A 56,884-nucleotide genomic window follows, 5' to 3' on the forward strand; every position below is an offset into this window, starting at 1 on the left:
ATGTCGCCGCTCGTCGCCGCCGAACTGCGCCGCCAGGTCACCGTCCTGGAACTGCTCGCCGACCACGGCACCGGAGGACTGCGCCCGGCCTTGGACGTGTCCACGGAGGGCCGGCGCGTGCTGCGGGCGGTGGTGTCGCGCAGGGCGCGGGGAAGGGCGTAGGCGCGCACACGAGCCGGCCGGCGCGGACCGGTCCGGGACGGTTCGGGGGGATCCAGGAGGGTCCGGGACGGTTCGGGCCGGTCCTGGCGCGGGGGACGCGGGCGGTGGCCGCGGCAGGTCCAAACCCGTTGGCCTGAGGGGTTCCTGTGACTGTCCGGCGAGGGAGATGGCGGTCCTGAGCCGGTGTCGCGAACACCGGCCGGGCGCGTGACGAATCCGGTCCCGACCACGCTCTTTGGAATGTGAACGCAATGAGTGTGGACTCGACTCGGGCAACGAGGCCCCCGGCGGCGGCGAAGCCCGTGCGCTGGGCGGCGGACACGGTCGCGACGATGCGCGAGGGCGCCCGGCTGCGCCTCGACTATTCGGCCCAGAGCCTGTGGCGCGTGGACCGGCTGATCGAAGAGATACGCCGGGAGGGCGCGCCGTTCGCCGCCGTCGAGACGGCGCTGCGCGGATTCGGTGCGTACGCCGGTGAGGTCGTCGTCAGGTGCACGGGCGGCGAATGGTGGGAGACGGGCGGCGACCACTGGCTGCGCACGCCCGACGGGCGCCTGTGGGACCCGATCGAGGAGGCCCGCCGCTGCTACGCGGGCGACGGCTCGCTGCGGCTGCTGTGCCGCGAGGCCGTGGGCTAGCGGGTCTCGGCCGGCGGCGCGGGGAACACGAGGAGGGGGCCGTGCGACATACATCCGTATGCCGCACGGCCCCCTCGTGGCGCTGACGGGGATCGCCGCCCCTACGGCGTCAGCGTCTGCCCCAGGTGGGCGCCCGCCGGAGTGCCGAGCATGGTCTTGCTGTACACCGTGGCCTGCGTCAGGCCGAGGCCGGTGCTGTTGCTGGGCACGTACAGCAGGATGCCGTCGCCGCCGTCCTCGCCCTCGGTGCCGAGGACCAGGTCGGTGCGGCCGTACCCGGAGAGGTCGGCGAGCGAGACGGCCGAGCCGAGCTTGTCGTCGGTCTCGGTGGAGCCGGGCACACCGGAGGTGTCCTGGGACACGGCGATCGCGCCGGACCCGGTCAGGCCCGTCGAGGTGCCCTTCAGCAGCAGGGTGGTGCCGGCGTTGGAGCGGTTGACCGACGAGCGCGTGATGTCCTCGTTCGGTGCGCCCGCGAGGACGTCCGCGTAACCGTCGAGGTTGTAGTCGCCGACGGACACGGACGAACCGAGCGCGTCACCGGACTCGTTGGCGCCGGGCACACCCGCGGTGTCCTGCTGGACCGTCGTCATGCCGGTGGTGGTGAAGCCGGTGGAGGTGCCGGGGACCATGGTGACCTGGCCGCCGGAGACGGCGCCGGACTCCGAGGTGTAGGGCTGGCCGATGACGATGTCGTCGTAGCCGTTGCCGTTCACGTCACCGGCGGCGATGGAACGGCCGCCCTTCACGCTGAGCGTGGACACCTTCGTCAGGCCCGACGCGCCGCCCTTGAACCAGGTGACCCGGCCGATGCCGCCCGCGTCACGGTAGTTGAGGGCCACGTCCCTGTAGCCGTCCCGGTTGAAGTCGCCGGTGGCGGCGTCGGCGTACGCGATCGCGCTCGTCGAGGTGGTGAGGGTGCCGGTCTGGGTGGCGCCGCCGGTGAGGCGGGCGTTCCAGTTGCCGCCCTTGCCGGTGCCCGCGGAGAACACGTCCGCCTTGCCGTTCGCGTCGAAGTCGCCGACCGCGACGGCCGAGCCGAGCTTGGCGCCGGCGGCGGTCACGCCGGAGGTGGTGTACGAGAAGCCGGTGTTCAGGGCGGGACCGTAGAGCACGGTGACCGAGCCGCGGTCCGCGTTGCCGCTCGTGTCGTCCTCACCGGGCGCGCCGACCGCGAGGTCCGCGTAGCCGTCGCCGTTCACGTCGCCCCACGCGGTGGCGGCACCCCAGTTGTCGCCCGCCTCGGAGGAGCCGGGGACACCCGCGCTGCTCTGCGTGAGCGTCACCTTCGACGCCGGGACCGGGCCGTTCAGGCCGCCGGGCACCACGGTGAGGCTGCCGACACCGCCCGACGCCTTGGGCGTGCCGGCGACGAGGTCGTTGACGCCGTCGCGGTTGTAGTCGGACGTCGGGATCGCGGAGTTCCGGCCGGCGCTCGCGGCGTACCTGCGGATCTCGGCGAGCTTCGGGTACAGGTTGGCGCCGGGGCACGCGGTGGCGTTGGTGTCGCGGTGTCCGAAGACCGTCGGCAGCGTGATCGACGTGCCCTTGTCGACGAGGTTGCCGTCCTGGCCCTTGGGGCTGCCGGAGACCAGCGTCACCTTGCCGTTGGGGTCGACGCCGTACATGCCGAACTTCCAGGCGACGATGCGGGAGATGGCCTCCAGGCCCGCGCGGGTCGGCTTCGCGTTCTCGTAGTTGCCTATGTACGAGATGCCGACGGTGTTGGTGTTGAAGCCGATGTCGTGCGCGCCGATCACGGGCAGGTCCATGCCGCCGCTGCGGCCCTCGAAGATCTGACCGCACTTGTCGACGACGAAGTTGTAGCCGATGTCGAAGTAGCCGCGCGAGAAGTGCTCCTGCTGGATGGTGCGCATCCGGGCGCGGGACTCGCCGCAGGAGAGCGCGTTGTCGCTGTCCACACCGGTGTGGTGGACCACGGCGGCCTTGATCTCGGTGCCGTACGCGGGCGTTCCGTCGTAGTCGGTCGACGCGCCCCACTCCGCCTGGGTGATGACCGGCGGCTTGACCACCGTCGACGGGCGGGGCGCGGGGACGGTGTCGGTGGGCGACGGCGTCGGCGAGGCGGTGTCGGTCGACGACGGGCTCGGCGGCTCGGTGGTCGGCGAGGCGGTGTCGGTGGGGGAGGCGGTGTCCGTCGGGGTCGCGGGCTCCGTGGTCGTCGGCACCGGGTCGGCCGGGGTCGGTGAGTCGGTCGTCGCGGGCGTGGTCTCCTCCACCGGGAGCGTGTACGCCGCGGGCTCCGTGTTCCGCTTCGGATCGGTGCCCGGGTCGAGCAGTCGCACGTCCATGCCGGCCGGCTGCCCCGCGGCCTCCGTGCCGTCGGCGCCGATGACGCGGACCTCGACGCCGTCCGCGTCACCGGTCCACACGGACGCCGTGCCGCCGCGCTGCGCGGCCTTCCTGCCTTCCTCGCCGTCGGCCGAGAACGGGTCGTCCGGCAGCTTCTGCCACCCCGACCACTTGCCGGACTCCCGCTCCCGGTACCGCACCTCGGGCGTGCCCTTCGGCTTCGCGTCCGGGTCGCTCCAGGTCAGCAGTACGGCGCTGAAGCGCTCGGTGTCCTGCTTGCCGAGGCCCTTGCGGCCGGCGCCCCTGTCCTTGAGTTCGACCGTGTGCACGGCGGGCTTGCGTGCTGCCGCGCGGTCGTCCGGCTGTGCGGAAGGGTTTGCCACGGCATAGGTGACGACGCCCGCGCCGCCCAGTACCACGGCCCCGATCGTCAGCCATGCTCTCCGCTTCAGAGTCAGCGGTTTGTACGCATGGCCAGTCTTGCGACTCAACTGCCCCACCCCTGGAAAAGATCTCTCGGAAACAAGTCCTCAGAAACACCACCCGTCACACAGGTGGTCCGATGAGTCACAGCGCACAGCGATCGCAAAGCGTCACTACAGGCGGTGCGACCTGCGTCATCCCGCCGCCCGGCTCCGCCCGGCCCTCGGCGCCGGCGGCTTCTCCGTCATCTCCCGGCGGCGAACGGTCCCTCACACCGCTTTCGCCGGCCGGGATTCCGATCTGTGCTGTTATGCCCGTGCGCTCGCGGTCGCGTCGGCGGCTGCTGTATAACCGGGCCGCAATCGAGCTCTCCCACCCTGCCGAAGGGTTACTCCGTGCTGCCCGGAACACGTCTTCGCCCAGGAAAGCGGCGCGCGGTCGCCGTGCTGTCGGTGGCGGCCGCGACCGCGGTCGCCGTCTCCGGATGCTCGCCGCACGGCGGCGGCAAGCGGAAGTCGGCGGGCGAGCGCACCGCCTCTTCCCGGACGGCACGGGCCGAGGACGGGCCGACGGCCACGTCACGCCCCGGTGCCGGGCGCGGGCCGGCGCCGAAGCCGAGGACCGCGGAACAGTTCACGGCCAGGGCCCGGCAGGCCATGGCGGCCGAGAAGGGGTGGACGTTCGCCCTGCGCGGCAGCGAGACGCTCCTCATGCAGGGGCAGCGGCCCTCCACCGCCACGTACGCGGCGACGGCCGACCGCACGACGGCCCCCGCCGCGCTCCGGCAGAGCGGCCTGATCACCACCAGCAAGGAGGTACGCAAGCCCGAGCTGGTCTACGTCGTCGGCGGCACGGGCTACGTCAAGGAGGGCGCCGAGGCGTGGAAGCACGGGCCGCTGTCCGACCCCGACATCGCCGACGACGTCGAGGATCCGGTGGCCGAGCTGGAGGCGTTCGGCGCGTACGCCAGGAGCGCGAAGGTGCAGCGGACGGGCGCGGGCGGCCGTCACGTGCGCCTCCAGGTCTCCGCCGCCGGCTGGTCGTTGCCGGCCGCCCGCAGCCGTCCCGCGCTGAAGCGGGCGGTGCGGGAGATGGAGCCCGCGCTGGCCCAACTGCGGGACGCCGGGGTGACGGCCTCCGACGGCAGCATCACGCTCAAGAGCTTCACCGAGACGTGGAACCTGGACGCGGCGCACGGATACCGGCTCGTCTCGCACCGCTACGCGTACACGTTCCTCGTCCCGTACCGCGGCGGAGACATCACGGTGAGCCAGGAGGTACGGGCCGACAACCACGGCGTGTTCACGGGCAGGGTGACGCTGCCCGCCGACGCCGGCCGATGACTTCTCCCGGAGCGCGGGGCGCCGGGCGAGCGGTGCCGAGGACTCCGGATCCTGTGTCCGACTGTGTGAGCGAGCGTGGAGGGGAACGGCCCGATGAACGGCACGGAGATCATCGATGTCGTGTACGGCGAGGGGTGGGACTTCGGGCGCGGGGTCGTGCTCGGGCCGATCGGCGCCGAGGCCGCCGCGGCCCGTGACGCCGCGGGGGAGCCGTACGCCGTGGTGCTGAGGCAGGCCGACAGCCTCGGGGCGATCGTCGCGCACGTGGACTGGTCCCACCACTACCTCGGCATCTGGGTGTCCGACCCGCACGGGCGGCGGTTCATGGAGGTGGACCTGCGGCGGCTCACGGCGGACCGGCTCTTCCTCACCAGCCGGCGCGGCTGGGCGTACCCCGACGAGCGGAGCCCGGAATTCGCGGCGGACGCGGGGCGGGTGACGATCGAGCTGCGGCCGGACGGGCGGGGGACCCAGATCGTCGAACCGCAGGGCGACAGGGGCGGCTCGCGGCATACGACCGCGGACGTCCCCGAGGAACAACGTTGGTTCCCCGTACCGGAGTTCGGGCAGTGGAAGGCACTGTTCGCGCCGCTCGGCAGCGATCGCGCGCCCGGCTGCGAACTGCGGGAGGTCGCCCGGACCGGCGAGTCCGGCGGCCCGAACTGGCGGGCGCCGCGGGGCATGCGGCCCCGGCACCTGAACGAGCTGTTCACGGCCGGCGCCCGCTTCTCGACGGACCGGCACGAGTACACCGTCTGGGACCCGATCCCGGCCGGGACGCTGCGGCTGTCCAGCGGGCGGCTGGTGGCCCGCGACCCCACGTACGGGGAGTGCGAGCAGGATGCCGGGTTCACGGTGACGGTGGCGCCCGGCGACTATCCGGTGCAGCTCGCCTCCGCGGGATACACGGCCGAGTACGAGGGACGGACGTTGATCCTCGACGAGTACACCGCGGCCCGCGTCCTCGTGTCCGCACGCCCCGCGGTGCGATGGGAGTTGGCGCTGCTCCCCGGGCAGGACGAACGGCTCCTGCGGGACGGGGAGTTCTACGGCTTCGGCGTGGACGCCGGCACCGGTGCCTTCGCCGACGCGAGCACGGCCGCGGACCTCGGCCGCAGGTTCTGGGACGGCCAGGTGTCGGGCGTGCTGACGGAGGACGACCACGGCATCGCGGTCGTGGACGACGCGGCCACCGGCACCAACCTGATCGCCTACCCGAGCGGCCGCGGCGACGGTGCCTATCCGGTGTGGATCGGCCGGGACACCGACGGCGAGGTCGCCTGCTTCGTGGCGGACATGCTGATCCTGAGCGGGGCGGAGCTGCTGCCGCGGGGGGCAGGAGAGGGCCGGTCCGCAAAATAGCCGGGCACGGCCCGCAGGAGGCCCGGCCTGGGAGGCCGGGCCCGGGAGGTCCACCGGCGCGAGGGCGTCGGACGCTTGAGCCGGGCGAATAGTTGTATGACGACGGGACTTTCCTCGCATGACCTTTGTCACTGTCGCAGCACGTGATGTTCGCGGCGCGCCTTCCGCTTGGTCTGGTGACCGGGGGAGTGGCGCGCTCGTGCGCGGTGGAGTGAGGAGCGGGAGCCATGGAGGAGCGGGGGCCGGCCGAGTTGCGGATGCGTCGGCACGCGGAGCGGTTCGTGCGACAGGTCACGGCGCGGAACCGGCTGCCGCTGGACTACTCCGTCAACAGCCTGCGCGTCGTCGACTTCATCGTGGACGGGCTGCGCAAGGGCGGGTCCGATCGGACCGCCGTCCAGCAGGTGCTTTTCGGGATCGGCGCCTACACCGGCGAGGTCCTGGTGCGGCGGGCCGGGGCGCGCTGGGTCGAGCTCGACGCCGGGCAGCGCGAGCTGTTCGGCCAGCCCTTCGGTGTGCGGATGCCCGACGGGAGGGTCTGGAATCCGCTGGGGAAGGTCGTCAAGCGGTTCGAGGTCGGGGAACGGGAGTCGGTGCGGACGTTCTATCTCCAGCTGCACGGACGCGTGCCGCAGGCCGCGGTCGGCGGTGGCAGGCGGTCCGGGTGAAGGGGGCGTGCCCACCGTGCAGGAGCGGCGTCAGGGGGACGTGGGACGTGTGAGGTGCCTGACGGGCTGTGACATTTCTGTGCCGCCTGACGCAGAGGGGCGTGGAAGCGTGCACGCGGCCGACCGTGTCGCACGGCGTGAATCCGGACGATCTCGGTACAAAACGAGGACTGTGTTGGGTCTAGGAGGGGAGCCCCGCCGCGTGCAGGCACGCGACGCGGAGCTGGGCGCGGCCGTCGCGCGGGCGCAGGAAGGGGACGAGGCCGCCTTCGCGGTGGCCTACCGGATCGTGCAGCCCGGACTGCTGGGGTACCTGCGCGGGTTCGTCGGCGACGACGCGGAGGACGTGGCGTCCGACGCCTGGCTGGAGATCGCGCGGGACCTCGGACGCTTCCGGGGCGACGGGGCGGGTTTCCGCGGCTGGACCGCGACCATCGCCCGGCACCGCGCACTGGACCATCTGCGCCGGCTCAAGGTGCGGCCCCGGGCGACCGCCCTCGAACAGGACCTGCTCGAACTGCCCGGCGCGCACAACACCCACGACCAGGCGCTGGAGTCCCTCTCCACGCAGGACGCCCTTCGTCTGGTGGCGGGACTGCCGCGCGACCAGGCGGAGGCGGTCCTCCTGCGCGTGGTCGTCGGACTCGACGGGCCGGCCGCCGCGCGGGTCCTGGGCAAGCGGCCGGGCGCGGTGCGCACCGCGGCCCACCGTGGCCTCAAACGCCTGGCCCAGCAGCTCGGCGTCGGCGGTGTGACGGATGAAGGCCCCAGAACGCTGGGGGAGTCGGGATGAACGGCAAGAAGTCCAAGAAGGTGTCGGGCAGGGATGGATCCGGACATGGGTGAACGACACGGTCACGGCGGCTCGTCCGACCGTCGGGTCGCGCACCCGGGCGAAGCGGGCCGGCCCGACCTCGGCGAGATCCTCGCCTCCGCCGTGCGGGCGGAGACCGTCGACGCCGAGGGCGAGGCCCGTGCCCTCGCCGCCTTCCGCTCCGCCCGGGACGAAGGCGCGCTCGCCGCGCGGACCCGGCGCTGCGACGACTGGCGGCCGCGGGAGCAGCGGCGGCCGATCCGTTCGCTGAAGGCCATGTGCGCCGTGCTGCTGGCCAGTCTGACGCTGGGCGGGGTCGCGGTCGCGGCGATCGGCTCGGCGTCCCACGACGACGGCGGCGACCAGGGCAGGGCCACGGCGCGGCCGTCGGGGAGTGTTCCGGACCGTCCCGCCGCCGAACCCGCCCCCCAGCAGTCGCCCACCCCTGCCGCCCCGGGCCCCTCCGGGCGGGGCCGTGCGTCCGCCCACCCGACGCCGGCCCAGGACACCGTCGCCCATTGCCGCGCCTACGCCTCGGTCAAGGACCGGGACAAGGCCCTGAACTCGACGGCCTGGCAGCGTCTTGTCACCGCCGCGGGGGGCGAGGACAAGGTCGCGGCCTACTGCACCGAGCAGTTGGCCGACGCGTCCAGGAACGGGACCGGGACCGGGGCTGGGACTGGGGCCGGGACTGGGGCCGGGGCGGGGAACACCAAGGAGCCGGGCGCCACGCAGGGCTCGCCGGCCACGTCCGCGAGCGCGTCGCCGACGAAGCGGGCGAGGTCCAACGGCAAGCCGTAGCGCCCGTTCGCGAGCATTCCCCCGCCCGAACGGTCAGGCCGACTCGAGCAGGGTCGTGCAAGCCTCTTCGTCAGCCCGGCCCCGCGCCGTCCCGGGCGGAGTGTGGGCGAGGAACTCGCCGGTCGACCCGCTCTGCACGAGACGTCCGCCGACCAGGAGCCCCGCACCACAGGTTGAGGCCGGCGAGGAAGGCTGTGTTGCGGCCCAGTGTCTCGGCCGACGCGGCCCCGGTGATTGTGGCGATCACCTCGCCCAGGGCCGACGCGAGGTCACGTGTCGGCCGTATCGGCCGGCGACGCGGCGCGTCGTCCGAGGCCGGAGCGGGAGACCGCGGAGACGGCCGGGGCCGCCACCCCCCACAGGAGAGGCCCCGACCGTCGCGCGGTACGGGCCGCGCGGCGGCCCGTACTCCCTACAGCGCCGCGGCTGCGTTTTGTGTCACACCTCTCTGCGTCACGACTTAGTTGCATGCTGTACGAACATGGACGAGCAGCGGTTTCACGCCGTAACGTGCCTTTCGCGCCGGAGCGCGGGGGACGACAGGCCGCCGCAGCCGACCGCGGTCCTGGAGCCGCGGCCGACGAACGACGACCACGACGGCGAGAACCCGGTCCGCGAGAGCGGTGCCGGCTTAGGCGCAAGAGAGGCGCGGTGCTGGGGGACGACGCGGAGCTGACCGCCGCGGTGCTTGCTGCACAGGACGGGGACGAGACCGCGTTCCGGACTGTGTACCGCACGGTGCACCCACGGCTGCTCGGGTATGTACGGACGCTGGTCGGTGAGGCGGACGCGGAAGACGTCACGTCCGAGGCCTGGTTGCAGATCGCGCGCGACCTGGAGCGATTCAGCGGCGATGCCGACCGGTTCCGCGGGTGGGCCGCCCGTATCGCCCGCAACCGGGCGCTCGACCACGTACGGATGCGCGGCCGGCGACCCGCGATAGGCGGCGACGAGACCGAACTGACCGGCAGGGCCGCCGAGTCCGACACCGCGGGCGAGGCCATCGAGGCCCTCGCCACCGACAGCACCCTCTCGCTGATAGCCCAGCTCCCGCAGGACCAGGCGGAGGCCGTCGTCCTGCGCGTCGTCGTCGGCCTGGACGCCAAGTCCGCCGCGGAGACGCTCGGCAAGCGCCCGGGCGCGGTCCGCACGGCGGCGCACCGCGGCCTGAAGCGGCTCGCGGAGCTGCTCGGCGGCGACGCGGACACCGGCGGCGGACTCGGTGCCGTTCCCCCACAAAGAGGATCGCGCACACGCGCGGTGACGTCCGCGGGTGTGACGCATACGCGTTCGCGGACGCAGAAGGACATGTGATGGCCGACGAGCAGTACAGATGGCTGGACCGCGAAGCGGCGGAGCGACTGCTGCGCGGTGAGCCGCTGGAAGCCGTCGACGCCGACTCCCGGGCCCAGGCGGAACGGCTCGCCGACGCGCTCGGCGCGCTGTCCGCGGCATCCGTGCCGACCGGCGGTGAACTCCCGGGCGAGGAAGCCGCGTTGGCCGCCTTCCGCAAGGTGCGTACCAGCGGAGACGGTGAGGCCGTGCAGCTCGGCCGCCGTGCCCTCGCCCGTCCCGGGGCGCATGCGGCGGACGCCGGACTCGTACGGATCGGGCGGCCCGGCGTGGGCCGCCGCGGGGTGCGCCGGGGCCGTTCCGCGCGGGTCGGGCTCGCCGCGGCGCTGGCCGCGGGGATGATCGGCGGGGTCGCCGTGGCGGCCGGGACCGGCGTCCTGCCGACTCCGTTCCGTGACGACAAGCCCGCTCCCGCCGCGTCGGTCACCGCGGCCCGCACACCCGAACAGCCACTCGTCTCGCCGTCGCCGGCGACTCCCGGTGGCTCCGTGACGCCGACGCCCGACGGCACCACGAACGGCCCCTCCGGACGCGGACCCGCCTCGCCGGACGACCGCGCGGACGACGACGCCACCCCGGGCACCCGGCCGGGCTCCAAGGGCGACGAGGACTCCGACCGGACGCGCGAGTGGTGGAGGCGTACGCGGCTGTCCTGCCGCGACATCCTGGCCGGCAAGGACCTCGACGCGGGCCGCAGGCGCGGCCTGGAGGACGCGGCGGGCGGCAGTGGACGGGTGAAGACCTACTGCGCCGGCCTGCTGAACCGGCTCGACGACCGCCCCGACCGCGACGACGGCGACGGCACGGGCTCCGGCCGTGACGACCGGGGAGACCAGGGGGACCAGGGCGACCAGGGCGGTGACGGCGACAGCCACCACATACTGCCCGGCGACGGCCACCACCACGGCGTCATCGGCACGCCGTCGCCCTCGTACTCCGCGCTGAGCCCGCTGCTGCCGCGGACGTCACGGCCGTCGTCGCCGTCACCGACGGCGACGCAGAGCGCCCTCGCGTCGCTCCTCACCGCCCGCTGAAAGCGCCGCGCGCACCCCGCCGCGGTGCCCGGGTCCTCGGCGCGTTGCCGCACCCGGCGCTCAGGCACCGCCTCTGACCTGCGGTTTCGTACTTCTTTCAACTTTCTTCGGCCCGGGTGTGACGTTTTCGGCCGCCGCGACGCAGTAATGGGTGAGCCGACTGGTCATCGGCCGTAGTACGGAGCCGGGGTTCCCCCCGTACCCACGGCTCTGTGCACCTGGCGCGGGCGGGACACGTTCCCCCGGTCCCGCCCGCGCCCCACATCCTCTTCCGCGTCCCGGCGCTCACCAGTACACGACGACCTTGTCGCCGTTGCGGACCTGTGCGAACAGGGCAGCGATCTTCCCCTCGTCCCGGACGTTGACGCAGCCGTGCGAAGCGCCGTAATAGCCGCGGGCCGCGAAGTCCGAGGAGTAGTGGACCGCCTGGCCCCCGCTGAAGAACATCGCGTACGGCATGGACGTGTGGTAGATCGTCGACACGTGGTACCGCGACTTGAAATAGACGCTGAACACACCCTCGCGGGTCGGCGTGTACTGCGAACCGAACCGCACGTCCATCGACGAGAGGGTCTTCCCGTCGACCATCCAGCGCAGCGTCCGGCTCGTCTTGCTGATGCACAGCACCCGGCCCGTCATGCAGCGCGGATCCGGCTTCGCGGCCGGCTGACCGCCGTACGGGTACAGCTCCCAGGACGCCGGCTCGTGCGTCATCTTCCGCAACCTCTGCCAGGTGACGGTGTCCAGCTCACCGGTGCGCGGCAGACCCCGCTTGCCCTGGAAGCCCTTCACCGCCTTCACCGTCGGCGAGTCGTACCTCCCGGTCGGCGGGGTGATGAGCCAGGCGACCTGGTGCAGCCGGGCCTGGAGTTCGCGGACGTCGCGGCCCTTGTCGCCCCGGGACCACAGGACCTCGGGGGCGGCGGGGCCCGGCTTGGCGCCGGGCTTCCCGCTCTCCTTGCCGTCCTCGGACGCCGACGGGCCGCCGCTGCCGCCGCGCACGGGTGGTGGCTGCTTCCCGTGGGCGTCCACGGCCTGCGCCGTGCAGCCGCTCAGCACGATGAGGGCCGCGAGGGCGGCCAGCGATCTCCCCATGCCCGTCGTACGCATCCGGACCCCCCGTTTCGCTGTTGTGTCACCTGAGATGCTCCCCGCACGTGACCGGTTGCGAACTAGACGGCATGGTGGAGAGCGAGAAGCAGAAACTAAACGAAACGAACCGCGGAACAGGTCCGTGAAACCGGTCTGTGAGGAAGGTCCCAGCGTGGGGCACTCCACCGGGCGCACGGCCGCCGCTACAGTCCGTCGCGAGGGTCGGGTCCTACTAGTAAGTAGCTTCAGCGGGAGGCACAGCACATGGCGCGCGAATCCGAGTCCGGTCTGCCCATCGAGCCGGTGTACGGGCCGGAGACTCTGGAGGGCTGGGACCCGTCCGAGAAGCTGGGCGCGCCGGGTTCCTACCCCTTCACCCGCGGCGTGTATCCGTCGATGTACACCGGCCGGCCGTGGACGATGCGGCAGTACGCCGGCTTCGGCACGGCCGTGGAGTCCAACGCCCGCTACAAGCAGCTGATCGCCAACGGCACCATGGGCCTGTCGGTCGCCTTCGACCTGCCCACGCAGATGGGCCACGACTCGGACGCGGCCATCGCGCACGGTGAGGTCGGCAAGGTCGGCGTCGCCATCGACTCGATCGACGACATGCGCGTGCTGTTCGGCGGAATCCCGCTGGACAAGGTCTCCACGTCGATGACCATCAACGCGCCCGCGTCGCTGCTCCTGCTGATGTACCAGCTGGTCGGCGAGGAGCAGGGCGTGCCGGCCGACCAGCTGACGGGCACGATCCAGAACGACGTGCTCAAGGAGTACATCGCGCGAGGCACGTACATCTTCCCGCCGAAGCCCTCGCTGCGTCTGATCGCGGACATCTTCAAGTACTGCAAGGCCGAGATCCCGAAGTGGAACACCATCTCGATCTCGGGCTACCACATGGCGGAGGCGGGTGCCTCGCCCGCGCAGGAGATCGCGTTCACGCTCGCGGACGGCATCGAGTACGTCCGCACGGCGGTCGCCGCCGGCATGGACGTGGACGACTTCGCCCCCCGCCTCTCCTTCTTCTTCGTCGCCCGCACGACGATCCTCGAAGAGGTCGCCAAGTTCCGTGCCGCGCGCAGGATCTGGGCCCGGGTCATGCGGGACGAGTTCGGCGCCAAGAACCCGAAGTCCCTCATGCTGCGCTTCCACACGCAGACCGCCGGTGTGCAGCTGACCGCCCAGCAGCCGGAGGTGAACCTGGTCCGCGTCGCCGTCCAGGGACTGGCCGCCGTCCTCGGCGGCACGCAGTCCCTGCACACCAACTCCTTCGACGAGGCGATCGCGCTCCCCACCGACAAGTCCGCGCGCCTGGCGCTGCGCACCCAGCAGGTGCTGGCGTACGAGACGGACGTCACCGCCACCGTGGACCCCTTCGCGGGCTCGTACGTCATCGAGAAGATGACCGACGAGGTCGAGGCGGCGGCCGTCGAACTCATGGGCAAGGTCGAGGACCTGGGCGGCGCGGTCAACGCCATCGAGCACGGCTTCCAGAAGAACGAGATCGAGCGCTCGGCGTACCGGATCGCCCAGGAGACCGACTCGGGCGAGCGGGTCGTCGTCGGCGTCAACCGCTACACGATCGACGTCGAGGAGCCCTACGAGCCGCTCCGCGTCGACCCGGCGATCGAGGCCCAGCAGGCCGAGCGCCTCGCGAAGCTGCGCGCCGAGCGCGACCAGGCCGCGGTGGACGCCGCCCTCGCCGACCTCAAGAAGGCGGCCGAGGGCACGGACAACGTCCTCTACCCGATGAAGGACGCCCTCCGCGCCCGCGCCACGGTCGGCGAGGTCTGCAACGCCCTGCGCGAGACCTGGGGCACGTACGTGCCGTCCGACGCCTTCTGAGCCGGCACGCGGTCCACGCCCGGACCGATCCCGTCTCACCGGGCGAAACCCGGGGGTGGAGGGTCGTGCGCGCGTGCGACACTCCACCTCATGCTTGGTGTCGTTGATCTGCCCACCTATCTGGCGGGCCTCGTGCTGATCGTGCTGCTGCCCGGTCCGAACTCGCTGTACGTGCTCTCGGTCGCGGCCCGCCGGGGCGTCCGCGCCGGGTACACCGCCGCGGCGGGCGTGTGGTGCGGGGACACTGTGCTGATGACGCTGTCGGCGGCGGGCGTCGCGTCGCTGCTGCAGGCGAACGCCGTGCTGTTCGGGATCGTGAAGTACGCGGGCGCCGGCTATCTGACGTGGCTGGCGATCGGGATGCTGCGGGCCGCCCGGGGCATGTGGCGGACCCGGCGGGAGCGGGTCGTGGAGTCCGGTGAGGCCGTGGGGGCCGCCGGGGAACGGCCGTACCGGCGCGCGCTCGTGATCAGCCTGTTCAACCCGAAGGCGATCCTGTTCTTCGTCGCCTTCTTCGTGCAGTTCGTGGACCCGGGCTACGCCTACCCCGCCCTGTCGTTCGTGGTCCTCGGCGCCTTCGCGCAGCTCGCCAGCTTCCTCTACCTCACGGCGCTGATCTTCAGCGGCACCCGGCTGGCGTCGGCCTTCCGCAGGCGCAGGCGGCTGTCCGCGGGGGCCACGACCGCCGCGGGCGCCCTCTTCCTCGGCTTCGCCGTGAAGCTCACGCTCGCCGCCGCCTGACGCCCGCCGGCGGTCCGCTCACCGCAGGCCCACGCCGGCCCCGTGCGGGGCGGCCGGGTCGTGCCGGGTACGGCCGGCACGAGGAGAGATCACTCCCTGGCGGAGCCGGCGGGTACGGGGACTGCCGTACGCCTGCCCGGGGACACACCCCCGAACGGCCGCCGAGATGAACGGCGGGCCCACTCGCCCGGACATCCGCGTCGTCGAGCGCCGGACCGGCCGTCGTGGGCCCGCCCGGCGCTCGACGAGCCGCTAGGAGCGGGGGCGCGACAAGGCCGTGCGGATCTTCGGAGTGAGCCACTCCTCGACGTAGCGGTTGAGCAGCCAGGCCAGCAGCAGCATCACGGCGACCGTGAGCAGGAACGTGCCGTAGGACGGGATGTGCAGCGTGCGGTGACAGGCCCGGATGGCCACCCACCCCAGGTGCTCGTGGACCAGGTAGAAGGGGTACGTCAGCGCGCCCGCGACGCTCAGCCAGCGCCAGTTCGCCCAGTTCAGCCAGCCCAGCGCGATCGCGGCCACGGCCAGATAGCCGAGCGTGACGACGAGGACGATGCCGAACGAGGTGCGGTACGAGAAGAAGTCCGGGTCGGGAGCGTGCCACAGCCGCTGGACCGCGTAGTGCTGGCCGATCAGCCAGCTCACGCCGACGATGCCCCAGGCGTACGCGTCCCGCCGCTCCCGGTGCACGAGGTAGAGGCCGACGCCGCCGATGAAGAACGGCGCGTACTCCGGCATCAGGACGAGGTTGAGGAGCGGCTCGTTCGCGGCCTGCGCGATCGCCGCCGCCAGCGTCCAGCCGGCGCAGAAGAGGATCACCCGCTGCCGGCTCGCGCCGGGCAGCACGATGCACAGCGCGAACAGGGCGTAGAAGCGGACCTCCGCCCACAGCGTCCAGCACACGCCGAGCACCCGGTCGACGCCCAGGGGCTGCTGGAGCATCGTCAGGTTCACCAGCGCGTCGCTCGGCGAGACCGCCTTGTACGCGACCACGGGCAGCGCGAACACCGCCGTCACGATGACGATCGCCGCCCAGTAGGCGGGCAGCAGGCGGGAGGCGCGGGAGGCGAAGAACGCGCGCGGGGTGCGGCCCCAGCCGCTCATGCAGATGACGAATCCGCTGATGACGAAGAAGACCTGGACGCCCAGACAGCCGTACGCGAAGTACGAGTGCAGCAGGGGGAACTGATGCTGGGGAGAACTGCCCCACGCCTGCGTGACCTCGCCGTCGCGTCCGCCGTAGTGGTACCCGGCGACCATCAGCGCGGCGACGAGCCGCAGTCCGTCGAGCGCACGCAGGCGCGGAGCGTGCGCCCGGGGCGGTATCCGGGGCGGGACACCGTCGGCCCCGGTGCCCGGCGTGGATTTCGCGGGCGTGTCCAGGGAGGCGGCGACGGGCCCCGCGGCCGAGGCGGTCATCCGAGCGTCGCCCGCTTCAGCGACCGGGCGCGGCGCGCCACCCGGCGGACCGTCGCGTTGCGCGGGATGAAGGCGAGCTGCGCCGGGACCGCGCCGGGCAGCGCCAGCGAGGTGAGCCTGCGGCGCTTGAAGTACCGCCAGGTGCCGTCGTTCAGATGACGCGTCAGGTAGTCCTCGGCGGTCCCGCGCAGATCCGGGTAGATCTTCGGCTGCATCGCGAACCCGACGGCCTGCACGAGCGCGGTGAGCGCCGTGACGTCCATCGCGCGCCGCTGCTCGGCGACCGCCGCCTTGTCCGTGAGCTCCGGCAGCAGGGCGTCCACGACGGTGACGGGGATGCGGTTGCTGTTCTCGTACGGGGTGAGGCGGTCCAGCAACGACCCGGTGCCGATGCGGGCGACGGGCAGGCCGTACAGCGCGGACGCCGTGAGCAGCGCGGTGGAGAAGCAGCCGACGACCAGGGCGGGGCGCATCCGCTGGTAGAGCACCTCGGCGAGGACCGGTGTGTCCAGCACGGTGAGGTCGGCGCCGAGTCGCTCGGCCTCCTTCTCCAGGGTGCGCGACCAGCGGGCGGGAGCCGTCGGATGCGGTTTGAACACCACGCGGGTGTGACCGAGCGCGATCGCGCCCTTCAGCATCCGTACGTGCAGGTCCTCCTCCTCCTCGGCGGTGAGGATGCCGAGCGCGGAGAGGTACTGGCCGAGGAGCAGCGCGGGTTCGTCCATCGCGGGCAACGCGTCGCCGGTGTCGACGAGTTCGCCGAGCACCTTGACGAACGCGTCCGTCGGCACGATCTCCGGCCGCACGTCGAACTCGGTGAGCAGCAGCGGGACCAGACCGGGGACGAGGTCCAGGTGGAGCAGCCGGGTCACCCGGGTGCCGACCAACGGGTCGATCTTGTTGCGGGTGGGGCCGTAGCTCATCAGGCCGTCGGCGTACACGGTGACGGGTGCGCCGGTGAAGATCTGCGCGACGCCCAGCGCCGGGTTCACCTGGATCGACTCGACGGCCAGCTCGACGTCGTCGTCGCCGAGGTCCCAGGCGAGCCGCAGGTGCCGCTCCCACAGGGGCACGTCGTCGAGGCGCGGAGCCCAGCCGCCGGGATGGAAGGGCGAGATGGTCTCGTTCCACGAGATCACGTCGTCGAACCGGCCACGCAGCCGCTCGAAGCCCGGCATCTCGTCCACGCCGGGCGTCGTCTCGGGCGTCGCCGCGTTGTTGGAGACGAGCAGGATGCGCCGGTCGGCGGGGGCGAAGCAGTCGGTGTCCAGGGCGGCGGCGAGCGTGGCCGTGCCGTACAGCGTGGACGCCATGAAGATCTGGGTGGTCACGCGGCCACCCCCGTGCCGGGAGCGGGCCGGCGGCGCAGCCGGCGCAGCCGGGTGGCGCGCTGGACGTCCATCGAGTCGAGGGCGTCGTCGAGCACGTCCTGCGGCATGCGCCGCAGGGCGACCGCGCTCATCGACTTGAGTTTCCGTGCCACGGGTGGCTCGAACCTTTCGATGGTTCCAAGGTGATGGGAAATGATCGCGCAATACGTGCGCACGGCCTTGGGCAGGAGTTTTTCCGCGTCACGGTCCCCGGCGGTTTCCGCCACGACCTGATCGAACGCCCGAATGAAATCCAGCTGACGTACGTCGCCGATCTGCGTCAGTGAGGAGGCCACACCACGCCGGTAGAACACGCCGAGCAGTCCCACCGTGGCGAAGGATTCGGCCTCCCGGTGCAGCTTCCAGATCCACGGCCGGTCCTCGGCCGTACGCAGCCCGTCGGTGAAGTGCAGCAGGCCGCGGTCGACCAGACGGCGGTGGTAGATGCCCGCCCAGGCGTACGCGTAGTCGACGGACGTGGACCGGTCCGCGGGCAGGATCGCGTCGCGCGGATTCATCACCACACCGCGCCGGCCGTGCGGGACCCGATTGACGGTGCGGGCCCGCGCGGTGCACTGGACATGGTCCGTGCGCACGAAGTCGCAGCCCAACTCCTCGATGGACGCCAGGAGTTGCTGGTAGTAGCCGGGGGCGAGCCAGTCGTCCCCGTCGAGGAACGTGAGGTATTCGCCGCGCGCGGTGTCGATGCCTGTGTTCCGCGCGGTCGCCAGCCCTCCGTTCTTCTCGTGTCTGACATACACCGCACCCGGGAGCTCGCGCTCCGCGCGCGCGAGAATGTCAGGTGTCTCGTCGCGCGAGCAGTCGTCGACGAGAATGAATTCGAAGTCCTCGCGTGTGTTCGCACGCAGGCTCTTCAGGGTGTCGGGCGCATATTGCTGCACGTTGTAGAACGGCACGATGACGGAGAGCTTGACCACCCACGTGACGTTAGGCGGCGGCCCGGCATTCGTCTTGACCGCTGGTGAGATGTCAGGTGAACGACGCGTGGCGAAGCCGTGAACCCAGCTGATTTCGGTGCGTGGCGCGGCCCGATTCGCCATTCGTCGATGTGCTGTTAACCGTTTGTTGCATTCGGGTTGGGCCGCACCTCGAAATGGCTTCCTAGCGTCTTCGGCGTGCCAGCAAGTACCACGAAGTCCCTGCGGGTGGCCGTCCTCGCGGATTCCGATACCCGGTGGAAATGGGGCTCGCTCACCGCGAACCGCCTTTCCCCCGCCGAATCGGACATGCGCCTCGACGGCTTCCTCCTGCGCGGCCGTGCCACTCCCACCGCCCGCCAGCTCGAAGAGGTCGGCGTCCGCGCGGATTCCCTCCGCGAGGTCAGCGCCGTCGAGTTCCTGCGCGAGATGGCGAAGGAGTCGTACGACGTCCTGGTCCTCGCGCTGGTCGGCGGTGCCGTCCAGGCGATGCTGCACGGCCTCGCCCACGCCTGGGACGGGCGCACGCGGCGCCCCGTGGTCGTCACCGGCTACGTCGGCGTCGTCTACGAGAAGCTCGCCGACGGCCTGCTCCTGCGGCACGGCGCGGACCTGGTTCTCGCCAACTCCCGCCAGGACGCGGACCGGTTCCGGGCCGTGTACGAAGGAGTGGGCGCCGACGCCTCCTCGGTGACCGAGGTCGCGCTGCCCTTCCTCGGCGGTGCGGACTACACCGGGAACGATCCGTACACCGTCGTCTTCGCCGCGCAGCCCTCCGTGCCGGAGAGCCGCAAGGACCGCACCTACCTGCTCGACCGGCTGATCGGGCACGCCCGCCTGCACCCGGAGCGCGAGGTGCTGCTCAAACTGCGCTCCAAGCCGGGCGAGCACACCACGCACATCGAGGAACTGCCCTACCAGAAGCTTGCTCAGAAGACCGACCTGCCGCCCAACTTCCGCCTCGTGTACGGGCACATGGGCGAGGTCCTGGACCGTACCGACCTGCTGGTCACGGTCAGTTCCACCGCGGCCCTGGAGTCGCTGCACCGGCGCATCCCCACCGTCGTCCTGACCGACCTCGGGGTGCGCGAGGCGCTGGGCAACCACCACTTCGTCGGCTCCGGCTGCCTCGCCTCCTGGGACCAGCTCGACGACGGACACCGGCCCACGCCCGACGCGGCCTGGGTGGCCCGGCAGGGCGTCGTCGCCGGGGGCCCCTCCACCGGGGGAGGCTCCTACGAGACGGCCTTCGACGGGGCGCGCCTGCGCATCGGCGAGCTGCTGGAGGCCGCGAGCCTGCCGCCGCTCGCGCCCTACTACACGCCCGTCACCGCGCCCGGCTACCTGCCCGGCATCCTCGCCCGCCACCACCTCGGCCCGGACGGCAGCCCGCTGCCCGGCGCGCCCGCGGCGGACAAGGAGCCCAGCCCGGTACGGCAGATCGTGCGCCGGGCGGCCCGCGGCGCCTACCGCCACGGCGTCCAGCGCGTGGCACCGGTGATCCGGCGGATGGGTGAGCTGTGAGCGCCGCCGGCCGGCGCGACGCGCCCGGAAACCCCCGCCCCCCACGCCTCTCTCGCCTCCCTCGTCAAGGAGAACAGCGCATGACCCATCAGGAAGCGGACCAAGCGGCGCCGATGCGCCGGGTGCTCGCGGTGATCCCCGCGCGCGGCGGCTCCAAGGGCGTGCCCGCGAAGAACCTCCTCCCGGTCGGCGGTGTGCCGCTGGTGGCCCGCGCGGTGCGCGAGTGCCGCGCGACGCGCCTCGTCACGGACGTCGTGGTCTCCACTGACGACCAGGCGATCGCGGCGGCGGCCCGGCAGGCCGGCGCCGAGGTCGTGCTGCGTCCCGCCGCCATCGCCGGCGACACCGCCACCTCCGAGGCCGCCGTCCTGCACGCCATGGACGCCCACGAGGCGCTGCACGGCTCGGCCGTCGACGTGGTCCTCCTCGTCCAGTGCACCAGCCCGTTCATCGTCCGCGAGGACATCGACGGCGTCGCCGCGGCCGTCGTCGAGAACGGCGCGGACACCGCCCTGACCGTGGCCCCGTTCCACGGGTTCATCTGGCGGGACGCGGCCGACGACCCCGCCGTCGTGGACACCGCGCACACCGCCGAGGCGAGCGTGGCCGGCGCGGGAGGCACCACCAAGGTCGCCAACTCCACCGGCACGGACGGCGGCTACGGCGTCAACCACGACAAGTCCTTCCGCCCCCGGCGCCAGGACCGCCCCCAGGACCTCCTGGAGACCGGCGCGGCCTACGCGATGGACGCGACGGGCCTGCGCGAGCACAAGCACCGCTTCTTCGGCCGCACCGAGCCGGTGCGCACCGATCCCGCGCGGGTCCTGGAGATCGACGACCCGCACGACCTCGCCCGCGCCCGTGCCCTCGCGCCCCTCTTCGACGCCAACCGCCCCGGCTCCCTCCCGACCGCCGACGACATCGACGCGGTCGTCCTCGACTTCGACGGCACCCAGACCGACGACAGGGTGCTGATCGACTCCGAGGGACGGGAGATCGTCTCCGTGCACCGCGGGGACGGCCTCGGCATCGCGGCCCTCCGCAGGAGCGGCCTGACGATGCTCATCCTGTCCACGGAGAAGAACCCGGTCGTCGCCGCACGCGCACGCAAGCTCCAGATCCCCGTGCTGCACGGCATCGACCGGAAAGACCTCGCACTGAAGCAGTGGTGCGAGGAGCAGGGCATCGCGCCTGAGCGCGTGCTCTACGTCGGCAACGACGTCAACGACCTCCCGTGCTTCGCCCTCGTCGGCTGGCCCGTGGCGGTCGCGAGCGCCCACGACGTCGTGCGCGGCGCCGCACGCGCGGTCACCACCGTCCCCGGCGGTGACGGCGCGATCCGAGAGATCGCCAGCTGGATCCTCGGCCCCTCTCTCGACTCCCTCGACAAGTAAGGAACTTCTCCACCATGAGCACCAACTCCCGTCTGCGCACCTTCGGTTCGAAGACCGCCGGCCCGGGCCACCCCGTCTACGTCGTCGGCGAGATCGGCATCAACCACAACGGCGAGCTCGAGAACGCCTTCAAGCTGATCGACGCCGCCGCCGAGGCGGGCTGCGACGCCGTGAAGTTCCAGAAGCGCACGCCGGAGATCTGCACCCCGCGCGACCAGTGGGACATCGAGCGCGACACCCCCTGGGGCCGCATGACCTACATCGACTACCGCCACCGCGTGGAGTTCGGTGAGGACGAGTACCGCCAGATCGACGAGTACTCCAAGGAGAAGGGCATCGCCTGGTTCGCCTCCCCGTGGGACACCGAGGCCGTCGCCTTCCTGGAGAAGTTCGACGTCCCGGCCCACAAGGTCGCGTCCGCGTCCCTGACCGACGACGAGCTGCTGCGTTCGCTGCGCGCCACCGGCCGCACGGTCATCCTGTCCACCGGCATGTCGACCCCGAAGCAGATCCGCCACGCCGTCGAGGTCCTCGGCTCGGACAACATCCTGCTGTGCCACGCCACGTCGACCTACCCGGCCAAGGCCGAGGAGCTCAACCTGCGCGTCATCAACACCCTGCAGGCCGAGTACCCGAACGTCCCGATCGGCTACTCGGGCCACGAGACCGGCCTGCAGACGACGCTCGCCGCGGTCGCCCTGGGCGCCACCTTCGTCGAGCGCCACATCACCCTCGACCGCGCCATGTGGGGCTCCGACCAGGCGGCCTCCGTCGAGCCGCAGGGCCTGACGCGCCTCGTCCGTGACATCCGCACCATCGAGGCCTCCCTCGGCGACGGCGTCAAGAAGGTCTACGAGTCCGAGCTCGGCCCCATGAAGAAGCTGCGCCGTGTCGCGGGCGTCGTCGCAGAGGCGGAGATCGCCGCCGCCGCGGGCGAGCCGGTCGCGGTCTGAGCGCCTTACGACGGGACGGTCGTACACCGATGAGCCCCCGCGCCGGTTCCGCCGGCAGCCACACCCTCGCCTTCGTCGAGAGTCCGGTACAGCTCCTGAACGTGCTGGAGTGGGCGCACACGCGCGCCCACAGTGCCGCGGCGGCGGCCGACGCGGGGCTCACCCGCGCGACGGCGCCCGGCGCGGAGCTCACCCTCGTCGTCCTGTCCCCGAACGACCCGATGACCCGCGGCCAGTTGCGCCGCATGGCCGAGCTGGCCCGGGACGAGGGCCACGAGGTCCGCTGGGAGGAGGCACGCGGCGGCACCACGGCCCCCTTCCACACCATCGGGGGACTGGCTCCGCTGCTCCGCCGGGCCCGGCGCATCGTCATGGGGGACCCCTTCTCCCGGTACGTGCAGCTCCTGCTGACCATCACCCGGGCCCAGGACCTGGTCGTGGTCGACGACGGCACGGCGACGATGGAGTTCGTCGCCCAGCTCGCGCGCGGCGAGCGCCTGGTGCGCTGGCACCGGCGCGGCGGCCGCCCCGGCCCGCGCGACGTGCTCTTCGCGCCGGTCTCCGCCTCGGCCCGCCGCCGTCTCACCCCGACCGAGCACCGCACCGTCGAGGTCTTCTCCTCCATGCCGATCGAATCGGCACCGGACGGCGTCCGCGTCACCGCCAACGACTTCTCCTGGACCCGCGCCCGCTTCGGGCCGCCCCGCATCACCAAGGGCGCCGACCTCGTCGGCACGTCCCTCGTCGAGACCGGGGTCGTCGATCCGGACCGCTACCTGGACGCGGTGCGCTCCCTCGCCGCCGCCCACGGCGCGACCCGCTACTTCGCGCACCGCCGCGAGAGCACCGACAAGCTGCACCGGCTGGCCGTCGAGACCGGGCTGGAGATCGTCCGCCCCGACCTGCCCCTCGAACTGATCGCCCGCCGCGGCCCCATCGGGCGTACGATCCTGAGCTTCCCGTCGACGGTCGTCCACACCCTCCCACTCGCCCTCGTGGGCACCGAGGTCCGGGTGGCCGTCTGCGACATCGACCCGGCCTGGCTCACGGAGAACGCCTCCCCGCGGGCGCAGGGCTTCCTGTCGGGGGTCACGGGCACCGCACGCGACGTCCACCGGCTCTCGGCGGTGAGCACTGCCTGACGCCCCGACATCCCGACGCGCACGCCCCGTGTCGCAACAGTGGCGCTCGCATGAGCGTCCGGCGGCGGGTGAAGGGCGCGGACGTGGTATGCGTGGGGTACGGGAATGGCCTCGGGAACCCCGAGCGTTCCCCGGACGGGTTCCGCGCGCCCTCGCGGACCGGAATCGTGGGCCGGTCACCACATCGGCCCAAGATCCAATCGCTCGGAAAGCCGGGCGAGCTTACCCATCCCCGCCAATAGCTATGCGGTGCGCGGCCGATTTTTCTTCCCCTAACGGGCTGAAGTTTTGTTGATCGTGGGTCGGTCGGCCGCCCGATCGCCCTACCCTTCAAAGGGTGAACCAACTGATGTCCCGAGAGTCCGAGGCCGATCTCCCCGGGGAACCGCTGCTCCCCGGCGCGCTGCCCGAGGCACTGCGCGCCGAACTCGTTGCGTTCCGCCGAGACCTGCACATGCACCCCGAGCTCGGCAACCAGGAGTTCCGCACCACGGCGGCGCTCAAGGCGCGCCTGGAGCAGGCCGGCCTTCAGCCGCGGGTGCTCGCCATCGGGACCGGACTCATCTGCGACATCGGCGACCGGGACGGCGGACGGCCCATGCTCGCGCTGCGCGCCGACATCGACGCGCTGCCCATCCCCGACACCAAGACGGACTGCGCGTACCGGTCCACCGTGCCCGACCGTGCCCATGCCTGCGGCCACGACATCCACACGACGGTCGTGCTCGGTGCCGGGCTGGTCCTCGCCGAGCTGCACCGCGAGGGGCGGCTGCCCCGCCCCGTGCGGCTGATCTTCCAGCCCGCGGAGGAGGTGCTGCCCGGCGGCGCCCCGGACGCGATCGACTCGGGTGTCCTCGACGGCGTGGGGCGCATCATCGGTGTGCACTGCGACCCGAGGGTCGACGCGGGGCTCATCGGACTGCGGCACGGCGCCATCACCTCGGCGTGCGACCGGCTCGAGGTCTCACTCGACGGCGCGGGCGGGCACACCGCGCGCCCTCACCTCACCACCGACCTCGTGACCGCGGCCGCCCGTGTCGTCACCGACGTGCCGGCCCTCGTCGCCCGGCGCGTTGATGCCCGCAGCGGGCTCGCCGTGACCTGGGGCCGTATCGAGTCGGGCCACGCCTGCAACGTCATCCCGCAGCACGCCGAGCTCTCGGGCACCGTGCGCTGCCTGGACCTGGAGGCCTGGCGGGCGGCGCCCGACCTGCTGCACGCCGCGATCGACGAGATCGCGAACCTCTACCGCGCCAAGTCCGAGATCAACTACATCCGCGGCGTCCCCCCGGTCGTCAACGACCCGGCCGTCTCGGAGCTGCTGCGCCACGCGATGACCGCACGGCGCGGGCCGCACTCCATCGAGGACACCGAACAGAGCCTCGGCGGCGAGGACTTCTCCTGGTACCTGGAGCATGTGCCGGGCGCGATGGCCCGCCTGGGGGTGCGCACTCCGGGCGACCGCACCACCCGTGACCTGCACCGCGGCGACTTCGACGCGGACGAGTCGGCCATCACCGTCGGCGTCGAGCTGTTCACGGCGGCGGCACTGCTGGACGCCGGGGCGTGAGGCGGACGGGCGCGATCGGCGACTCGGTCGCGCCCTTCACGGTCGCGCAGTAGCGTGGGCCAAGCCATCCGTGGCCACGGACCTCGTCACGCGGGCCGCTCCTTGCGGATGCGAAGGGTGATGCCGGTGGCGGGTGTTGTGCGCCCCCTTGCTCCTTTCGGCCCCGTGGTTCACAAGGACGTAACCGGCCATCGGCACGAATGGATAACGGCCACGCGGTACCCCGTTCCCTGGACGGTCTACGCGCGTTAATCTGCGCCGAACTCAGCACCCACTGCGGGGCTTTGGAGAATGGGGAGCTTCAGATGCGTCGGATATCCAGCCTGACCCGCGTCGCGGTGGGGGTCGCGTCGCTCGCACTCGCCGCCACGGCCTGCGGCGGCACCAGCAACGACAGCGACAAGGGCAGCGGCGACAGCAGCAAGACCGGCAAGGGTCTCGCCATTGCCTACGACGTCGGCGGCAAGGGCGACCAGTCCTTCAACGACGCCGCGTACGAGGGCCTGAAGAAGGCGAAGGCGGAGTTCAAGTACGCCACCGCCGACATCGAGCCCACCGACGGCGAGACCGACGCCGACAAGGAGCAGCGCCTCGCGTCGCTGGCCAAGCAGGGCTACAACCCGGTCATCGGCATCGGCTTCGCCTACGGTCCCGCCCTGGAGGCGGTGGCCAAGAAGTACCCGAAGACCAGCTTCGGCATCGTCGACTCGGTCGTCGAGGGCGACAACGTGGCGTCCCTGGTCTTCGCCGAGCAGGAGTCCTCCTACCTCGCCGGTGTCGCGGCCGCCAAGGCCACCAAGTCCGACACGGTCGGCTTCGTCGGCGGTGTGGACATCCCGCTGATCCACAAGTTCGAGGCGGGCTACAAGCAGGGTGTCCAGGACACCAAGCCGGGCGTCAAGGTCCTCTCCCAGTACCTGACGCAGACCGCCGAGGAGGGCGGCTTCTCCAGCCCGGACAAGGGCAAGGCCGCCGCCGAGGGCCAGATCGAGAAGAAGGCCGACGTCGTCTACCAGGCCGCCGGCCTGTCCGGCCAGGGCGTGATCGAGGCCGCCGCCAAGGCGAAGGTGTGGGCGATCGGCGTCGACTCCGACCAGTACAAGCAGGCGGCGCTGGCCAAGTACAAGGACTCGATCCTGACCTCCGCGCTCAAGGACGTCGGTGGTGCCGTGTACTCGCTCGCCAAGTCCGTCAAGGACGGCAAGCCGCTGACCGGGACGCAGACCTTCGACCTGAAGGTGGACGGCGTCGGCCTCGCCGACAGCAACCCGAAGATGGCGGAGATCTCCGGCCTGACCGACGCCGTGGCCAAGGCCAAGGAGGGCATCGTCGGCGGCTCCATCAAGGTCAAGACCGAGTAGTGACCACACGGGCGCGCCGAGGCTCGCCCCGCCGGAAGCGGCGAACGTGGTCGAAGTGACACAGAGCGGGCGGGCACCATGGGTGCCCGCCCGCTCTCGTGTGCCCCGCGCAGGTCACCCACCGCCACAGCACCTTTGCGTTCGGCAAGCCTGCGTCCGGCGCGCACGTGGCGTCGGGCACAGCCGGATAACAAGGTGGACAGAAGGGGTTTTCTAGTTGGTCTACGCGCGTTACTGTGCGGCGAAGCCAGCGCCGAAGCTGAACCGTCAGGCGCTTGTACGACAGGAGCACAACACATGCGCCGGGTTACCCGCATCGCGCTCGCAGGTACTGCGACCGCCTCTCTCGCCCTCGCCCTCTCCGCCTGTGGCGGCACCTCGACCTCCAGCTCGTCCTCGGACAGCAAGGGTGACAAGGGCCTCGCCATCGCGTACGACGTCGGCGGCAAGGGCGACCAGTCCTTCAACGACGCCGCGTTCGAGGGTCTGAAGAAGGCGAAGGCGGAGTTCAAGTACGCCACCGCCGACCTCGAGCCGACCGACGGCGAGACGGACGCGGACAAGACCCAGCGCCTGGTCTCGCTTGCCAAGCAGGGCTACAACCCGGTCATCGGCATCGGCTACGCCTACGGCCCGGCCATCAAGGCCGCCGCGGAGAAGTACCCCGACACCACCTTCGGCATCGTCGACGACTCCACCGTCACGTCGAAGAACGTCGCGGACCTGGTCTTCTCCGAGCAGGAGGCCTCCTACCTCGCCGGTGTCGCGGCCGCCAAGGCCACCAAGTCCGACACGGTCGGCTTCGTGGGCGGCGTGGACGTTCCGCTGATCCACAAGTTCGAGGCGGGCTTCGAGCAGGGCGTCAAGGACACCAAGCCGGGCGTCAAGGTCCTCTCCCAGTACCTGACGCAGACCGCCGAGGAGGGTGGCTTCTCCAGCCCCGACAAGGGCAAGACGGCCGCCGAGGGCCAGATCGAGAAGAAGGCCGACGTCGTCTACGCAGCCGCCGGTCTGTCCGGTCAGGGCGTCATCGAGGCTGCCGCCGCCAACAAGGTGTGGGCGATCGGTGTCGACTCCGACCAGTACAAGCAGGAAGCCCTGAGCAAGTACAAGGACTCGATCCTGACTTCGGCGACCAAGAACGTGGCGAGTGCCGTGTACAACCTTGCCAAGTCGGTCGAGGACGGCAAGCCGGAGAACGGTATCGTACGGGGCGATCTGAAGACCGGTGAGGTCGGCCTGGCCGATTCCAACCCGGAGTTCAAGAGCAACAAGGCGATCCAGGACGCCGTCAAGGCGGCCCAGGAGAAGATCATCAGCGGCGAGATCAAGGTCAAGACCAGCTGACGAGCAAGACCTCAGGAGCAGCCATGCGGCCCCGAGGACGTACAGGCGTCTCCCCCTGCCATCCGGCACGGGGGCGCGCCCGTCCTGCCTCGGAGCCGCTTGGTAACCGCGGGGTTACGTCCGCTCAACGGGATACGAGGAGTCTGGCTCCCCGTATCCCGTTCTCGCGGGGCGTGGCCCCCTTCGTTGCCGTAGGGGCGCTACGCGCGTAGACGACCCCCTTTCCCTCAGGAGAGTGCGCCATCAACGCGTCCAGCAGCCCTCCGGCCGGCGCGGTCAACGGTCAGGTGACCGCTGTCGAACTCGCCGGGATCACCAAGCGGTTCCCCGGTGTCGTGGCCAACCACGACATCCACCTCAGCGTCCGCAAGGGCACGGTCCACGCGCTCGTCGGCGAGAACGGTGCCGGCAAGTCGACGCTGATGAAGATCCTCTACGGCATGCAGAAGCCGGACGAGGGCACCATCGCCGTCGACGGCGAGCAGGTCACCTTCTCGTCGCCCGCCGACGCCATCGTGCGCGGCATCGGCATGGTCCACCAGCACTTCATGCTGGCCGACAACCTCACCGTCCTGGAGAACGTCGTCCTGGGCAGCGAGAAGCTGTACGGCATCGGCGCCAAGGCCCGCCGCAAGATCGCGGAGATCTCCGAGCGCTACGGCCTCGGCGTCCGCCCCGACGTCCTGGTCGAGAACCTCGGTGTCGCCGACCGTCAGCGTGTGGAGATCCTCAAGGTTCTCTACCGCGGCGCCCGCATCCTGATCCTGGACGAGCCCACTGCCGTACTCGTGCCGCAGGAGGTCGACGCACTCTTCGACAACCTGCGCGAGCTCAAGTCCGAGGGCCTGTCCGTCATCTTCATCTCGCACAAGCTGGGCGAGGTGCTGTCGGTCGCCGACGACATCACCGTCATCCGGCGCGGTACGACGGTCGGCACCGCCGTACCCTCCGAGACGACGCCCCGCCAGCTCGCCGAACTGATGGTCGGCAGCGAGCTGCCCACGCCGGAGACCGCGGAGTCGACGGTCACGGACCAGCCGGTCATCCAGGTCAAGGGCCTCACGGCCTTCGCCAGCGGTGGCGCCTCCCTCGGCGACCTCGCCGAGCCCACGCCGGACAGCGGCCTGGTCGCGGAGGACATGGCCGAGACCGCCGACGCGGTGAAGCGCGTCCTCGACGACGTCACCTTCACCATCCACGCGGGCGAGGTCATGGGCATCGCCGGCGTCGAGGGCAACGGCCAGACCGAGCTCATCGACGCGCTGATCGGCCTCAAGCGCGCCGACTCCGGCTCCATCTCCTTCCTCGGCGAGGACATCACCGCCTGGGCCACCCGCAAGCGCCGCGAGCAGGGCATCGGCTACATCCCCGAGGACCGCCACCGGCACGGCCTCCTCCTGGAAGCCCCCCTCTGGGAGAACCGCATCCTCGGTCACGTCACCGAGAAGCCCAACGCGAAGGGCGTCTGGCTCGACATCAAGGGCGCCCAGGAGGACACCAGGCGGATCGTCAAGGAGTACGACGTCCGTACGCCCGGCATCGACGTCACCGCCGCCTCCCTGTCCGGCGGCAACCAGCAGAAGCTGATCGTCGGCCGCGAGATGAGCCACAACCCGAAGTTCCTGATCGCCGCCCACCCCACCCGTGGTGTGGACGTCGGCGCACAGGCGCAGATCTGGGACCAGATCCGTGCGGCGCGCCGTGAGGGCCTGGCCGTGCTGCTGATCTCCGCGGACCTGGACGAGCTGATCGGCCTGTCCGACACGCTCCGGGTGATCTACAACGGCCGGCTCGTCGCGGACGCCGACCCGGCCACCATCACCCCGGAGGAACTCGGCTCGGCCATGACCGGCGCCGCCTCCGGACACCTCGAGAACGAAGAGCTCGCAGCGCAGGCGGAGCTCGAAGAGCACGCCGAAACCCCGGCAGACGCCCCGGAAGACGAGGCCCGCTGATGAAGAAGTTCGACAAGGAGCGCCTGCTCCTCGCGGTGGCCGGGCCGGTCATCGCGCTCGTCGTGGCCGTGGCGCTGACCTCGGTCGTGCTGATCGCATCGGGCAAGAACCCGATCGAGCCGTACTCGATCATGTTCGAGCAGGCCACGTTCTCCGACATCCAGGTCCTGATCATCAACCAGGCCTCGCTGTACTACATCGCGGCCCTCGCGGTGGCCATCGGCTTCCGGATGAACCTGTTCAACATCGGTGTGGACGGGCAGTACCAGCTCGCCGCCATGATGGCCGCGGTCGTCGGCGCCCACGTCGCGCTGCCCGCGGCGCTCCAGGTCCCGCTGCTGATCCTGACCGCGGTCTTCACCGGCGCGTTCTGGGCCGGTATCGCCGGTGTCCTCAAGGTCACCCGCGGGGTCAGCGAGGTCGTCGCGACGATCATGCTCAACGCGATCGCGACCTCCGTCATCGCCTACCTGTGGCTGCCCAGCGTCTTCGGCGTCAAGGTCGGCAACAACAACACCACCGGCGAGATGCACGAGTCGGGCTGGGTGCCCGGCTTCAACATGGGCGAGGCAGGAGAGATCTACGGCCTCGTGATCCTCGCCGTCCTCCTCGGCATCGGCTACTGGGTCGTCCTCAACCGCACCCGCTTCGGCTTCGACCTGCGCGCCTCGGGCGCCTCGGAGAGCGCCGCCTCGGCCAGTGGTGTGGACCCCAAGCGCATGGTGCTCACCGCCATGCTCGTCTCCGGTGGTATGGCCGGCCTCGCGGGCCTGCCGATCCTGCTCGGCGACACGCACACCTACAGCCTGAACTTCCCGACCGGCATCGGCTTCCTCGGCATCGGCATCGCGCTGCTCGGCCGCAACAGCCCGGTGGGCATCGCCTTCGCGGCCCTGCTGTGGGCCTGGCTCGACAAGGCGTCGCCCGAGCTCGACTTCCACGGCTACGACAAGGAGATCGCGGTCATCATGCAGGGCCTGATCGTGATCGCGGTCGTCGTCTCGTACGAGGCCGTGCGCGAGTGGGGTCTGCGTCGTCAGCAGCGCCGTGTCGGCGCGGAACTCGCCGCGGGCCACGTCCTCGGCGCCGCCAACAACACCGAGAAGGAGGTGGCTGGCCGATGACCACCGCAACCGACGTCAACCAGCCCACGCTGCAGCCCGCGGCACCCGGCAGCCGCCGGCTGTCGCTCCCCGTCCTCCTGCTGGTCATCGCGGGCGGCCTGGCGCTGACCTCGATCGTCCGCATCATCACGGGCGCCGACGGCATCACCAACGTCAGTCAGATGTCGACCGCGCTCCAGCTGGCCGTGCCGATCGGCCTCGCCGGTCTCGGTGGTCTCTGGGCGGAGCGCTCGGGCGTCGTCAACATCGGCCTCGAAGGCATGATGATCCTCGGCACCTGGTTCGGGGCCTGGGCCGGCTACCAGTGGGGTCCGTGGACCGGTGTCCTGGTCGGCATCATCGGCGGCGCGATCGGCGGCCTGCTGCACGCGATCATCACCGTCACCTTCAACGTCAACCACATCGTCTCCGGTGTGGCCATCAACATCCTGGCGCTCGGTGCCACCCGCTACCTCGCCCCCCTCGCCTTCGAGGGCGTCCAGGGCGGCTCGGCCAAGCAGTCCCCGCCGGTCGAGTCCCTCGGCCACTTCACGGTGCCAGGACTCTCCGACTGGCTCAGCACGCTCAACTCCAAGGGCTGGTTCTTCCTCTCGGACATCGCGGGTCTGCTCGGCGGCCTGGTCACCAACGTCTCCTGGCTGACCCTGATCGCCGTCGCGCTGATCCCCGCCACCTGGTGGGTCCTCTGGCGCACGCCCTTCGGTCTGCGCCTGCGGTCCTGCGGCGAGAACCCGATCGCGGCCGAGTCGCTCGGTGTCAACGTCTACAAGTACAAGTACCTGGCCGTGATCATCTCCGGTGGCCTGGCCGGCCTCGGCGGTGTCTTCCTGTCGATCGTCGCCAACCCCTTCTACCTGGAGGGCCAGACCAGCGGCCGCGGTTACATCGGTCTCGCCGCGATGATCTTCGGCAACTGGATGCCGGGCGGACTCGCCATCGGCGCGGGCCTGTTCGGCTACACCGACAGCCTCAACCTGCGCGGCGGCGCCGAGAACGTCCACGCGCTGCTTCTCCTCGGCGCCATCCTGCTCGTCATCGGCGCGATCTGGTCGGTGGTCAAGAAGAAGTACGTGACCTCCGTGATCACCCTGGCCGTCGGTGTGCTCGTGTTCCTCTGGTACTCCCTCACCGACGAGGTGCCGAACCAGATCGTCTCGGCCACCCCGTACGTCATCACCCTGCTCGTCCTCTCGCTCTCGGCGCAGCGCCTGCGGATGCCGAAGGCGGACGGCATGCCGTACCGGAAGGGACAGGGCAAGTGACCGCCGCCGGCGCGGGATCCGCGGCCGTCGACTGGGCGGCCCTGCGGGTCGTCGCGCGGGACGCCATGTCCCGCTCGTACTCCCCGTACTCGGGCTACCCGGTCGGCTGCGCGGCCCTCGTCGACGACGGCCGGACCGTCTCCGGCTGCAACGTCGAGAACGCCTCGTACGGGCTCGGGCTGTGCGCGGAGTGCGGTCTGGTCTCCCAGCTGCAGAACACGGGCGGCGGCCGGCTGACGCACTTCACGTGTGTCGACGGGCAGGGCGAGATCCTCGTCCCGTGCGGACGCTGCCGCCAACTGCTCTTCGAGTTCGGCGGCCCCGAGCTGCTGCTGGAGACCCCGGCCGGCGTCCTGCCGCTCTCCGAGATGCTGCCGCAGGCCTTCGGGCCAGGCCATCTCGCCCAGTGATTCCCGCGGCCCCTCCCGGTCCTGTGATCTCCTGATCCCGCCGGGAGGGGCCGCCCATTTCTTCGGAAGGAAAGCCATGGCCATGGACGCCGTCTCCGTCATCCGCACCAAGCGGGACCGCGGTGAGCTCAGTGACGCGCAGATCGACTGGGTCGTCGACGCGTACACCCGCGGCGAGGTCGCCGACTACCAGATGGCCGCGCTCAACATGGCGATCCTGCTCAACGGCATGAACCGCCGCGAGATCGCCCGCTGGACCGCGGCGATGATCGCCTCCGGCGAGCGCATGGACTTCTCCTCGCTGTCCCGCCCGACGGCCGACAAGCACTCGACGGGTGGCGTCGGCGACAAGATCACGCTCCCGCTGGCACCCCTCGTGGCCGCCTGCGGCGCCGCGGTCCCGCAGCTGTCCGGACGCGGCCTCGGCCACACCGGCGGCACGCTCGACAAGCTGGAGTCCATCCCCGGCTGGCGCGCGCTGCTGTCCAACGAGGAGATGCTGGAGGTCCTCGACACGACCGGCGCGGTGATCTGCGCGGCGGGCGACGGCCTGGCCCCCGCGGACAAGAAGCTGTACGCGCTGCGCGACGTGACCGGCACGGTCGAGGCGATCCCGCTGATCGCCTCCTCGATCATGTCGAAGAAGATCGCGGAGGGCACGGGTTCGCTCGTCCTGGACGTGAAGGTCGGGACCGGCGCCTTCATGAAGACCATCGAGGACGCGCGGGAGCTGGCGTCCACGATGGTGGGCCTCGGCACCGACCACGGGGTGAAGACGGTCGCGCTGCTCACCGACATGTCCACGCCGCTCGGCCTGACCGCGGGCAACGCCCTGGAGGTCCGCGAGTCCGTGGAGGTCCTGGCGGGCGGCGGCCCGGCCGACGTCGTCGACCTCACCGTCGCGCTCGCGCGCGAGATGCTCGACGCCGCCGGCATCAAGGACGCGGACCCGGCGAAGGCGCTGGCCGACGGCTCCGCGATGGACGTGTGGCGCCGCATGATCGCCGCGCAGGGCGGCGACCCGGACGCCGCGCTGCCCGTCGCCCGTGAGCGGCACGTGGTGACCGCCCCGGCCTCCGGCGTGCTGACCCGTCTCGACGCGTACGACATCGGCATCGCCGCCTGGCGCCTCGGCGCCGGCCGCGCCCGCAAGGAGGACCCGGTGCAGGCCGGCGCGGGGGTGGAACTGCACGCCAAGCCGGGCGACGCGGTGACCGCGGGCCAGCCGCTGCTCACCCTGCACACCGACACCCCGGAGCGCTTCGAGTACGCGCTGCAGGCGGTCGACGGTTCGTACGACATCGCGGACGCCGGCACGGACTTCACGGCGACGCCGATCGTGCTCGGCCGGATCGCCTGAGCGGAACGACCCCGACGGGGCCGGCGCTTCGGCGCCGGCCCCGTCGGCGTTCCGGCGTCAGCCCAGCACGGCCGCGACCACCACGAGGACCGGCACGGCGAGGATCGTCGACAGCAGGATCGACTCGCGGGCCAGGGTCTCGCCGACCCGGTAGCGCGAGGCGTACGTGAACAGGTTCTGCGCGGCGGGCAGGGCCGAGGTGACCACCACGTCGAGCAGCGGCGCGCCGTGCAGCCCGAACACGCCGACGGCCAGCGCCCAGGCGGCGAGCGGCTGGCCGACCGCCTTCAAGGCGACGGAGAGCAGCACCGGATGCCCGTCGAAGCCGCGCCCCGGCATGCTGCTGCCGCACAGCGAGATGCCGAACGCCAGCAGCACCGCGGGCACCGACATGCCCCCGATCAGCTGGAGCGGGTCGAGGATCGGTCCCGGCACGGTCAGACCGGTCGCCGACACGGCGACCCCGCCGAGCGAACCGACCGCGATGGGGTTGCGCAGCGGGGTGAGCAGCCGCTGCCACAGGGGGCGCTTCTCGCCGCCCCCGGTGAGGTCGAGGACGGTGAGGGCGATGGGAGTCACCATGATCTGCTGGAACAGCAGCACGGGCGCCACCAGCGAGGCGTCGCCGAGCACGTACACGGCGATCGGGATGCCCAGGTTCCCGGAGTTGACGTAGCTGGAGCAGAGCGCGCCGACCGTCGTGCGGCCCACGCCCCAGCGGCGTACGACGCCGACCGCGACGAACACACCGGCCGCCGCGGCCGTGCTCATCGCCGTGACCAGCAGGCGGCTGGAGAAGATGACCGACAGGTCGGCCTGCGCGAGCGTCGTGAACAGCAGTGCGGGGGAGGCGACATGGAAGGCGAGCTTCGTCAGCACCTCCCGGCCGTTGTCCCCGAGGTGGCCGCGCCGGCCGATCACATACCCGACGCCGATCACCACGGCGATGACCGCGAAGCCCGTCAGCACCCCCTGCACGGCACCTCCCCGGCCGTGAGGAAGCCGTCGGCCATCGCGGAAGGCGCTGATTCTTGTGGCATACACCTAACCCTCCGGGGAAGGCTGGGCGCAGGTCAATGTGATCCTTTACGGACTACGCGATGAGTTCCCCGCTCCCGATCGGTCTACTGACTGTGGATTCCACGACACCCGCGGTACTCGTGCTGCCAGGACTCGTCACCAGGGACGAGGTGCCCCGGCTCTGCGACGACCTGCTCGCCCGGCTGAAGGCGGCCGGGGGCGGGGTCGTGGTCTGCGACGTCGCCGGGATCGGTCCGCCGGGGCTGGCCGTCGTCGACGCGCTGGCGCGACTGGAGCTGACCGCCCGGCGCGCGGGGGGCCGCATACGTCTTCGCGACCCGGACCCCGCGCTGCGCGGCTTACTCGCCCTGGTCGGTCTCCGCTTCGAGACGGAGGGGGAGCCCGAAGAGCGGGAACCAGCGGGCGGTGTCCAGGAAGCAGTGGAAACCGGCGATGCGCCCCTTTGAGATCTCCAGTACCTGAACCGCCCAGGGCGTGAACCCGCCCTCTTCCGGGTCGGGCTTGTACTGCGCGAAGCCGGGCAGGCCGTTCACCTCGACCGGCACCAGCCGCGAGCCCTCGCACGCGGCGCCCATGGTCGTCATGAATCCGGTGATGTCGTCCGTGCCGCGCAGCCACAGGTCGAACGGCGGCATCGTCATGATCGCGTCCTCGTGCAGCAGCGCCGTCAGCGCCGTCATGTCGTACCCCTCGAACGCGGCCACATAGCGCTCCAGGAGCTTGCTCTGCTCCTCGTCGAGCGGGTCGGACACGGTGGCGTCGGCGCCCGCCGCTTCACTGTCGGCGAGCGTCGCGCGAGCCCGCTGGAGAGCGCTGTTGACCGATGCGACCGAGGTGCCGAGGAGCTCGGCTACCTCGCTCGCCTTCCACGCGAGGACCTCGCGCAGGATGAGCACGGCACGCTGCTTGGGCGGCAGTTGCTGGAGGGCCGCCATGAAGGCGAGGCGCACCGACTCCTTCGCGACCGCGGCCTCCGCCGGGTCGGCGGTGCTCGGGAGCACACGCGCGTCGGGCACAGGCTCCAGCCATGTGTTGTCCGGGCGGGGGGTGAGAGCCGCCTGGGCCAGCGGCGAGGGGGCGGAGAGGTCCATGGGACGAGCCCTTCGGTTGCCCGCGTTCAGCATGTCCAGGCAGACGTTCGTCGCGATGCGGTACAGCCAGGACCGCATCGAGGAGCGGCCCTCGAACTTGTCGTAGCTCCGCCAGGCGCGGACCATCGTGTCCTGGACCGCGTCCTCGGCCTCGAAGGAGGAGCCGAGCATGCGATAGCAGTAGCCCGTCAGCTCGACCCGGTGCTTCTCCAGCCGGACGTCCAGGTCTGTCGTCGTCGCTGTACCGTCGCTCATCGCCAACCCACCCCTGAGGCTGTTCCGTTCCGCGCGTCGTCGCGCCAGCACCTCGGAAGCTACCGCAGCCCACTGACAATGGCCCCCGGAGTGGACGAACCCGCAGCTCGGAAGGGGGCAGGCTGCGGGGCTCCCGGCTGTGTCCGGGGGCTTGTCCGCGAACCCGCGCAGCGGCCCGGACGGCCTCGTCCTCGGTCGCCGGACGGGCTGGGACTCTCCTGCGCGGGGCCGCGGACCTCAGTGGGCCGTGGCCGCCGTGCGGGTGTGGGCGCGGGCCGCGTGAGAGCCGAAGAGGGTGATGGTGACGACGCCGAGGACGGCGAACAGGCCGAGGGCCACGGTCCCGGCCCAGCCCCCCGCGTGGAAGGCGACCGCCCCGAGCGTGCTGCCGGCGCTGGACCCGATGTAGTACGCGGACTGGTAGAGCGCGGACGCCTGGGCGCGCCCCCGCTGAGCGGTGTGGCTGACGGACGACGACGCCACGGCGTGTCCGGCGAAGAAGCCCGCGGTGATCAGGACCAGCCCGGTCAGGACCGTCGCAAGCGAGTCGGCCAGGGAGAGCAGGAGCCCCGCGGTGGTCGTGCCGCCCGCCAGGTAGAGGGCGCCCCGGCGGCCGAGACGGGTGACGAGCCGGCCCGCGGCCGAGGCGGACACGGTGCCCACCAGATAGACGAGGAAGATCGAGCCGACGATGCCCTGCGGGAGGGAGAAGGGGGCGTCGGTCAGCCGGTAGCCGATCACGGTGTAGACCCCGCCGAACACCGTCATGAACAGCGCGCCGATCGCGTACAGCCGGCACAGCAGGGGGTTCGCGAGGTGGTCGCGGACCGTGCGGGCCAGCACCCGCGGCCGCAGCGACCCGGGCGTGAAGTGCCGGGGCGCGGGGAGCAGCAGCCGGAACGCGATCGCGCAGGCCACCGCGATCACTCCGATCGCGCCGACGGCGACCCGCCAGCCCCACTCCTGCGCGACCCAGCCGGTGATGACCCGGCCGCTCATCCCGCCGACGCTGTTGCCCGCCACGAACAGGCCGATCGCCGTGATCAGCGCCTTGGGGCGGACCTCCTCGGCCAGGTACGCGGTCGCCGACGCCGGGAGCCCGGCCAGTGCCGCGCCCTGCACCGCGCGCAGCGCGACCAGCGCGCCGATCGAGGGAGCGAAGGGGACCAGCAGCCCGACCGTCACCGCCACCGCCAGGGACGCCGTCATCGACGTACGTCGTCCGAAGCGCTCCGACAGGGCGCTCATGGGCAGGACGAAGAGGGCCAGTGCGCCGGTCGCGGCCGACACCGTCCAGCTCGCCTCACTCGCGGTGACCCCGAAGTCCGTGGAGAGGAGGGGGAGGAGGGCCTGGGTGGAGTAGAGGAGCGCGAAGGTCGCGACGCCCGCCAGGAAGAGGGCGAAACTCATCCGGCGGTATCCCGGCCCACCCGGGGCCATGCGGGTGTCGTCCCCGGAGACGGGCGCGGAGGCGGCGGAAGCGGACGGAGCGACGGCGTCCAGGGTGGTGGACGCCCCGGTACTGGCGGAAGGCATACCTCGAAACTAAGCAGCCGCAGCTCATCCGTCCAATGCATGGAATCGTCATAATCGTTCCTGTGATGCATGAGAAAAGGTCAGAGGCGCGCCTGTCACCGTCCAGTGACACAGAAGACATCGCGGCGGTGCTCGCGCCACGCCTCGCGTACTTCGCCGGGGTCGCCCGCATCGAGCATGTGACCCGGGCCGCCCAGGAGATGCGGGTCCCGCAGTCGACGCTGTCGCGGGCCATGGTGAGGCTCGAACAGGACCTGGGAGTCGACCTGTTCGCCCGCCGCGGCCGTACGGTCTCGCTGACGCCCGCGGGCCGCACCTTCCTCGCCTCCGTCGAGCGCGCCCTGTCCGAGATCGAGCGCGCCGCCGACGAGGTGCGGGCGGACGCCGACCCGGCCACCGGCAAGGTCGCCTTCGGCTTCCTGCACACCATGGGGTCGGAGACCGTTCCCGGACTGATCCGCGCCTTTCGCGCCGATCACCCCCGCGTCCGCTTCAGCCTCGTCCAGAACTACGGCGAGGCGATGCTGGAGCGGCTGCGCTCGGGCGAACTGGACCTGTGCCTCACCTCGCCCGTGCCGGACGCGCCCGATCTGGTGGCCCGCCGCCTCGACGAGCAGAAGCTGCGGCTCGTTGTGCCGACCGACCACCGGCTCGCCTCCCGCAAGCGCATCCGTCTCGCCGAGGCCGCGGACGAGACCTTCGTGACCCTCGAACCCGGCTACGGGCTGCGCCGCATCACCGACGACCTGTGCCGGGAGGCCGGCTTCAAACCGCGGATCGCCTTCGAGGGGGAGGAGACCGAGACGCTGCGCGGGCTGGTGGCCGCCGACCTCGGCGTGGCTCTGCTGCCGCCGCCGGCCGTGGCCCGGCCAGGGGTCGTCGAGCTCACCGTCACCGCTCCGCGCGCCGTGCGCGAGATCGGGGTGGCCTGGCTGGACGGCCATCCGGACACCCCGCCGGTGGCCGCGTTCAAGAGGTTCCTGCTGTCCCGGCGAGGCCATCTCCTGCCGGACTGACCGGGCCACCGGCTGTCCGGCCGCACGGCATCCCGCGCGGCGCCCCGCCGGCACCCGGCCTGCGCCCCGCCTGCGTCCCGGCCGGGAGCCCGCGCCGGCTCCCGGCCCACGGGGACGGCGGGCACGGCGGGAATCTCAGCGCCGCTTCAGCGACTGCCCGAAACCCGCCGCCAGCGGCATACGCAGGCCCAGCGGCGGCGGCGCCGCCAGCGCGTCCTCCACGGGCCGGGAGAAGGCGTGCCCGAGCAGCGTGCCCAGCACGAAGTCCTCGGCCAGGGCGAGGACTTCGTGCCGGTACTGGTGCAGCGCGTGTCCGTCGGCGTGGACCTCGAAACGGCAGATGTCGCGGTTTGCCTTCTTCGCGCGCGCCGCGAGCCGGAAGGACAGCTCCGGGTCGGTGCGTTCGTCGTTGGTGCCGTGCACGATCAGCACCCGCCGGCCGGCCAGCTGCTTCACCGGTTCGGGCGGCGCCGCCACGTCCTCCTCGGGCAGCCAAGGGGCCAGCGCCAGGACGGAGTTGACGGCGAAGTGACCGGCCGAGCGCAGTGCCGCCCGGCCGCCCATGCCGATGCCGGCGAGGCAGACGGCGACGTCGCCGTAGCGGCGTACGACCTCGTCGACGGCCCAGGAGGCGTCGCGCGCCAGGTGCGCCTCGCTGCCGTTCCAGCCGCGAAACCGGTAGTGCACCACGTGCGTGACCAGGCCGTCCGCCTGACCGGCCCGGGTGAGGCGGCGCCCCAGCGCCCGGACCGAGGCGGTCGCCATCATCGGGGACGGCCTGCGGGCGGAGCTCTCCTCGCCGCCCGGGAGCAGCAGAACCACTGCGCTGACCGCCGTCGGCTCAGGGCCGAGCGCCCTCCCCAGCCGGGCCGCGCGAACCGGCGTCGCTTGCTGTGCCATGACAGAACAGTGTCAGAAGCCACGGTGTACGCCACCCGTCCGCACGGTCACCGTTACGTATCGACGGGTTCGTACAACAGGAGTTCTACGCGCGTAGGGGCTACAGTGCGGAAATGACGAGCCAGATCCAGAACACGCCGAGCTCGGAACAGATCCGCCGGGCGCCCAAGGTGCTGCTGCACGACCACCTCGACGGGGGCCTGCGCCCCGGCACGATCGTCGAACTCGCCGAGGAGACGGGATACTCCGGCCTCCCCGAGACCGATCCCGACAAGCTCGGCGTCTGGTTCCGCGAGGCCGCGGACTCCGGCTCCCTGGAACGGTACCTGGAGACCTTCGCCCACACGTGCGCCGTCATGCAGACCCGGGACGCCCTCGTCCGGGTCGCCGCCGAGTGCGCCGAGGACCTCGCCGCGGACGGCGTCGTCTACGCCGAGGTCCGCTACGCGCCCGAGCAGCACCTGGAGGCCGGCCTCACCCTCGAAGAGGTCGTCGAGGCGGTCAACGAGGGCTTCCGGGAAGGGGAGCGCCGCGCCCGGGAGAACGGCCACCGGATCAGGGTCGGCGCGCTGCTGACCGCCATGCGGCACGCGGCCCGCGCCCTGGAGATCGCGGAACTGGCCAACCGCTACCGCGACCTGGGCGTCGTCGGGTTCGACATCGCCGGTGCCGAGGCGGGCTACCCGCCCACCCGGCACCTCGACGCCTTCGAGTACCTCAAGCGCGAGAACAACCACTTCACCATCCATGCCGGCGAGGCCTTCGGACTGCCCTCCATCTGGCAGGCCCTCCAGTGGTGCGGCGCCGACCGGCTCGGCCACGGCGTCCGGATCATCGACGACATCCAGGTGCGCGAGGACGGCTCGGTGGAGCTCGGGCGACTGGCCTCGTACGTCCGCGACAAGCGCATCCCGCTGGAGCTGTGCCCCAGCTCCAACCTCCAGACCGGTGCCGCCGACTCGTACGGCGCCCATCCGATCGGACTGCTGCGACGGCTGCACTTCCGTGCGACGGTGAACACCGACAACCGGCTCATGTCCGGTACGAGCATGACCCGTGAATTCGAGCATCTTGTCGACGCATTCGGTTACACGCTCGACGACATTCAATGGTTCTCGGTCAATGCTATGAAGTCAGCATTCATTCCTTTCGATGAACGGCTGGCCATGATCAATGACGTGATCAAGCCCGGATATGCAGAACTGAAGTCCGAATGGCTGTTCCAGCAGACCGCCTCCACCAGCGGTTCTGCGACGAATCAGGCCTGACGGGAGGAGACGGGAGGCGGCCGGTCCTTCACCCCGTCTTCATGACTCGGCCGTTTTTCGATGTTTGCGACGCGTTGCCTCGCGTGTTTACGTTTTTGGACCGCTCACCCCGTCTCACGGATCCAAGGACGCGTTAGAAATGAAGCAGTCTGCTGCCAAGACCCTCGGTGTCGCCGCTCTCGGTGCCGCCTTCGCAGCGGCCGGCGCGGGTGCCGCCGACGCGGCACCGGCCGTGCCGGACACCTCCGCGGCGCTGGACACGGTCACCCGGACCCTGCCCGCCGAGAACGTCGCCAAGGCGCTGCCCGGTGCCGGTGAGGCGCTCACCCAGGGGCAGAGCGCGCTCGGCACGGGTGTGGCAGCCGCACAGCCCGCCGCCGCGAAGCTTCTCGCCGACGGGCCCACCGCCCCGGTGGCCGGACTGCTCGGAGGCCTGCCGGTGCAGGGACTGCCCACCCACGGCCTCCCGGTGAACGGTCTGCCGATCGGCTGACGCCGGCCGTGTGCCAACGCCGATGGGGCGCACCCCGGTTGGGGTGCGCCCCATCGACGCGTGCGCAGGCGGCGGCTCACCAGGCGGTGCGGGCCTTGTCCTCGGACGGGAACAGGATCCACAGCGCTATGTAGAGCAGGAACTGCGGGCCGGGCAGCAGGCACGACACCAGGAAGATGACGCGCATCGTGGTCGCGGAGGTGCCGAAGCGCCGTGCCAGCGCGGCGCACACTCCGCCGATCACGCGGCCGTTGGTGGGGCGGGCAAGGGCGGTCATGGTGGCTCCTTCGCGAACCGTCGACGAGTGCCGGACTCTTTGGACTCCGATGTCTTCGACGGTACGCGGACGAAGTGGGACAGGCCTCGCTCTACGGTGCGATCCCGACCCTGGGAATCGTCGGGGTCCGCCCCTGAGCCGTGTCCTCCCGGGGAAGGGCCGCACCGTCGCGGGTCTCGGCCCGCCGGCGGAGCCGGGCGCGGACCGCGGGCACGACGGCGAGGTGGGCGAGGGCCACGCCCACCGTGTTGAGCAGCATGGAGTCGACGTCCACGACCTGCCCGGGTACGCCGGTCTGCAGGAGCTCGATGCCCAGCGAGATCAGGGCACCCGCGGCGACCGTACGGGCCAGGGAGCCGAGACGGGAGACGGCCAGTTTGCCGCCGGCCAGGGGAAGCAGCACCCCGAGCGGGGCGAGCAGGCCGATCCCCTCGGCGATGCGGCGGGCCGCCTCCCGGGGGCCCAGTGCGAGGTCGGCTCTGATCCCCGCGAACGGCCGCAGATTGGCGGCGCTCACCCAGGGGACGTCCAGCGGGCGCAGTGTGATCCAGGCGACGAGGGCGAGGTGTGCGACGAGGAGGACACCTCCTGCCACACGGACGCGGGTCACGGCGCTGCCGCCGTCTGAGCCTTGACGCTGCACGACCCCCTAGACGCGGCGCCCGGCACGATCGGTTCCGGGCGAGAGGTTTTCGACCCGTCCGGACCCCCGGCCCCACCCGGGTGGGGGACTCCCTACCCCTCGACCGCCGACGACGGGGGCGCGTTGGTGCCGGGATCGGAGCGGACCTCGGGGGTGCACTGGTAGCTGCGCAGCGGGGCCGGCACGGGGCCGCCGAGGACCACGGAGCCGTCCTCCTCGGCCGCGGCCGAGTCGGCGAAGGTGCAGACGATCTGGGCCAGCGCCGCCCGGGTGAGGTTCTCCGGCGGGGTGCTCAGCCGGAGCGTGTCCTCGGGATCCCTGCCCCGGGGACCGCTGACCGTCATGCCGCCGCGGACGTCCGTGGTGTAACCGGCCTGCTGCTCGGGCGGGGAGGGCGTCTCGGCCAGCTCGTCGAGGAGCCCCTGGGCGACCAGGACGCGGCGCGCCGCCTCCGCGGTCCCGTCCGGGATGCGGACCGAGCGGTCGACGGTGACCAACTGGGCCGAGCACAGCAGGAAGACCTGGACCGGCACCCCCCGCGAGGACTGGGTGGAGATGTCGGGGCCCGACAGGGCGCAGGGCACCCGTGACGGCGCCGGGCCGAAGTCCGTGGGGACCTGGGTGGAGCGGATGCCGCAGCCCGCGAGCAGCGCGGCGAGCAGCGGGACGGCCAGCCAGGGGCGTACGCCACGCCGGCCGAGGGGTCGTGCGGTGGTCATCCGGCGGTGCCTTCCGTGCCGTTCCCGTTCCTGTCCCGGGGGTCGTCGGCGAGCAGCTCCGACGCGTCCTGGGGCAGGCGCAGCGTGAACACCGCTCCTCCCTCGGGGGAGTTCGCCGCGGTGATCTCGCCGCCGTGGATGTGCGCGTTCTCCAGGGCGATGGACAGTCCGAGACCACTGCCCTCGGAGCGCGGGCGTGACGCGCTCGCCTTGTAGAAGCGGTCGAAGACGTGCGGCAGGACGTCCTCGGGGATGCCGGGACCGTGGTCCCGCACCTCGATGACCAGTTCCTCGCCCTCCAGCCGCACGGCCACCCGCACCGGCGAGCCGCCGTGCTTGAGGGCGTTGCCGATCAGGTTCGCCAGTATGACGTCGAGGCGGCGCGGGTCGAGGCGCGCCATGATGCCGCGCTCCGCGTCCAGGTCCACCGCGTCCAGCCAGGCCCGCGCGTCGATGCACGCCGTGATCTGGTCGGCGATGTCCACGTCGTCGAGGACGAGGCGCGCGGTGCCCGCGTCGAAACGGGTGACCTCCATCAGGTTCTCGACGAGGTCGCCGAGTCTGCGGGTCTCGCTGACGACGAGGCGCACGGCCGGCTCGATCATCGGGTCGACGCTGCCGGTCTCCGCGTCGAGCTCCTCCTCCAGGACCTCGGTGACGGCCGTGATCGCCGTCAGCGGCGTCCGCAGTTCGTGCGACATGTCCGCCACGAAGCGGCGCGAGGCCTCGTCCCGGGCGCTCATGTCCGCGACCCGTTTCTCCAGTGCTTCCGCCGTACGGTTGAACGTCCTCGACAGGTCGGCGAGTTCGTCGGTGCCGGAGACCCGCAGCCGGGTGTCGAGCTTGCCCTCGCCGAGGCGGCGGGCCGCGATGCCCAGTCGGTGCACGGGCTTGAGGACCGTGGTCGCGGCGGCCTGGGCGAGCAGCGCGGAGCCGATCAGCGCGAGGCCGGTGGCGATGCCCAGGGACCACGCGAGCGAGTTGAGGTCCTTCGCCTCGGGTTCGAGGGACTTGAGCATGTAGCCGGTGGTGGTGCCGCCGATCACCTTGGCGCCGCCCACGAGGTACGGCTTGTCGTTGTCGGTGACGCGCTGCCAGTACAAGTGGTACTCGGACTTGTTGTTCGAGTTCAGCGGCTGCTTCCTGTTCACCGCCTTCTGCAGGGACTCGGGCACGTCCTCCAGCGTGAAGGTGTCCAGCGCGGAGTTGCCGACGACGGTCCTGCCGGCGCTGTCCTCGGCGACCAGGAGCACGCTGAAACGCTGGCTGCTGTTGGCCATCTGCCCGGCCGTGCGCTGGAGTTCGTCCTGCCCGGGGTGCACCGGAAGCATGCTCGCGTGGTTGCGCATCTCCTGCTGGAAGTCGCGCAGCACCGCGTCCTGCGTACGCGTCAGCACGGCCTCGCGGTTGAGCCAGTACGCGATGCCCGACGCCGACACGGCGGCCGTGAGCGCGACCAGCCCGAACACCACGACCAGCCTCAGCCGCAGGCTGGTGAAACGCAGGCCGGACAGCAGCGCCTTGCGCGCCGCGGCCCAGCCGCGGAGCTCGTCCTGCGGTTTGGTCACGGTGTCAGAACGCTCGCTTCCCCGCGTGTGCGGCGCCCGGACACGATCTGCGGTCGCGGTGCGCGGAGGGTTCGACGACGGCCCCCGCCGGGGCGCGGCCCGGCGGCCGCCCTCGCGTCGCTCACGACGGAGAGTCCAGGCGGTAGCCGACGCCCCGCACGGTGCGGATCAGGGTGGGGGAGGAGGGAACGTCCTCGACCTTGGCGCGCAGCCGCTGCACACACGCGTCGACCAGCCGCGAGTCGCCCAGGTAGTCGTGCTCCCACACCAGGCGCAGCAACTGCTGGCGGGACAGCGCCTGACCGGGGCGGCGGCTCAGCTCCAGCAGCAACCGCAACTCGGTGGGCGTCAGTTGGAGGTCCTCGCCATTCTTGGTGACCGTCATCGCGGCACGGTCGATGACCAGCGAGCCGAACGTGGCCGAGTCGTTGGCCTCACGCTCGCCGCGTCGCAGCACGGCACGGATACGGGCGTCGAGCACCCGCCCCTGCACGGGCTTGACGACATAGTCGTCGGCGCCGGACTCCAGGCCGACCACGACGTCGATGTCGTCACTGCGCGCGGTCAGCAGGATGATCGGCAGCTGGTCGGTGCGCCGGATGCGCCGGCACACCTCGAATCCGTCGATGCCGGGCAGCATCACGTCCAGCACGATCAGATCCGGTCGCTGCTCGCGCAGCAGTTTCAGACCGTCCTCGCCGGTGGCAGCGGTGGCCACACGGTGTCCCTGGCGCGTCAAAGAGAGCTCCAGGGCCGTACGGATGGCGTCGTCGTCCTCGATCAGCAACAGGGAAGGCACGAACGTCATTCTGGCCCATGTCATGGCCGGGTATCGACCGTTGGAGCGCTCCCATCCATCTCCCGCACAGAAGGAGGGCCCTCCCGCGTGGCGGGGAGGACCCGAGTGGTCATCTGCGTAGTCGTACCGCTCTTCTCCGTGATCGGCCTGGGGCGCGCCCACCGCCGGGCCCTGTGACAGGTCTGTGACAGTCGGCGGACACGGCCATGAAGTGCCCCGGGCAAGCTTTTCGACACGAGCAAGGCAGTACGGCGAACGAACCGAAGAACCGGGACTCCACGACGGGGGGCGCGAGATGAACACGCTGCACAGCACCAGCACTAGCGCAGTTGTCACGCGTCTGCACGACGTCGCCCGGGTCACGGAGAAGTCCGGTGCCGTGAGCGGGCGGGGGTGCGCTCGCGGCACCGGGCGTCAGCACACCGCCTACATGACGGTGGTTGACGCGTTCACGGGGGAGAGCCCCGCGGCATCCGCCGCGGGCGCCGCCGGGGGAAAGGCTCACGGGGGAGCCGCGTACGGGGAGGGCACGGGGGAACGCCGCCAGACGGCGGAGACGGCGAATGCGGAAGCGGCGTTCACCGCCTACGTCCAGGAGCGTCGTGCCTCCCTGTACGCAACCGCCTATCACCTCACCGGTGACCGATTCGAGGCCGAGGACCTGCTGCAGAGCGCGCTGTTCTCGACGTACAAGGCCTGGGACCGGATCAGCGACAAGGCCGCGGTGGGGGGCTACCTCCGCCGCACCATGACGAACCTGCACATCAGCGCGTGGCGCCGCCGCAAGCTGAACGAGTACCCGACCGAGGAACTGCCGGAGACGGCCGGTGACACGGACGCGATGCGCGGCACCGAGCTGCGCGCCGTGCTGTGGCAGGCGCTCGCCCGGCTGCCGGAGCTCCAGCGGACGATGCTGGTCCTCCGTTACTACGAGGGCCGCACCGATCCGGAGATCGCGGACATCCTCGACATCAGTGTCGGCACGGTGAAGTCGAGCATCTGGCGGTCCCTCCGCCGGCTGCGCGAGGACGAGGTCCTCAGCTTCGGCCGTGACGAGGAGGAGTCCTTCGGGGAGCTCGTCGCCTGAAGGTCTGGGGGGGAACGCAAGGGGAAACAGGCAGCACTCGGGGGAGTGGTGCCGGGGGGAACCAACGGGGTCACGGGGGACCACGGGGGAAACGAGAGAAGGTCCAGGCGGACGGGGGGTTCGCCTGGACCTCTTTTCGTGTGCCCGCACGTCCCGGACTACTCGGTCTTCTTCTTCGCGTCCGTGAGAACCGAGCGCGACCGTTCGACCATGCGCCGCTTGCGTTCCGCGACCGCGGCCAGTGCCTCCTCGTGCTGCCCGATCAGCCGCTTCTGGTGCCCTGACTCGACGTCGTGCCGCGTCACCACATAGTCCGTGGCGCTCTTGCAGCGCACGTCGGCCTCCGCCGTCCTGATCTCCTCGGCCGAGGGAGCGGGGAAGTCCGGGTGCGGACCGTCCGGGCTCGTCCGCCGGCTGCGCCAGGTGGTGTCGTCGACCGCGGAGAGCGGGTCGGGATAGCGCAGCCCGGACTCGCCCATGCAGGCGCTCCACCGCTTGTCGAGAGCGCGGACCGCGGCGTCCTCGCGGGTGGTGGCGGAGGCTTCGAGGAACAGTTTCTGAACGACCATCAGATCGTCGGCGGCCCGGTCGGCCAGGGCGGCGCGCTGGGCCGCGCCGTGGCAGCCGCCCTCGGGCACCCCGTCCGGTACCGGCGCCGCGGCCGCCCCGCTCTTCTTGTCGGCCCGCTGTGCGGTACCGGTGTAGACGGCCTTCGCGGCGGCCGTGATCGTCAGCGCCTGTGCCGCGCCTCGCTGCTGCGCCGCCACGGCCTGCCGCTTGGTGACGCCGTCGGGCAGCGGCGGCTCGTAGCCGTAGACGCGGACCGACTCCAGATCCGTGGGCCCGTACTTGCGTGCGTTCGGTGGCAGTTCACCGGCGGGGGCCTGGTGGGCGGGCCAGCTCACGCCGTACTTCTTCATGCAGGAGCGGGCCAGGACCAGGACGGCACGGTCGACGGCATCGGTCTCCCGTGCGTCCGGGAGGTAGGCGTCCAGGGGGTACGCCTTCGGGGCGTGGGCGAAGGAGGTGACGACCGCGGGCGCGCTGTCCTCGCCGTCCCGCCCGTCGTGTCCGCCCCGGGCCTGCTCGCCCGAGGAACAGGCGGTGGCGAGGAGCGCGACGGCGGCCGTCACCGTGATCGTCGCCCCCGAACGGGTCGCCGGTCTCGTCCAGTTGAGCATGTTTCAGGTGATCATTCGTGATGCGGGCCGTCAAGTGGCCTCAGTCGCATGGAAGTTCGAGCACGCGGTTTCTGGTCATGGTCGACGATCTTTCGGCCATTCACCGGAACGCGTTCCGGTACGGCGCCGGTCGGTGTGCCAGGGTCACGAGCGCAGTACGGCGCTCTCCGCCCGCACGGGCGGTGGGCCCCACAGCGCCGGAAGGAAGGGTACGAAATGAGAAGCGCACGCGTTCTCGCGGTCGCGTCGGCGATGTCCGTCGCCGCGGTCCTCGCCGCGACGACCCCCGCGCAGGCGGCCAGCAACGACGGCACCTGCAACACGGACGAAGCCTGCATCTACCGCCTCGCCGACTACTCGGGCGGCATCTACGACACGCTGTCCAGCAAGAAGAGCTACAGCGGTCTCGTCTTCCACGGAACGTCGACCACCATCGACAACAAGGCGAGCGCGGCCAAGAACAGGGACCCCGACAACAACCTGTGGTTCTACCAGCTGGACAACTGGGCGGGCGACAGGTGGGGCGTGCCGGCCGGCGCCTCCACGAACTTCACCGGCTCGGACGACAACAAGTGGTCCTCGCACTGCTGGTCCGGCGCCACCGCGGGCTGCCCGGGCGGCTGACCCGCCCCGCGCCACCGGGCGCCGGGCCGCTATGCCGCCGTCGGGCGCGCGGTCACCCGGCGTCCGGCGGCAGCGGCGGACAGCCGGCCCAGCGCCTCGGCCTTGTCACAGGGGTGCGCGCCCAGCGCCGTCTGGCGCGCCACGATCGAGCGCTCGGCGCGCATCAGCCGCCAGCCGCGGCGCAGCAGGAACGGCACCGACTTGCGGCCCTCGCGCAGATCGCGCACGAACCGGCGGCGGAACGTGGTGACCGGGCCGCGGGACAGGCACAGCGCGTCCGCCAGCAGGCCCAGCTCCCGGCAGCGCTCCACGATCTCCGCGGCGAAGACCCCCTCCGCGATGAACAACGGCGTCCGCTCGAAGCGCAACGTCTCGCTGCCGGTACGGGCGCTCAACGAGATGTCGTACACGGGGATCGTCGTCCCTCCCGTACGGCACAGTTGCTCGATCGCGGCGACCGCGGTGTCCGCGTCCCAGGACAGCGGATGGTCCCAGTCGATGTCCTGGCTGTCCTCGACCAGCGGCAGCGTCGGGTCGGTGCCTTCCTTGTAGAAGTCGTCGAGGCGGAGGACGGGGAGCCCGGAGTCCGCCGCGAGAAGGGACTTCCCGGAGCCGGAGGGGCCGCAGAGCAGCACCACACGGGTGGGTATCGGGGGCTGGGTACCCAATGTTGTGGACCTTCTGTGAATCGGCCTGGCTTCGCCACGCGTCGGACGCCTCCAGGACAGTATCCCCCGTCTTCCGGCCCTCCCGGACCCCGCCGGTATCAGCCCGTGACGGACTCCGTGGCCGGTTCCGGCTCCTGGCCCACGTGTCCGGGACGCACAGTCCGGCACAGCGTGTGCCCGACACCGTGCGCCCGCACGAACAGGCCATGGAGCAGCGCGAGTTCGGGAACATCCTCGGCCGGTTCGGCGCCGGAGTCGTGCCGGTCACCGCCCGGACGGCCATGCCGGCCGGGGGCCCCGGCCGGCATGGCCGCCAACTCCTTCATCTCGCCGTCGCGCGACCCACCGCTCGTCGCCCACACCTCGACGACCTGGCCGCCCGCCCGCGCCGCGGGCGGCTTCGCCTCGGCCATCCTCGGCGGGCGGCGCGCGAGCCGTGCCGCCTGTTCAGTGAGCGCTGCTCTTCGTACGAAGGGCTGACCCCCCCGGACGGGTGCACCACGTCCACACCGGCGCCGACCGCAGCAGTTTCCACAGCGGCATCACCATGGCCGACCAGGACCGGGCCGAGATCGACTTCACCACGCACGGGGTACGGCTGACGCACACGGGGACTGGCGCTGATATGCCCTATGACCCGCAGGGGCGAATCCGCCGCCGGGACGGCCCGGAACGCACCACGAGCAACTACTGTGCGTGTCGTATCTATTGCTCTCCGCTCTTCGAAGAGGAAATCTGATGGCGCGACACGCAGCCCGGCAGACCACCATGGCCCGCACCACCGTGCGCATCGCCGCCGCGGTCGGGGTGGTCGCTGCCGGCGCGGCCGCGGCCAGCCCGGCCTTCGCGGACGCGGCACCCGTCGTGGACGTCATGCGCACCCGGCCCACCTCCATGGGCAACCTCGACCCGCAGGCGGGCGTCAAGGCCCTGACCGGCACCGTGGGTTATGTGACCGGCCCTGTGGAGGGACTGAAGCCCAATCCGCTGGCCGGCACCGGAGTGGATCCGCTCGACAACGGGGTGGGCACACAGCTCGCCGACTTCAAGCCGCTGTCGTCGCAGGCGCTGACCAGGCCGCTCGCACAGGCGCCGTCGGTGGGCAGCCTCCCGGTCCTCGGCCGGGCGACGGGCCTGCTGCACGGCTGACGGCGGGCACGAGAGAGCCGCGCTCCCCCCCGGACGGAGGGAAGCGCGGCTCTCTGTCGTGCGGGACCCCGGGGACACGGATCGGGGTCCCGGGTCCTCGGTGCGAGGCGGGACGAAGGCCTCAGTAGGACGAGCCGGACGCGCCCAGCGCGCCGGTCGGGTGCCAGACGGTCTTCGTCTCAAGGAACGCCGTGAGGCGCTCGATGCCGGGCGTCGCAAAGTAATCCACAGCCTGTGGACGCACGACACGCTTGAGATTGTCCGCGGCGGCGATCTCCAGCTCCTTGGCCAGCGCCTCGTCGGCGCCCGCGAGGTCGATCGCGTTGACGTCCTGGTGCGCGGCCAGCGGCGCGGCGATCTCCGCGGTCCGGCCCGACAGCACGTTGACGACGCCGCCGGGGACGTCGGAGGTCGCCAGCACCTCGCCCAGCGACAGCGCGGGGAGCGGGGACTTCTCGCTGGTGACCACGACGGCCGTGTTGCCCGTCGCGATCACCGGGGCGAGCACCGAGACGAGTCCCAGGAAGGACGACTCCTGCGGGGCCAGAACCGCCACGACACCCGTCGGTTCGGGCGTGGACAGGTTGAAGTACGGGCCCGCGACCGGGTTGCCGCCGCCCACGACCTGGGCGATCTTGTCCGTCCAGCCCGCGTACCAGACCCACCGGTCGATCGTCGCGTCCACGACGGCCGCGGCCTTCGACTTCGACAGCCCCTCGGCGTCCGCGACCTCCCGCACGAACTGCTCCTTGCGGCCCTCCAGCATCTCCGCGACGCGGTAGAGGACCTGGCCGCGGTTGTACGCCGTCGCCCCGGACCAGCCGCCGAACGCCTTGCGCGCGGCGACGACCGCGTCACGGGCGTCCTTGCGGCTCGACTGCGGCGCGTTCGCCAGCCACTTGCCCTTGGAGTCGGTCACCTCGAACACCCGGCCGCTCTCGGAACGCGGGAACTTCCCGCCCACGTACAGCTTGTAGGTCTTGAAGACGCTCAAACGGTCAGACATCGAGGTACGCCTCCAGGCCGTGACGACCGCCCTCGCGGCCGAAGCCCGACTCCTTGTAGCCGCCGAACGGCGAGGTCGGGTCGAACTTGTTGAACGTGTTGGACCAGACGACACCGGCGCGGAGCTTGTTCGCCACCGCCAGGATGCGGGAGCCCTTCTCCGTCCAGATGCCCGCCGACAGGCCGTACTGGGAGTTGTTGGCCTTGGCGACCGCCTCGTCCGGGGTGCGGAAGGTCAGGACCGACAGCACCGGGCCGAAGATCTCGTCCCGGGCGATGGTGTGCGCCTGGGTGACGTTCGTGAACAGCGTCGGCGCGAACCAGTAGCCGGACGAGGGCAGTTCGCAGGCCGGCGACCAGCGCTCGGCGCCCTCGGCCTCGCCCTTGTCCGCGAGCGCGGTGATCCGCGCCAGCTGCTCGGCGGAGTTGATCGCGCCGATGTCGGTGTTCTTGTCGAGCGGATCGCCCAGACGCAGGGTGGACAGCCGGCGCTTGAGGGAGTCCAGCAGCTCGTCGTGGATCGACTCCTGGACGAGCAGGCGGGAGCCCGCGCAGCACACCTGGCCCTGGTTGAAGAAGATGCCGCTGACGATGCCCTCGACGGCCTGGTCGATCGGGGCGTCGTCGAAGACGATGTTCGCGCCCTTGCCGCCCAGTTCGAGCGTGACCTTCTTGTCGGTGCCCGCGACCTGACGGGCGATCGCCTTGCCGACGGCGGTGGAGCCGGTGAAGGCCACCTTGTTCACGTCCGGGTGCTCGACGAGCGCCGCGCCCGCGTCGCCGTATCCCGGAAGGATGTTGACGACGCCCTTGGGCAGGCCCGCCTGGCGGCAGATGTCCGCGAAGAACAGGGCGCTCAGCGGCGTGGTCTCGGCCGGCTTCAGCACGACCGTGTTGCCGGTCGCCAGCGCCGGGGCGATCTTCCACGCCAGCATCAGCAGCGGGAAGTTCCAGGGGATGACCTGGCCCGCGACGCCGAGGGGGCAGGGGTCCGCGCCGAAGCCGGCGTGGTCGAGCTTGTCGGCCCAGCCCGCGTAGTAGAAGAAGTGCGCGGCGACCAGGGGGAGGTCGGCGTCGCGGGTCTCCTTGATGGGCTTGCCGTTGTCCAGCGTCTCCAGGACGGCGAGCTCACGGGAGCGCTCCTGGATGATCCGCGCGATGCGGAAGAGGTACTTGGCGCGCTCGGAGCCGGGCAGCGCCGACCACTTCTCGAACGCCTTGCGGGCCGCCTTCACGGCACGGTCGACGTCCTCGGCACCGGCCTGGGCGACCTCGGAGAGGACCTCCTCGGTGGCGGGGCTGACGGTCTTGAAGACCCTGCCGTCCGCCGCTTCGGTGAACTCGCCGTCGATGAAGAGCCCGTACGACGGGGCGATGTCGACGACCGCGCGGGACTCCGGCGCGGGCGCGTACTCGAATGCGGATGACCGCTTCTCGATGGTCATGGTGATCAGTCCACCGTCACGTAGTCGGGGCCGGAGTAGCGGCCGGTGGCCAGCTTCTGACGCTGCATCAGCAGGTCGTTCAGGAGCGAGGAGGCGCCGAAGCGGAACCAGTGGTTGTCGAGCCAGTCCTCGCCCGCCGTCTCGTTCACCAGGACCAGGAACTTGATGGCGTCCTTGGAGGTGCGGATGCCGCCGGCCGGCTTCACGCCGACCTGTACCCCGGTCTGCGCGCGGAAGTCGCGGACCGCCTCCAGCATGAGCAGCGTGTTCGCGGGCGTCGCGTTCACGGCGACCTTGCCGGTGGAGGTCTTGATGAAGTCCGCCCCGGCCAGCATGCCGAGCCAGGAGGCGCGGCGGATGTTGTCGTACGTCGACAGCTCGCCGGTCTCGAAGATGACCTTCAGGCGCGCGGCGCCCGAGGCCTCCTTCACGGCGACGATCTCCTCGTACACCTTCATGTAGTGGCCCGCGAGGAAGGCCCCGCGGTCGATGACCATGTCGATCTCGTCGGCGCCCGCGGCGACGGCGTCACGCACGTCGGCCAGCTTCACGTCGAGCGCGGCGCGGCCCGCCGGGAAGGCGGTGGCCACCGAGGCGACCTTCACGCCGGAGCCGGCGACGGCCTCCTTGGCGACGGCCACCATGTCGGGATAGACGCAGACCGCGGCCGTGGTGGGGGTCGCGGGGTCGGTCGGGTCGGGGTGGACCGCCTTGGCGCCGAGCGCCCGGACCTTGCCCGGGGTGTCCGCGCCTTCCAGCGTCGTCAGGTCGACCATCGAGATGGCGAGGTCGATGGCGTACGCCTTCGCGGTGGTCTTGATGGAACGGGTGCCGAGCGAGGCGGCGCGCGCCTCCAGGCCGACCGCGTCGACGCCGGGCAGCCCGTGGAGGAAGCGGCGCAGCGTGCTGTCGGACGCGGTGGCGTCAGCGAGGGCAGCGGGTGCAGAGGTGGGCATGGTCACCAGACGAGCATATCTACGCGCGTAGCGGCTGTACACCCCCGGGGCGGGAGTGGCTCTCCGTGTGGGGGCGCTCTCTGGGCGGGGCGGGGGCCGGGTCGTGGTCTCGGCTGTCCGTCCGTCCTCGGTTTCCGGGTCGGGGTGGTCCCGTCCGTTCCTCCCCATTCTGGGGCAGGATCCTCCCCGTTCTGGCGCCGGACGGGATTTCGCCCCCTCCGCCCCTGCCCGTCCCTCGCCCCGGGCTCCGCCCCGGACCCCGCTCCTCGAGCGCCGGAGGGGCTGGGTCTCGCCGGGGAACGTGGGAGGGCCGGGACTTCCCGGCCGGCGCGAGGGGCGCGGGACGGGAGGGGCTGGAGGTCCCCAGCGGGGCAAGGGGAGTGTCGGGGCGGGGGAGTCACCTGGTGGGCGGGTCGGGTGGCGGGGAAGGCTCGGGGCGGCTGGGCGGGGCGAAGCATGTGGCGGACCGAGGTCGGCCGGCCGGCTGGTGGGGTGAAGACGTGCAGGTGGCCCGTGGGGGTGTCGGCCGGCGGGGAGGCTTCCGGGAGGCCGGGGGGCGGCCCGCGGGCGGGGTAGCGGTGGGGCTGGTGGGGGCGTCGGGCACAATCGGGGCCATGAGCACCCCGGACCCCCAGTCACCCGTACCGGACGCCTCGCGACCCGAGTCGAAGGACCGGATCTACCGGTCGCCCGCCGGTATCGCGGGCGGCGCCCTGCTGCTCCTCATCGCGGGCTGGCTCGGCGTGGACGCGCTGGTCTCGGGGCACGGCCGCACCCCGTGGCTGGCCCTCGCCGCGCTGATCCTCGTCGTCCCCCTGGTGTCCGCGTTCACCCTGCGGCCCGCGGTCTTCGCGAACGAGGACCGGCTGCGCGTCCGCAACCCGTTCCGCGTCATCGTGCTGCCCTGGGCCCAGGTCGCCTCCCTGCGCTCCGGCTACTCCAACGAGGTCGTCGCCGCCTCCGGCACGAAGTACCAGCTGTGGGCGGTGCCGGTCTCGCTGCGCGCCCGCAAGAAGGTCACCAAGCAGCAGGCGCGCGCCGCCGGCGGCGGTGACGGACGCCGTCCGGGCTCGGCGCGCCGTCCGTCGCCGATGGGCCTCGGCCGCTCCCACCAGCCCGTCGCGCCGACCCGCGCCACGACCGACCAGATCATGGACGATCTGCGGCAGCTCGCGGAGGCCAGGGCCGACGAGCGGAGCGCGCAGGGCGAGGTCACCGTGCGCTGGGCGTACGAGGTGATGGGACCCGCGATCGCCGGGGCGGCCCTGCTCGTCATCCTGCTGGCGACGGGCTGACCCGCATCCCGCGGTGCGGCCCGGTCACGGCGCGCTCGGCCACACCAGCGCCATGTACGCGCTGCAGTACGCCGAGAGCAGGATGGCGCCGGTCAGTGCCACGGTGCGGAACCGGGGCGAGGACCGGGCCAGGTGCAGGGCCGCCGGGAGCAGCAGCGGGAAGCCGGGCAGCAGGAAGCGGGCCCGCGGGAAGTAGACGCCCCCGCTGCCGAGGACGATCAGCAGCAGGACCCCGGTGAAGACCAGCAGCGGGAGCGGCTGGCGGTCCCAGAGGGACAGCGCGTACAGGGCGACGGACACCAGCAGCGTCACGGTGACCATGACGAGGAACAGTTCGGGCGCCGAGTTCCGCCCGAGGATGTCCCGCAGACGGCGCAGGGTCTCGGTGCCCCCGTCCCACTCGTTGTGCCACAGCCGCTGGACGGCGAAGTAGCCGTCCCAGCGGTGCAGCCGCAGGCCCACCCAGCCGACGTAGGCCAGCCAGCCTGCGGGGGCGGTCAGGACCGCCGCGAGCGCGCGGGCGCAGAACCCGCGGCGCAGCGACAGCAGGGCCGTGACGGTGACCGCCGCGGCGACCGCGATGCCCGTAGGGCGGGTCAGTCCCGACAGCGCCGCCAGCGAACCGGCCCAGAGCCAGCGGCCGGTGAGCACCGCGTACAGCGACCACGCGGCGAACGCGGTGAACAGCGACTCCGTGTACCCCATCCACTCGACCAGGCCCACCGGGAGCGCCGCCCACAGCACGGTCAGCAGGACACCCACGCGGCGGCCGTGCAGATGGCTGCCCACCGCGTGGATCCCCCAGGCGGCGGCGAAGGAGCCCACGACGGCGATCGCGACGCCGGTCGTGGCACGGGTGCCCGGAGTGACGGCGGCGACCGCCTTGACGAGCACCGGGTACAGCGGGAAGAAGGCGAGGTTGTTGGCGTCGTAGGCGGCGCCCAGCAGACGCGCGTAGCCGTGATCGGCGATGCCGAGGTACCAGTCCGCGTCCCACTTCGTCGCCAGCAGTGGCCAGACACCGTGGTGCCGGCGGTGGGCCCACACGGTGAGCACGAGGAGGCCGACGAGGCGTGCGGCCGCGTAGGCGAGCAGGGCGGGGGCCGCGCGGCGCAGCGCGTCGCGGAACCGGGCCGCGACGGTGACCTGCCGCGGCGGAAGCCGGGTGGTGGGGGAGAGTCCGCTCGGGGCGTTCCGGGGTGGGGCGGTTGTCGGCCGGGAAGCGGTCGAGGGCACGCGGCAGCTCCTGGGACTCGGCGGTGCGCTACCGGTAACCGTGCCTCGGTCCCGCGGCGGCGCCCGGGAGTGCTGCGACAACTGCCGTGCGGAAATCACCCGTACGGGCGGTGATGGGAAAAGTGTTTCGGTGCGGGCCCGTCCGTTCGACGGGCCCGCACCGGGCGGCCTCAGATGCCGGCGGCGGCCGACAGGTCCCGCTTGATGGCCGCGAGCAGCGCCGCGGCCTCGGCGTGGGCCTCGGGGAGGCCGTCCCGGGAGCCCACGGGCACCACGACCTCCAGGTAGCACTTCAGCTTCGGCTCCGTGCCGCTCGGGCGGACGACCACCCGTGCGCCCTCCAGCGTGTAGCGCAGACCGTCCGTGGGCGGGAGGGTGTCGGTGCCCTTGGTCAGGTCCTCGGCGTTCGTGATCGCCAGACCGCCGAGCCGCGTCGGCGGCCGCTCGCGCAGGCGCAGCATGGCGTCGGCGATGACGGACAGGTCCTCCACCCGGACCGACAGCTGGTCGGTGGCGTGCAGGCCGTGCTCGACGGCGATGTCGTCGAGGAGGTCCAGCAGGGTCCGTCCCTGCTCCTTGAGCTCGGAGGCGAGCTCGGTGATCAGGACGGCGGCGGTGATGCCGTCCTTGTCGCGGACGCCGTCCGGGTCGACGCAGTAGCCGAGTGCCTCCTCGTACCCGTAGCGAAGCCCCTCCGCGCGGGCGATCCACTTGAAGCCGGTGAGGGTCTCCACGTACGGCAGGCCGGCCTTCTCGGCGATCCGGCCGAGCAGGGACGAGGAGACGATCGACTCGGCGAAGGTGCCGCGCGCCCCGCGGCGCACCAGGTGCTCGCCGAGCAGCGCGCCGACCTCGTCACCGCGCAGCATCCGCCAGTCGCCCGCATCGCCGCGCTCCTTGACGGCCACCGCGCA

Annotated in this window: 53 protein-coding genes (2 of these 53 cut by a window edge); 31 read left to right on the forward strand and 22 right to left on the reverse strand. The window is 71.6% G+C overall.

Annotated features, from left to right (window positions below; genetic code table 11):
- Both H305_RS0125730 and H305_RS0125735 read left to right on the forward strand, forming a co-directional pair.
- Window positions 1-162 carry the end of a hypothetical protein gene (locus H305_RS0125730; RefSeq protein WP_028802940.1) on the forward strand. It extends 402 nt beyond the left edge of the window, so only the last 162 of its 564 coding nucleotides appear in the window; the start codon falls outside the window, past its left edge; its stop codon occupies window positions 160-162.
- Between the two features lie 251 nt (window positions 163-413).
- Entirely contained in the window at window positions 414-800 is a 387-nt protein-coding gene (locus tag H305_RS0125735; protein WP_078629248.1) for a hypothetical protein, read from the forward strand.
- A gap of 101 nt (window positions 801-901) precedes the next feature.
- Here the strand turns inward: H305_RS0125735 and H305_RS0125740 are convergent, their stop codons facing one another.
- Window positions 902-3,604: an N-acetylmuramoyl-L-alanine amidase gene (locus H305_RS0125740; protein ID WP_028802942.1), complete on the reverse strand. Its 2,703-nt coding sequence runs from the start codon at window positions 3,602-3,604 to the stop codon at window positions 902-904.
- A gap of 327 nt (window positions 3,605-3,931) precedes the next feature.
- On the opposite strand from H305_RS0125740, the gene H305_RS47085 reads away from it, so the two are divergent.
- The 7 genes from H305_RS47085 to H305_RS47105 all read left to right on the forward strand — a co-directional run bounded on the left by H305_RS47085 (window position 3,932) and on the right by H305_RS47105 (window position 10,911).
- Window positions 3,932-4,879: a hypothetical protein gene (locus H305_RS47085; protein WP_158690576.1), complete on the forward strand. Its 948-nt coding sequence runs from the start codon at window positions 3,932-3,934 to the stop codon at window positions 4,877-4,879.
- A 93-nt stretch (window positions 4,880-4,972) separates the two neighbouring features.
- Entirely contained in the window at window positions 4,973-6,241 is a 1,269-nt protein-coding gene (locus H305_RS49520; RefSeq protein WP_051370962.1) for a DUF4241 domain-containing protein, read from the forward strand.
- Window positions 6,242-6,468: 227 nt separating this feature from the next.
- On the forward strand, window positions 6,469-6,909 hold the full coding sequence (locus H305_RS47095; RefSeq protein WP_037765332.1) for a hypothetical protein: 441 nt from the start codon (window positions 6,469-6,471) through the stop codon (window positions 6,907-6,909).
- 175 nt (window positions 6,910-7,084) lie between these two features.
- Window positions 7,085-7,702, forward strand: coding sequence for an RNA polymerase sigma factor (locus tag H305_RS0125760; protein WP_078629249.1), 618 nt, complete (start codon window positions 7,085-7,087; stop codon window positions 7,700-7,702).
- 45 nt (window positions 7,703-7,747) lie between these two features.
- Entirely contained in the window at window positions 7,748-8,524 is a 777-nt protein-coding gene (locus H305_RS47100) for a hypothetical protein (RefSeq protein WP_158690577.1), read from the forward strand.
- Window positions 8,525-9,175: 651 nt separating this feature from the next.
- On the forward strand, window positions 9,176-9,838 hold the full coding sequence (locus H305_RS0125770) for an RNA polymerase sigma factor (protein WP_028802944.1): 663 nt from the start codon (window positions 9,176-9,178) through the stop codon (window positions 9,836-9,838).
- On the forward strand, window positions 9,838-10,911 hold the full coding sequence (locus H305_RS47105; protein ID WP_037765335.1) for a hypothetical protein: 1,074 nt from the start codon (window positions 9,838-9,840) through the stop codon (window positions 10,909-10,911). Before H305_RS0125770 ends, H305_RS47105 begins: the two co-directional genes overlap by 1 nt.
- 285 nt (window positions 10,912-11,196) lie before the next feature.
- Here the strand turns inward: H305_RS47105 and H305_RS0125780 are convergent, their stop codons facing one another.
- Entirely contained in the window at window positions 11,197-12,021 is an 825-nt protein-coding gene (locus H305_RS0125780; protein WP_107440099.1) for a L,D-transpeptidase family protein, read from the reverse strand.
- A 246-nt stretch (window positions 12,022-12,267) separates the two neighbouring features.
- Between H305_RS0125780 and H305_RS0125785 the strand changes: the two genes are divergently transcribed.
- Window positions 12,268-13,848 carry an acyl-CoA mutase large subunit family protein gene (locus H305_RS0125785; RefSeq protein ID WP_028802946.1) on the forward strand — a complete coding sequence of 527 codons (1,581 nt, stop codon included), beginning with the start codon at window positions 12,268-12,270 and terminating at the stop codon, window positions 13,846-13,848.
- 90 nt (window positions 13,849-13,938) lie between these two features.
- Window positions 13,939-14,589, forward strand: a complete 651-nt coding sequence (gene leuE, locus H305_RS0125790) for a leucine efflux protein LeuE (RefSeq protein WP_028802947.1) — start codon at window positions 13,939-13,941, stop codon at window positions 14,587-14,589.
- A 252-nt stretch (window positions 14,590-14,841) separates the two neighbouring features.
- Here the strand turns inward: leuE and H305_RS47110 are convergent, their stop codons facing one another.
- Genes H305_RS47110 through H305_RS0125805 form a run of 3 tightly spaced genes read right to left on the reverse strand, consistent with a single transcriptional unit; the run spans window position 14,842 to window position 18,316 of the window.
- Window positions 14,842-16,008 carry an acyltransferase family protein gene (locus tag H305_RS47110; RefSeq protein ID WP_078629250.1) on the reverse strand — a complete coding sequence of 389 codons (1,167 nt, stop codon included), beginning with the start codon at window positions 16,006-16,008 and terminating at the stop codon, window positions 14,842-14,844.
- Window positions 16,005-17,339: a polysialyltransferase family glycosyltransferase gene (locus tag H305_RS0125800; RefSeq protein ID WP_028802948.1), complete on the reverse strand. Its 1,335-nt coding sequence runs from the start codon at window positions 17,337-17,339 to the stop codon at window positions 16,005-16,007. The genes H305_RS47110 and H305_RS0125800 overlap by 4 nt, the downstream gene beginning before the upstream one ends.
- Entirely contained in the window at window positions 17,336-18,316 is a 981-nt protein-coding gene (locus H305_RS0125805) for a glycosyltransferase family 2 protein (RefSeq protein WP_028802949.1), read from the reverse strand. The genes H305_RS0125800 and H305_RS0125805 overlap by 4 nt, the downstream gene beginning before the upstream one ends.
- A gap of 198 nt (window positions 18,317-18,514) precedes the next feature.
- On the opposite strand from H305_RS0125805, the gene H305_RS0125810 reads away from it, so the two are divergent.
- The 12 genes from H305_RS0125810 to H305_RS0125865 all read left to right on the forward strand — a co-directional run bounded on the left by H305_RS0125810 (window position 18,515) and on the right by H305_RS0125865 (window position 33,718).
- Window positions 18,515-19,840 (forward strand): DUF6716 putative glycosyltransferase, encoded by a 1,326-nt coding sequence (locus H305_RS0125810; RefSeq protein ID WP_028802950.1) that lies wholly within the window; start codon window positions 18,515-18,517, stop codon window positions 19,838-19,840.
- A gap of 80 nt (window positions 19,841-19,920) precedes the next feature.
- On the forward strand, window positions 19,921-21,234 hold the full coding sequence (locus H305_RS0125815; protein ID WP_028802951.1) for an N-acylneuraminate cytidylyltransferase: 1,314 nt from the start codon (window positions 19,921-19,923) through the stop codon (window positions 21,232-21,234).
- A 14-nt stretch (window positions 21,235-21,248) separates the two neighbouring features.
- Window positions 21,249-22,187 carry an N-acetylneuraminate synthase family protein gene (locus H305_RS0125820; protein ID WP_028802952.1) on the forward strand — a complete coding sequence of 313 codons (939 nt, stop codon included), beginning with the start codon at window positions 21,249-21,251 and terminating at the stop codon, window positions 22,185-22,187.
- A 29-nt stretch (window positions 22,188-22,216) separates the two neighbouring features.
- On the forward strand, window positions 22,217-23,329 hold the full coding sequence (locus H305_RS0125825) for a hypothetical protein (RefSeq protein WP_028802953.1): 1,113 nt from the start codon (window positions 22,217-22,219) through the stop codon (window positions 23,327-23,329).
- 349 nt (window positions 23,330-23,678) lie between these two features.
- Window positions 23,679-24,899 (forward strand): amidohydrolase, encoded by a 1,221-nt coding sequence (locus tag H305_RS0125830; RefSeq protein WP_028802954.1) that lies wholly within the window; start codon window positions 23,679-23,681, stop codon window positions 24,897-24,899.
- A gap of 305 nt (window positions 24,900-25,204) precedes the next feature.
- The gene (locus H305_RS0125835) at window positions 25,205-26,260 is read left to right on the forward strand and encodes a BMP family lipoprotein (protein ID WP_028802955.1); all 1,056 of its coding nucleotides are present in this window, start codon (window positions 25,205-25,207) and stop codon (window positions 26,258-26,260) included.
- Between the two features lie 297 nt (window positions 26,261-26,557).
- Entirely contained in the window at window positions 26,558-27,607 is a 1,050-nt protein-coding gene (locus H305_RS0125840) for a BMP family lipoprotein (RefSeq protein ID WP_028802956.1), read from the forward strand.
- A gap of 287 nt (window positions 27,608-27,894) precedes the next feature.
- On the forward strand, window positions 27,895-29,562 hold the full coding sequence (locus tag H305_RS0125845; RefSeq protein WP_028802957.1) for an ABC transporter ATP-binding protein: 1,668 nt from the start codon (window positions 27,895-27,897) through the stop codon (window positions 29,560-29,562).
- Window positions 29,562-30,686 carry an ABC transporter permease gene (locus H305_RS0125850; RefSeq protein WP_028802958.1) on the forward strand — a complete coding sequence of 375 codons (1,125 nt, stop codon included), beginning with the start codon at window positions 29,562-29,564 and terminating at the stop codon, window positions 30,684-30,686. Before H305_RS0125845 ends, H305_RS0125850 begins: the two co-directional genes overlap by 1 nt.
- Window positions 30,683-31,948 carry an ABC transporter permease gene (locus H305_RS0125855; RefSeq protein ID WP_028802959.1) on the forward strand — a complete coding sequence of 422 codons (1,266 nt, stop codon included), beginning with the start codon at window positions 30,683-30,685 and terminating at the stop codon, window positions 31,946-31,948. Before H305_RS0125850 ends, H305_RS0125855 begins: the two co-directional genes overlap by 4 nt.
- Window positions 31,945-32,358 (forward strand): cytidine deaminase, encoded by a 414-nt coding sequence (locus H305_RS0125860; RefSeq protein ID WP_028802960.1) that lies wholly within the window; start codon window positions 31,945-31,947, stop codon window positions 32,356-32,358. The genes H305_RS0125855 and H305_RS0125860 overlap by 4 nt, the downstream gene beginning before the upstream one ends.
- A gap of 76 nt (window positions 32,359-32,434) precedes the next feature.
- Window positions 32,435-33,718 carry a thymidine phosphorylase gene (locus H305_RS0125865; RefSeq protein WP_028802961.1) on the forward strand — a complete coding sequence of 428 codons (1,284 nt, stop codon included), beginning with the start codon at window positions 32,435-32,437 and terminating at the stop codon, window positions 33,716-33,718.
- Between the two features lie 57 nt (window positions 33,719-33,775).
- On the opposite strand, the gene H305_RS0125870 is transcribed toward H305_RS0125865, so the two are convergent.
- Complete coding sequence (locus H305_RS0125870; protein WP_028802962.1) at window positions 33,776-34,696, reverse strand: AEC family transporter; 921 nt, start codon at window positions 34,694-34,696, stop codon at window positions 33,776-33,778.
- A 122-nt stretch (window positions 34,697-34,818) separates the two neighbouring features.
- Between H305_RS0125870 and H305_RS51010 the strand changes: the two genes are divergently transcribed.
- Window positions 34,819-35,205 (forward strand): STAS domain-containing protein, encoded by a 387-nt coding sequence (locus H305_RS51010; RefSeq protein ID WP_078629251.1) that lies wholly within the window; start codon window positions 34,819-34,821, stop codon window positions 35,203-35,205.
- On the opposite strand, the gene H305_RS0125875 is transcribed toward H305_RS51010, so the two are convergent.
- Together H305_RS0125875 and H305_RS0125880 are read right to left on the reverse strand one after the other, a co-directional pair.
- The gene (locus H305_RS0125875; RefSeq protein ID WP_028802963.1) at window positions 35,098-36,105 is read right to left on the reverse strand and encodes a sigma-70 family RNA polymerase sigma factor; all 1,008 of its coding nucleotides are present in this window, start codon (window positions 36,103-36,105) and stop codon (window positions 35,098-35,100) included. The two genes, H305_RS51010 and H305_RS0125875, sit on opposite strands and share 108 nt — an antisense overlap.
- A 237-nt stretch (window positions 36,106-36,342) precedes the next feature.
- Window positions 36,343-37,641, reverse strand: a complete 1,299-nt coding sequence (locus H305_RS0125880; protein ID WP_028802964.1) for an MFS transporter — start codon at window positions 37,639-37,641, stop codon at window positions 36,343-36,345.
- Window positions 37,642-37,706: 65 nt separating this feature from the next.
- Here H305_RS0125880 and H305_RS0125885 point away from each other — a divergent pair, with 65 nt between their 5' ends.
- Window positions 37,707-38,657 carry a LysR family transcriptional regulator gene (locus H305_RS0125885; protein ID WP_078629252.1) on the forward strand — a complete coding sequence of 317 codons (951 nt, stop codon included), beginning with the start codon at window positions 37,707-37,709 and terminating at the stop codon, window positions 38,655-38,657.
- A gap of 135 nt (window positions 38,658-38,792) precedes the next feature.
- Here H305_RS0125885 and H305_RS0125890 read toward each other — a convergent pair whose 3' ends face one another.
- A complete protein-coding gene (locus tag H305_RS0125890) occupies window positions 38,793-39,557 on the reverse strand; it encodes an alpha/beta hydrolase (protein ID WP_028802966.1) in 765 nt (254 codons plus the stop codon).
- Window positions 39,558-39,670: 113 nt separating this feature from the next.
- Here H305_RS0125890 and H305_RS0125895 point away from each other — a divergent pair, with 113 nt between their 5' ends.
- Complete coding sequence (locus H305_RS0125895) at window positions 39,671-40,825, forward strand: adenosine deaminase (protein WP_028802967.1); 1,155 nt, start codon at window positions 39,671-39,673, stop codon at window positions 40,823-40,825.
- Window positions 40,826-40,964: 139 nt separating this feature from the next.
- Entirely contained in the window at window positions 40,965-41,318 is a 354-nt protein-coding gene (locus H305_RS0125900; RefSeq protein ID WP_028802968.1) for a hypothetical protein, read from the forward strand.
- A gap of 76 nt (window positions 41,319-41,394) precedes the next feature.
- On the opposite strand, the gene H305_RS0125905 is transcribed toward H305_RS0125900, so the two are convergent.
- From H305_RS0125905 to afsQ1, 5 genes are all read right to left on the reverse strand, one after another.
- A complete protein-coding gene (locus H305_RS0125905) occupies window positions 41,395-41,595 on the reverse strand; it encodes a PspC domain-containing protein (RefSeq protein ID WP_028802969.1) in 201 nt (66 codons plus the stop codon).
- 91 nt (window positions 41,596-41,686) lie between these two features.
- Window positions 41,687-42,238: a VanZ family protein gene (locus H305_RS0125910; protein WP_028802970.1), complete on the reverse strand. Its 552-nt coding sequence runs from the start codon at window positions 42,236-42,238 to the stop codon at window positions 41,687-41,689.
- 92 nt (window positions 42,239-42,330) lie between these two features.
- Window positions 42,331-42,957 carry a hypothetical protein gene (locus H305_RS0125915; protein ID WP_037765339.1) on the reverse strand — a complete coding sequence of 209 codons (627 nt, stop codon included), beginning with the start codon at window positions 42,955-42,957 and terminating at the stop codon, window positions 42,331-42,333.
- Complete coding sequence (locus H305_RS0125920) at window positions 42,954-44,525, reverse strand: sensor histidine kinase (RefSeq protein WP_028802972.1); 1,572 nt, start codon at window positions 44,523-44,525, stop codon at window positions 42,954-42,956. Before H305_RS0125920 ends, H305_RS0125915 begins: the two co-directional genes overlap by 4 nt.
- Before the next feature lie 121 nt (window positions 44,526-44,646).
- Complete coding sequence (gene afsQ1 / locus H305_RS0125925; protein ID WP_028802973.1) at window positions 44,647-45,324, reverse strand: two-component system response regulator AfsQ1; 678 nt, start codon at window positions 45,322-45,324, stop codon at window positions 44,647-44,649.
- Window positions 45,325-45,619: 295 nt separating this feature from the next.
- Here afsQ1 and H305_RS0125930 point away from each other — a divergent pair, with 295 nt between their 5' ends.
- Window positions 45,620-46,411 (forward strand): SigE family RNA polymerase sigma factor, encoded by a 792-nt coding sequence (locus tag H305_RS0125930; protein WP_028802974.1) that lies wholly within the window; start codon window positions 45,620-45,622, stop codon window positions 46,409-46,411.
- Window positions 46,412-46,569: 158 nt separating this feature from the next.
- Here H305_RS0125930 and H305_RS0125935 read toward each other — a convergent pair whose 3' ends face one another.
- Window positions 46,570-47,592 (reverse strand): hypothetical protein, encoded by a 1,023-nt coding sequence (locus tag H305_RS0125935; RefSeq protein WP_028802975.1) that lies wholly within the window; start codon window positions 47,590-47,592, stop codon window positions 46,570-46,572.
- Window positions 47,593-47,808: 216 nt separating this feature from the next.
- On the opposite strand from H305_RS0125935, the gene H305_RS0125940 reads away from it, so the two are divergent.
- Window positions 47,809-48,216, forward strand: coding sequence for a peptidase inhibitor family I36 protein (locus H305_RS0125940; protein WP_028802976.1), 408 nt, complete (start codon window positions 47,809-47,811; stop codon window positions 48,214-48,216).
- A gap of 29 nt (window positions 48,217-48,245) precedes the next feature.
- Here the strand turns inward: H305_RS0125940 and H305_RS0125945 are convergent, their stop codons facing one another.
- Both H305_RS0125945 and H305_RS53500 read right to left on the reverse strand, forming a co-directional pair.
- The gene (locus H305_RS0125945) at window positions 48,246-48,884 is read right to left on the reverse strand and encodes a uridine kinase family protein (RefSeq protein WP_078629254.1); all 639 of its coding nucleotides are present in this window, start codon (window positions 48,882-48,884) and stop codon (window positions 48,246-48,248) included.
- A 98-nt stretch (window positions 48,885-48,982) separates the two neighbouring features.
- A complete protein-coding gene (locus H305_RS53500; protein ID WP_028802978.1) occupies window positions 48,983-49,297 on the reverse strand; it encodes a hypothetical protein in 315 nt (104 codons plus the stop codon).
- A 325-nt stretch (window positions 49,298-49,622) separates the two neighbouring features.
- On the opposite strand from H305_RS53500, the gene H305_RS0125960 reads away from it, so the two are divergent.
- On the forward strand, window positions 49,623-50,033 hold the full coding sequence (locus H305_RS0125960) for a hypothetical protein (RefSeq protein WP_028802980.1): 411 nt from the start codon (window positions 49,623-49,625) through the stop codon (window positions 50,031-50,033).
- 121 nt (window positions 50,034-50,154) lie between these two features.
- Here H305_RS0125960 and H305_RS0125965 read toward each other — a convergent pair whose 3' ends face one another.
- From H305_RS0125965 to deoC, 3 genes are read right to left on the reverse strand one after another with little or no spacing between them, the layout of a single operon-like run.
- Window positions 50,155-51,039: an aldehyde dehydrogenase family protein gene (locus H305_RS0125965; protein ID WP_028802981.1), complete on the reverse strand. Its 885-nt coding sequence runs from the start codon at window positions 51,037-51,039 to the stop codon at window positions 50,155-50,157.
- Window positions 51,032-52,483 (reverse strand): aldehyde dehydrogenase family protein, encoded by a 1,452-nt coding sequence (locus H305_RS0125970; RefSeq protein ID WP_037765344.1) that lies wholly within the window; start codon window positions 52,481-52,483, stop codon window positions 51,032-51,034. Before H305_RS0125970 ends, H305_RS0125965 begins: the two co-directional genes overlap by 8 nt.
- A 5-nt stretch (window positions 52,484-52,488) precedes the next feature.
- Window positions 52,489-53,439: a deoxyribose-phosphate aldolase gene (deoC, locus tag H305_RS0125975; protein ID WP_037765347.1), complete on the reverse strand. Its 951-nt coding sequence runs from the start codon at window positions 53,437-53,439 to the stop codon at window positions 52,489-52,491.
- 614 nt (window positions 53,440-54,053) lie between these two features.
- Here deoC and H305_RS0125980 point away from each other — a divergent pair.
- Window positions 54,054-54,734 (forward strand): PH domain-containing protein, encoded by a 681-nt coding sequence (locus tag H305_RS0125980; RefSeq protein ID WP_028802984.1) that lies wholly within the window; start codon window positions 54,054-54,056, stop codon window positions 54,732-54,734.
- Between the two features lie 24 nt (window positions 54,735-54,758).
- Here H305_RS0125980 and H305_RS0125985 read toward each other — a convergent pair whose 3' ends face one another.
- The gene (locus H305_RS0125985; protein ID WP_028802985.1) at window positions 54,759-55,970 is read right to left on the reverse strand and encodes a membrane protein; all 1,212 of its coding nucleotides are present in this window, start codon (window positions 55,968-55,970) and stop codon (window positions 54,759-54,761) included.
- A gap of 170 nt (window positions 55,971-56,140) precedes the next feature.
- Window positions 56,141-56,884, reverse strand: partial view of a phospho-sugar mutase gene (locus H305_RS0125990; RefSeq protein WP_028802986.1) — the final stretch only. 897 nt of this gene lie beyond the right edge of the window; the window shows 744 of its 1,641 coding nt (coding positions 898-1,641); its start codon lies beyond the right edge, outside the window; the stop codon is at window positions 56,141-56,143.

Source organism: Streptomyces sp. 142MFCol3.1 (genome assembly GCF_000424945.1).
Taxonomy (GTDB): Bacteria; Actinomycetota; Actinomycetes; order Streptomycetales; family Streptomycetaceae; genus Streptomyces; species Streptomyces siamensis.

Coding starts and splice junctions, on each gene's coding strand:
- H305_RS0125900 (WP_028802968.1), top strand. CDS start 40,965: ATGAAGCAGTCTGCTGCCAAGACCCTCGGTGTCGCCGCTCTCGGTGCC.
- H305_RS0125980 (WP_028802984.1), top strand. CDS start 54,054: ATGAGCACCCCGGACCCCCAGTCACCCGTACCGGACGCCTCGCGACCC.
- H305_RS0125930 (WP_028802974.1), top strand. CDS start 45,620: ATGAACACGCTGCACAGCACCAGCACTAGCGCAGTTGTCACGCGTCTG.
- H305_RS53500 (WP_028802978.1), bottom strand. CDS start 49,297: ATGGCCGAGGCGAAGCCGCCCGCGGCGCGGGCGGGCGGCCAGGTCGTC.
- H305_RS49520 (WP_051370962.1), top strand. CDS start 4,973: ATGAACGGCACGGAGATCATCGATGTCGTGTACGGCGAGGGGTGGGAC.
- H305_RS0125850 (WP_028802958.1), top strand. CDS start 29,562: ATGAAGAAGTTCGACAAGGAGCGCCTGCTCCTCGCGGTGGCCGGGCCG.
- H305_RS47110 (WP_078629250.1), bottom strand. CDS start 16,008: ATGACCGCCTCGGCCGCGGGGCCCGTCGCCGCCTCCCTGGACACGCCC.
- H305_RS0125965 (WP_028802981.1), bottom strand. CDS start 51,039: ATGTCTGACCGTTTGAGCGTCTTCAAGACCTACAAGCTGTACGTGGGC.
- H305_RS0125825 (WP_028802953.1), top strand. CDS start 22,217: ATGAGCCCCCGCGCCGGTTCCGCCGGCAGCCACACCCTCGCCTTCGTC.
- H305_RS47100 (WP_158690577.1), top strand. CDS start 7,748: ATGGGTGAACGACACGGTCACGGCGGCTCGTCCGACCGTCGGGTCGCG.
- H305_RS51010 (WP_078629251.1), top strand. CDS start 34,819: ATGAGTTCCCCGCTCCCGATCGGTCTACTGACTGTGGATTCCACGACA.
- H305_RS0125815 (WP_028802951.1), top strand. CDS start 19,921: ATGACCCATCAGGAAGCGGACCAAGCGGCGCCGATGCGCCGGGTGCTC.
- H305_RS0125970 (WP_037765344.1), bottom strand. CDS start 52,483: ATGACCATCGAGAAGCGGTCATCCGCATTCGAGTACGCGCCCGCGCCG.
- leuE (WP_028802947.1), top strand. CDS start 13,939: ATGCTTGGTGTCGTTGATCTGCCCACCTATCTGGCGGGCCTCGTGCTG.
- H305_RS47105 (WP_037765335.1), top strand. CDS start 9,838: ATGGCCGACGAGCAGTACAGATGGCTGGACCGCGAAGCGGCGGAGCGA.
- H305_RS0125915 (WP_037765339.1), bottom strand. CDS start 42,957: ATGACCACCGCACGACCCCTCGGCCGGCGTGGCGTACGCCCCTGGCTG.
- H305_RS0125875 (WP_028802963.1), bottom strand. CDS start 36,105: ATGAGCGACGGTACAGCGACGACGACAGACCTGGACGTCCGGCTGGAG.
- H305_RS0125890 (WP_028802966.1), bottom strand. CDS start 39,557: ATGGCACAGCAAGCGACGCCGGTTCGCGCGGCCCGGCTGGGGAGGGCG.
- H305_RS0125935 (WP_028802975.1), bottom strand. CDS start 47,592: ATGCTCAACTGGACGAGACCGGCGACCCGTTCGGGGGCGACGATCACG.
- H305_RS0125960 (WP_028802980.1), top strand. CDS start 49,623: ATGGCGCGACACGCAGCCCGGCAGACCACCATGGCCCGCACCACCGTG.
- H305_RS0125940 (WP_028802976.1), top strand. CDS start 47,809: ATGAGAAGCGCACGCGTTCTCGCGGTCGCGTCGGCGATGTCCGTCGCC.
- H305_RS0125885 (WP_078629252.1), top strand. CDS start 37,707: ATGCATGAGAAAAGGTCAGAGGCGCGCCTGTCACCGTCCAGTGACACA.
- H305_RS0125820 (WP_028802952.1), top strand. CDS start 21,249: ATGAGCACCAACTCCCGTCTGCGCACCTTCGGTTCGAAGACCGCCGGC.
- H305_RS0125785 (WP_028802946.1), top strand. CDS start 12,268: ATGGCGCGCGAATCCGAGTCCGGTCTGCCCATCGAGCCGGTGTACGGG.
- H305_RS0125880 (WP_028802964.1), bottom strand. CDS start 37,641: ATGCCTTCCGCCAGTACCGGGGCGTCCACCACCCTGGACGCCGTCGCT.
- H305_RS0125735 (WP_078629248.1), top strand. CDS start 414: ATGAGTGTGGACTCGACTCGGGCAACGAGGCCCCCGGCGGCGGCGAAG.
- H305_RS0125840 (WP_028802956.1), top strand. CDS start 26,558: ATGCGCCGGGTTACCCGCATCGCGCTCGCAGGTACTGCGACCGCCTCT.
- H305_RS0125830 (WP_028802954.1), top strand. CDS start 23,679: ATGTCCCGAGAGTCCGAGGCCGATCTCCCCGGGGAACCGCTGCTCCCC.
- H305_RS0125780 (WP_107440099.1), bottom strand. CDS start 12,021: ATGCGTACGACGGGCATGGGGAGATCGCTGGCCGCCCTCGCGGCCCTC.
- H305_RS0125905 (WP_028802969.1), bottom strand. CDS start 41,595: ATGACCGCCCTTGCCCGCCCCACCAACGGCCGCGTGATCGGCGGAGTG.
- H305_RS0125835 (WP_028802955.1), top strand. CDS start 25,205: ATGCGTCGGATATCCAGCCTGACCCGCGTCGCGGTGGGGGTCGCGTCG.
- H305_RS0125865 (WP_028802961.1), top strand. CDS start 32,435: ATGGCCATGGACGCCGTCTCCGTCATCCGCACCAAGCGGGACCGCGGT.
- H305_RS0125895 (WP_028802967.1), top strand. CDS start 39,671: ATGACGAGCCAGATCCAGAACACGCCGAGCTCGGAACAGATCCGCCGG.
- deoC (WP_037765347.1), bottom strand. CDS start 53,439: ATGCCCACCTCTGCACCCGCTGCCCTCGCTGACGCCACCGCGTCCGAC.
- H305_RS47095 (WP_037765332.1), top strand. CDS start 6,469: ATGGAGGAGCGGGGGCCGGCCGAGTTGCGGATGCGTCGGCACGCGGAG.
- H305_RS0125855 (WP_028802959.1), top strand. CDS start 30,683: ATGACCACCGCAACCGACGTCAACCAGCCCACGCTGCAGCCCGCGGCA.